This is a genomic window from Caldibacillus debilis DSM 16016, assembly GCF_000383875.1.
Classification (GTDB): Bacteria; Bacillota; Bacilli; order Bacillales; family Caldibacillaceae; genus Caldibacillus; species Caldibacillus debilis.
The window spans coordinates 1-50,940 of the sequence record NZ_KB912888.1; the positions used below are offsets into that span (position 1 = coordinate 1).

General features: G+C 50.3%; 51 protein-coding genes, 1 tRNA gene, 3 pseudogenes and 1 other annotated feature. Of the genes and pseudogenes, 38 read left to right on the forward strand and 17 right to left on the reverse strand.

Features of this window, described 5'->3' with window-relative positions; all coding sequences use genetic code 11:
• The 3 genes and pseudogenes from A3EQ_RS22780 to A3EQ_RS0108760 all read left to right on the forward strand — a co-directional run.
• Nucleotides 1–184 (forward strand): annotated as a pseudogene (locus A3EQ_RS22780) (ISNCY family transposase); the annotation flags it as partial.
• 108 nt (nucleotides 185–292) lie between these two features.
• Nucleotides 293–1,066: a prolyl oligopeptidase family serine peptidase gene (locus tag A3EQ_RS0108755; protein ID WP_020154798.1), complete on the forward strand. Its 774-nt coding sequence runs from the start codon at nucleotides 293–295 to the stop codon at nucleotides 1,064–1,066.
• A gap of 65 nt (nucleotides 1,067–1,131) precedes the next feature.
• The gene (locus A3EQ_RS0108760) at nucleotides 1,132–1,440 is read left to right on the forward strand and encodes a metal-sulfur cluster assembly factor (protein WP_020154799.1); all 309 of its coding nucleotides are present in this window, start codon (nucleotides 1,132–1,134) and stop codon (nucleotides 1,438–1,440) included.
• Between the two features lie 298 nt (nucleotides 1,441–1,738).
• Here A3EQ_RS0108760 and A3EQ_RS0108770 read toward each other — a convergent pair whose 3' ends face one another.
• Nucleotides 1,739–2,416: a Crp/Fnr family transcriptional regulator gene (locus A3EQ_RS0108770; RefSeq protein ID WP_020154801.1), complete on the reverse strand. Its 678-nt coding sequence runs from the start codon at nucleotides 2,414–2,416 to the stop codon at nucleotides 1,739–1,741.
• Between the two features lie 235 nt (nucleotides 2,417–2,651).
• Nucleotides 2,652–2,831: a YjzD family protein gene (locus A3EQ_RS0108775; RefSeq protein WP_020154802.1), complete on the reverse strand. Its 180-nt coding sequence runs from the start codon at nucleotides 2,829–2,831 to the stop codon at nucleotides 2,652–2,654.
• Between the two features lie 781 nt (nucleotides 2,832–3,612).
• Between A3EQ_RS0108775 and A3EQ_RS0108795 the strand changes: the two genes are divergently transcribed.
• Nucleotides 3,613–4,332, forward strand: a complete 720-nt coding sequence (locus A3EQ_RS0108795; RefSeq protein ID WP_020154806.1) for an alpha/beta fold hydrolase — start codon at nucleotides 3,613–3,615, stop codon at nucleotides 4,330–4,332.
• A 277-nt stretch (nucleotides 4,333–4,609) separates the two neighbouring features.
• Nucleotides 4,610–5,161, forward strand: a complete 552-nt coding sequence (locus A3EQ_RS0108805; protein WP_154652840.1) for a hypothetical protein — start codon at nucleotides 4,610–4,612, stop codon at nucleotides 5,159–5,161.
• A 43-nt stretch (nucleotides 5,162–5,204) separates the two neighbouring features.
• Here A3EQ_RS0108805 and A3EQ_RS0108810 read toward each other — a convergent pair whose 3' ends face one another.
• A complete protein-coding gene (locus tag A3EQ_RS0108810) occupies nucleotides 5,205–5,420 on the reverse strand; it encodes a hypothetical protein (RefSeq protein WP_147402820.1) in 216 nt (71 codons plus the stop codon).
• Between the two features lie 353 nt (nucleotides 5,421–5,773).
• Here A3EQ_RS0108810 and A3EQ_RS0108820 point away from each other — a divergent pair, with 353 nt between their 5' ends.
• The 4 genes from A3EQ_RS0108820 to A3EQ_RS0108845 all read left to right on the forward strand — a co-directional run bounded on the left by A3EQ_RS0108820 (nucleotide 5,774) and on the right by A3EQ_RS0108845 (nucleotide 10,514).
• Nucleotides 5,774–6,706, forward strand: coding sequence for a beta-ketoacyl-ACP synthase III (locus A3EQ_RS0108820; protein ID WP_026499856.1), 933 nt, complete (start codon nucleotides 5,774–5,776; stop codon nucleotides 6,704–6,706).
• 80 nt (nucleotides 6,707–6,786) lie between these two features.
• Entirely contained in the window at nucleotides 6,787–8,028 is a 1,242-nt protein-coding gene (fabF, locus tag A3EQ_RS0108825; RefSeq protein ID WP_020154812.1) for a beta-ketoacyl-ACP synthase II, read from the forward strand.
• 828 nt (nucleotides 8,029–8,856) lie between these two features.
• Nucleotides 8,857–9,648, forward strand: coding sequence for a DUF2268 domain-containing protein (locus tag A3EQ_RS0108840; RefSeq protein WP_169382667.1), 792 nt, complete (start codon nucleotides 8,857–8,859; stop codon nucleotides 9,646–9,648).
• Nucleotides 9,649–9,761: 113 nt separating this feature from the next.
• Nucleotides 9,762–10,514, forward strand: a complete 753-nt coding sequence (locus A3EQ_RS0108845) for a YjbA family protein (protein ID WP_020154816.1) — start codon at nucleotides 9,762–9,764, stop codon at nucleotides 10,512–10,514.
• Nucleotides 10,515–10,630: 116 nt separating this feature from the next.
• On the opposite strand, the gene trpS is transcribed toward A3EQ_RS0108845, so the two are convergent.
• Nucleotides 10,631–11,623, reverse strand: a complete 993-nt coding sequence (trpS, locus tag A3EQ_RS0108850; protein ID WP_020154817.1) for a tryptophan--tRNA ligase — start codon at nucleotides 11,621–11,623, stop codon at nucleotides 10,631–10,633.
• 50 nt (nucleotides 11,624–11,673) lie between these two features.
• Nucleotides 11,674–11,913: a binding site (T-box leader), on the reverse strand.
• A gap of 309 nt (nucleotides 11,914–12,222) precedes the next feature.
• Here trpS and spxA point away from each other — a divergent pair.
• The 4 genes from spxA (at nucleotide 12,223) to pepF (ending at nucleotide 16,864) form a co-directional block, all read left to right on the forward strand.
• On the forward strand, nucleotides 12,223–12,618 hold the full coding sequence (gene spxA / locus A3EQ_RS0108860; protein ID WP_020154819.1) for a transcriptional regulator SpxA: 396 nt from the start codon (nucleotides 12,223–12,225) through the stop codon (nucleotides 12,616–12,618).
• Nucleotides 12,619–12,937: 319 nt separating this feature from the next.
• A complete protein-coding gene (gene mecA / locus A3EQ_RS0108865; protein ID WP_020154820.1) occupies nucleotides 12,938–13,597 on the forward strand; it encodes an adaptor protein MecA in 660 nt (219 codons plus the stop codon).
• Nucleotides 13,598–13,782: 185 nt separating this feature from the next.
• On the forward strand, nucleotides 13,783–14,964 hold the full coding sequence (locus A3EQ_RS0108870) for a competence protein CoiA (protein WP_244874571.1): 1,182 nt from the start codon (nucleotides 13,783–13,785) through the stop codon (nucleotides 14,962–14,964).
• A gap of 88 nt (nucleotides 14,965–15,052) precedes the next feature.
• Nucleotides 15,053–16,864 carry an oligoendopeptidase F gene (gene pepF, locus A3EQ_RS0108875; protein ID WP_020154822.1) on the forward strand — a complete coding sequence of 604 codons (1,812 nt, stop codon included), beginning with the start codon at nucleotides 15,053–15,055 and terminating at the stop codon, nucleotides 16,862–16,864.
• Nucleotides 16,865–17,014: 150 nt separating this feature from the next.
• On the opposite strand, the gene A3EQ_RS0108885 is transcribed toward pepF, so the two are convergent.
• From A3EQ_RS0108885 to A3EQ_RS0108910, 5 genes are all read right to left on the reverse strand, one after another.
• The gene (locus tag A3EQ_RS0108885) at nucleotides 17,015–17,194 is read right to left on the reverse strand and encodes a hypothetical protein (protein WP_020154824.1); all 180 of its coding nucleotides are present in this window, start codon (nucleotides 17,192–17,194) and stop codon (nucleotides 17,015–17,017) included.
• A 537-nt stretch (nucleotides 17,195–17,731) separates the two neighbouring features.
• Nucleotides 17,732–18,595: a ClpXP adapter SpxH family protein gene (locus A3EQ_RS0108895; protein WP_020154825.1), complete on the reverse strand. Its 864-nt coding sequence runs from the start codon at nucleotides 18,593–18,595 to the stop codon at nucleotides 17,732–17,734.
• The gene (locus tag A3EQ_RS0108900) at nucleotides 18,592–18,984 is read right to left on the reverse strand and encodes a globin domain-containing protein (RefSeq protein ID WP_020154826.1); all 393 of its coding nucleotides are present in this window, start codon (nucleotides 18,982–18,984) and stop codon (nucleotides 18,592–18,594) included. Before A3EQ_RS0108900 ends, A3EQ_RS0108895 begins: the two co-directional genes overlap by 4 nt.
• A gap of 156 nt (nucleotides 18,985–19,140) precedes the next feature.
• Nucleotides 19,141–19,821, reverse strand: a complete 681-nt coding sequence (locus A3EQ_RS22140; RefSeq protein ID WP_020154827.1) for a lytic transglycosylase domain-containing protein — start codon at nucleotides 19,819–19,821, stop codon at nucleotides 19,141–19,143.
• Between the two features lie 12 nt (nucleotides 19,822–19,833).
• Nucleotides 19,834–20,421, reverse strand: coding sequence for a CYTH domain-containing protein (locus A3EQ_RS0108910; protein ID WP_020154828.1), 588 nt, complete (start codon nucleotides 20,419–20,421; stop codon nucleotides 19,834–19,836).
• 387 nt (nucleotides 20,422–20,808) lie between these two features.
• Here A3EQ_RS0108910 and A3EQ_RS0108915 point away from each other — a divergent pair, with 387 nt between their 5' ends.
• The 5 genes from A3EQ_RS0108915 to A3EQ_RS0108940 all read left to right on the forward strand — a co-directional run bounded on the left by A3EQ_RS0108915 (nucleotide 20,809) and on the right by A3EQ_RS0108940 (nucleotide 24,887).
• Nucleotides 20,809–21,435, forward strand: a complete 627-nt coding sequence (locus A3EQ_RS0108915; protein ID WP_020154829.1) for a GTP pyrophosphokinase — start codon at nucleotides 20,809–20,811, stop codon at nucleotides 21,433–21,435.
• Between the two features lie 23 nt (nucleotides 21,436–21,458).
• Nucleotides 21,459–22,256, forward strand: a complete 798-nt coding sequence (locus A3EQ_RS0108920) for an NAD kinase (protein ID WP_020154830.1) — start codon at nucleotides 21,459–21,461, stop codon at nucleotides 22,254–22,256.
• Between the two features lie 78 nt (nucleotides 22,257–22,334).
• Nucleotides 22,335–23,222 carry an RluA family pseudouridine synthase gene (locus A3EQ_RS0108925; protein ID WP_020154831.1) on the forward strand — a complete coding sequence of 296 codons (888 nt, stop codon included), beginning with the start codon at nucleotides 22,335–22,337 and terminating at the stop codon, nucleotides 23,220–23,222.
• A gap of 108 nt (nucleotides 23,223–23,330) precedes the next feature.
• Nucleotides 23,331–24,107: an enoyl-ACP reductase FabI gene (gene fabI / locus A3EQ_RS0108930; RefSeq protein ID WP_020154832.1), complete on the forward strand. Its 777-nt coding sequence runs from the start codon at nucleotides 23,331–23,333 to the stop codon at nucleotides 24,105–24,107.
• Nucleotides 24,108–24,476: 369 nt separating this feature from the next.
• A complete protein-coding gene (locus A3EQ_RS0108940) occupies nucleotides 24,477–24,887 on the forward strand; it encodes a hypothetical protein (RefSeq protein ID WP_020154834.1) in 411 nt (136 codons plus the stop codon).
• Nucleotides 24,888–25,064: 177 nt separating this feature from the next.
• On the opposite strand, the gene A3EQ_RS0108945 is transcribed toward A3EQ_RS0108940, so the two are convergent.
• Entirely contained in the window at nucleotides 25,065–25,538 is a 474-nt protein-coding gene (locus tag A3EQ_RS0108945; RefSeq protein ID WP_020154835.1) for a CotY/CotZ family spore coat protein, read from the reverse strand.
• Nucleotides 25,539–25,703: 165 nt separating this feature from the next.
• On the opposite strand from A3EQ_RS0108945, the gene A3EQ_RS0108950 reads away from it, so the two are divergent.
• The 5 genes from A3EQ_RS0108950 (at nucleotide 25,704) to spoVAE (ending at nucleotide 29,541) form a co-directional block, all read left to right on the forward strand.
• Nucleotides 25,704–26,063, forward strand: coding sequence for a DUF1360 domain-containing protein (locus A3EQ_RS0108950; protein WP_020154836.1), 360 nt, complete (start codon nucleotides 25,704–25,706; stop codon nucleotides 26,061–26,063).
• 505 nt (nucleotides 26,064–26,568) lie between these two features.
• The gene (locus A3EQ_RS20830) at nucleotides 26,569–27,027 is read left to right on the forward strand and encodes a hypothetical protein (RefSeq protein ID WP_020154839.1); all 459 of its coding nucleotides are present in this window, start codon (nucleotides 26,569–26,571) and stop codon (nucleotides 27,025–27,027) included.
• A gap of 13 nt (nucleotides 27,028–27,040) precedes the next feature.
• Nucleotides 27,041–27,508 (forward strand): stage V sporulation protein AC, encoded by a 468-nt coding sequence (spoVAC, locus tag A3EQ_RS0108970; protein WP_020154840.1) that lies wholly within the window; start codon nucleotides 27,041–27,043, stop codon nucleotides 27,506–27,508.
• A gap of 3 nt (nucleotides 27,509–27,511) precedes the next feature.
• Nucleotides 27,512–28,543, forward strand: coding sequence for a stage V sporulation protein AD (gene spoVAD, locus A3EQ_RS0108975; RefSeq protein WP_020154841.1), 1,032 nt, complete (start codon nucleotides 27,512–27,514; stop codon nucleotides 28,541–28,543).
• A 641-nt stretch (nucleotides 28,544–29,184) separates the two neighbouring features.
• Nucleotides 29,185–29,541 (forward strand): stage V sporulation protein AE, encoded by a 357-nt coding sequence (gene spoVAE, locus A3EQ_RS0108995; protein ID WP_026499861.1) that lies wholly within the window; start codon nucleotides 29,185–29,187, stop codon nucleotides 29,539–29,541.
• Nucleotides 29,542–29,753: 212 nt separating this feature from the next.
• Here the strand turns inward: spoVAE and A3EQ_RS23205 are convergent.
• Nucleotides 29,754–29,822: pseudogene (locus A3EQ_RS23205) on the reverse strand (YjcZ family sporulation protein); the annotation flags it as partial.
• 378 nt (nucleotides 29,823–30,200) lie between these two features.
• Between A3EQ_RS23205 and A3EQ_RS0109010 the strand changes: the two are divergent.
• Both A3EQ_RS0109010 and A3EQ_RS0109020 read left to right on the forward strand, forming a co-directional pair.
• Nucleotides 30,201–30,458 carry a stage VI sporulation protein F gene (locus A3EQ_RS0109010; RefSeq protein ID WP_020154847.1) on the forward strand — a complete coding sequence of 86 codons (258 nt, stop codon included), beginning with the start codon at nucleotides 30,201–30,203 and terminating at the stop codon, nucleotides 30,456–30,458.
• Nucleotides 30,459–30,640: 182 nt separating this feature from the next.
• A complete protein-coding gene (locus tag A3EQ_RS0109020; protein ID WP_020154849.1) occupies nucleotides 30,641–30,844 on the forward strand; it encodes a hypothetical protein in 204 nt (67 codons plus the stop codon).
• Nucleotides 30,845–30,886: 42 nt separating this feature from the next.
• On the opposite strand, the gene A3EQ_RS0109025 is transcribed toward A3EQ_RS0109020, so the two are convergent.
• The 5 genes from A3EQ_RS0109025 to A3EQ_RS0109055 form a co-directional block, all read right to left on the reverse strand.
• Nucleotides 30,887–31,606 carry a YetF domain-containing protein gene (locus A3EQ_RS0109025; protein ID WP_020154850.1) on the reverse strand — a complete coding sequence of 240 codons (720 nt, stop codon included), beginning with the start codon at nucleotides 31,604–31,606 and terminating at the stop codon, nucleotides 30,887–30,889.
• Between the two features lie 920 nt (nucleotides 31,607–32,526).
• Nucleotides 32,527–32,955 (reverse strand): GNAT family N-acetyltransferase, encoded by a 429-nt coding sequence (locus A3EQ_RS0109040; RefSeq protein WP_020154853.1) that lies wholly within the window; start codon nucleotides 32,953–32,955, stop codon nucleotides 32,527–32,529.
• Between the two features lie 6 nt (nucleotides 32,956–32,961).
• A complete protein-coding gene (locus A3EQ_RS0109045; protein WP_020154854.1) occupies nucleotides 32,962–33,474 on the reverse strand; it encodes a YjcG family protein in 513 nt (170 codons plus the stop codon).
• A gap of 134 nt (nucleotides 33,475–33,608) precedes the next feature.
• Complete coding sequence (locus tag A3EQ_RS0109050) at nucleotides 33,609–34,334, reverse strand: alpha/beta hydrolase (RefSeq protein ID WP_020154855.1); 726 nt, start codon at nucleotides 34,332–34,334, stop codon at nucleotides 33,609–33,611.
• A 66-nt stretch (nucleotides 34,335–34,400) separates the two neighbouring features.
• On the reverse strand, nucleotides 34,401–34,634 hold the full coding sequence (locus A3EQ_RS0109055) for a hypothetical protein (protein ID WP_154652841.1): 234 nt from the start codon (nucleotides 34,632–34,634) through the stop codon (nucleotides 34,401–34,403).
• A 479-nt stretch (nucleotides 34,635–35,113) separates the two neighbouring features.
• Between A3EQ_RS0109055 and A3EQ_RS0109065 the strand changes: the two genes are divergently transcribed.
• The 7 genes from A3EQ_RS0109065 (at nucleotide 35,114) to A3EQ_RS0109100 (ending at nucleotide 40,868) form a co-directional block, all read left to right on the forward strand.
• The gene (locus tag A3EQ_RS0109065; protein ID WP_020154858.1) at nucleotides 35,114–36,829 is read left to right on the forward strand and encodes an ABC transporter ATP-binding protein; all 1,716 of its coding nucleotides are present in this window, start codon (nucleotides 35,114–35,116) and stop codon (nucleotides 36,827–36,829) included.
• A 666-nt stretch (nucleotides 36,830–37,495) separates the two neighbouring features.
• Nucleotides 37,496–37,568, forward strand: a tRNA-Val gene (locus A3EQ_RS0109075).
• Between the two features lie 256 nt (nucleotides 37,569–37,824).
• Nucleotides 37,825–38,295: a DnaA N-terminal domain-containing protein gene (locus A3EQ_RS20845; RefSeq protein WP_020154860.1), complete on the forward strand. Its 471-nt coding sequence runs from the start codon at nucleotides 37,825–37,827 to the stop codon at nucleotides 38,293–38,295.
• Between the two features lie 76 nt (nucleotides 38,296–38,371).
• Nucleotides 38,372–38,650: a hypothetical protein gene (locus A3EQ_RS0109085; protein ID WP_020154861.1), complete on the forward strand. Its 279-nt coding sequence runs from the start codon at nucleotides 38,372–38,374 to the stop codon at nucleotides 38,648–38,650.
• Nucleotides 38,651–38,794: 144 nt separating this feature from the next.
• Nucleotides 38,795–39,385, forward strand: coding sequence for a Maf family protein (locus A3EQ_RS0109090; RefSeq protein WP_020154862.1), 591 nt, complete (start codon nucleotides 38,795–38,797; stop codon nucleotides 39,383–39,385).
• Nucleotides 39,386–39,610: 225 nt separating this feature from the next.
• Nucleotides 39,611–40,129 (forward strand): type 1 glutamine amidotransferase domain-containing protein, encoded by a 519-nt coding sequence (locus A3EQ_RS0109095; protein WP_020154864.1) that lies wholly within the window; start codon nucleotides 39,611–39,613, stop codon nucleotides 40,127–40,129.
• A gap of 274 nt (nucleotides 40,130–40,403) precedes the next feature.
• Nucleotides 40,404–40,868 (forward strand): GNAT family N-acetyltransferase, encoded by a 465-nt coding sequence (locus tag A3EQ_RS0109100; protein WP_020154865.1) that lies wholly within the window; start codon nucleotides 40,404–40,406, stop codon nucleotides 40,866–40,868.
• Between the two features lie 149 nt (nucleotides 40,869–41,017).
• Here the strand turns inward: A3EQ_RS0109100 and A3EQ_RS22475 are convergent, their stop codons facing one another.
• Entirely contained in the window at nucleotides 41,018–41,281 is a 264-nt protein-coding gene (locus A3EQ_RS22475) for a hypothetical protein (protein WP_153017712.1), read from the reverse strand.
• Between the two features lie 530 nt (nucleotides 41,282–41,811).
• On the opposite strand from A3EQ_RS22475, the gene A3EQ_RS0109110 reads away from it, so the two are divergent.
• The 6 genes and pseudogenes from A3EQ_RS0109110 to A3EQ_RS0109140 all read left to right on the forward strand — a co-directional run.
• A complete protein-coding gene (locus A3EQ_RS0109110) occupies nucleotides 41,812–43,743 on the forward strand; it encodes an N-6 DNA methylase (protein ID WP_020154867.1) in 1,932 nt (643 codons plus the stop codon).
• Between the two features lie 70 nt (nucleotides 43,744–43,813).
• Nucleotides 43,814–44,431 (forward strand): hypothetical protein, encoded by a 618-nt coding sequence (locus A3EQ_RS0109115; protein ID WP_244874570.1) that lies wholly within the window; start codon nucleotides 43,814–43,816, stop codon nucleotides 44,429–44,431.
• A 256-nt stretch (nucleotides 44,432–44,687) separates the two neighbouring features.
• A complete protein-coding gene (locus A3EQ_RS0109125; RefSeq protein WP_020154870.1) occupies nucleotides 44,688–46,235 on the forward strand; it encodes a type I restriction-modification system subunit M in 1,548 nt (515 codons plus the stop codon).
• The gene (locus A3EQ_RS0109130) at nucleotides 46,232–47,389 is read left to right on the forward strand and encodes a restriction endonuclease subunit S (RefSeq protein WP_020154871.1); all 1,158 of its coding nucleotides are present in this window, start codon (nucleotides 46,232–46,234) and stop codon (nucleotides 47,387–47,389) included. The genes A3EQ_RS0109125 and A3EQ_RS0109130 overlap by 4 nt, the downstream gene beginning before the upstream one ends.
• 35 nt (nucleotides 47,390–47,424) lie before the next feature.
• Nucleotides 47,425–50,490, forward strand: coding sequence for a type I restriction endonuclease subunit R (locus tag A3EQ_RS0109135; protein WP_020154872.1), 3,066 nt, complete (start codon nucleotides 47,425–47,427; stop codon nucleotides 50,488–50,490).
• Between the two features lie 267 nt (nucleotides 50,491–50,757).
• Nucleotides 50,758–50,940: pseudogene (locus tag A3EQ_RS0109140) on the forward strand (IS256 family transposase); the annotation flags it as partial.

Here is a 50,940-nt window from a genome sequence, read left to right on the forward strand (position 1 = left end):
TGGCAGACTGTTTGTCTGGTACAAAGGTAAGCCCTACCCCTTGATGGAAGCAACCCGGAACAAAGCGGCAAAAACTCCTGAAAAGAAAAAGGAGAGCTCAGAAAAGAAATCGTACAAGCCAGGACCTGATCATCCTTGGCGCAAATATAGGCCCACGAATTCAAAGGAACTGAAACCGGCTTGAATGAACTGAGGTCAAAGTAAATATATCAGTGACATATTCACTGACGCGTTAGTATGACATTTTCACTGACGCTTGACACAAAATCTCCGGTCGGGAAGGATGAAAGGAATGATCGCTGTTGAAAAAACTTCCGTCGCAGGAATCCCGCTGCTGGAAGTGGCTCCCCTCGAACGTTTTTCCCAACCCCTGCCGACGGTGATCTTCCTCCACGGGTTTACGAGCGCAAAGGAGCACAATCTTCATTACGCGTACCTGCTGGCGGAAAAAGGGATCCGCACCCTGTTGCCGGAAGCGGAATTCCACGGGGAACGGGCCGCGAATGCCCATTCCGTCCATTTGCCGGAAAAATTTTGGGATATCGTCGTCACCACCATCAAGGAATTGGAAACGGTCAAAGACGCCTGGGAGCGGCAAGGGAAGATTATGCCGGGAAAAATCGGGGTAGCCGGCACGTCCATGGGAGGCATCGTCACCCTGGGAGCCCTGGTCCGGTATGATTGGATCCGGGCGGCCGTCAGCCTGATGGGCTGTCCCGAATATGTTCCCTTCGCGAAATATTTGCTGGCGCAAATGGAAAAATTACAAATGAAAATCTCCCTGTCCGCGGAAGAGATCGAACGGCGTCTCGAGATCCTGTCCCGCTTCGATCCGGCTTCCAACCGGGAAAAATTTACCGCCTGTCCGCTCCTGTTTTGGCACGGGAAGAAGGATCAAACGGTGCCCCACCATTTTGCCTACCGGTTTTTCCAGGATATGCGGAAACGATATGAAAATCCGGAACAGATCCGCTTCATCCTCGACGAACAGGCGGACCACAAAGTGACACGGGAAGGGGTAAAGGCCGCCGTCGACTGGCTTCATCAATATTTATCCGGATCATAACCGGACTTTTCGGTTCAGTTTTTCTCCGTCTTCTGCTAAAATGAATACAAAAAGGAGGGAAAACGGTGGATCAAGAACTGAAGGACAATATCATGAACGCCTTGGAACAGGTCATTGATCCGGAACTTGGCATAGATATCGTCAACCTCGGTTTGGTGTACGGGGTCGATCTCGATGAAAACGGCAAATGCACCGTCACGATGACGTTGACGACGATCGGCTGTCCCTTGGGCGGCATCATTTCCGATCAGATAAAAGCCGCTTTGGCCGACATTCCCGAAGTGAAAGAAACGGAAGTGAATATCGTTTGGAATCCGCCTTGGACGAAAGACCGGATGAGCCGTTACGCAAAAATCGCCTTAGGCATTTCTTGACGGGTTGAGGCTGCCCCGAAAGGTCCGTAAAACGGCCTTTTGCGGGCGGCCTTCTGCTTTTTCGGGGGCTGGATATTTCTGTTTCTTCCTTTCCCCGTCTGTTCGCTCTTATCTTTTGATTGGGGCTTCAGAAAGTGCGGCTTTATGACGGCCGCGGAGCCGGCGGCGTTTTCCGGAATAAAACTTTTTCCGGGGGACTGGCGGGGATGATGGGGCGAAAGGCGCGGCGGCGTTTTCGGGAGAAGCCGTTTTTTCGCCCGAAGGGAACGGCCGGTCCCGGATTCGGCCGGCAAATATTTTAATTAAAGGTGCAGATGGAGATGGGGCATTTTTCGCATTGGACCTCGTTCCGCAAATATTGGAGATCGTGGATGACGATATGCCGCTTGCGGAAGGAGAGGACCTTCTTTTCCTTCAGCTCCTGAAGCAGGCGGTTCACCACTTCCCGGGTCGAACCGCAAAAATTGGCCAGTTCCTGATTGGTTAATTGCAAGCTGATCATGATCCCGTCTTCGACCTTTTGGCCGTAGCTGTTGGCCAGGCGGATCAGGATGGAATATAAGGCCCCTTTTTTCCCGTTGATTAACAGGTCGCGGATGATGGATTGGGTGATCCGGTACTGTTTGTTCAGCCAGGCGAAAAATTTCGCCGCCACTTGGGGATTCAACAGGAGCTGGGCTTCAAAATCATCCTTCGGGATTCCGTAAAGCACGCTGTCTTCCAAGGCGACGGCGTTAAAGGGGTAATTCGCTTCCTTTTCAAAAAGATTCGTTTCCACAATCATGTTTCCGCCCGACAAGATCCGGTAAGCAAATTCCCTTCCGTCCGGCTGTGTTTTCTTTAATTGGATGACCCCTTCCTTAATATAGAAAATTTCCGCGGCCCGGTCGTTGTCGCGAAACAAATAATTCCCCTTGGGGACGCGGCGCTCGTTCATAAAAGGCTGCAATTCGTTCATGAGATCTTTAAAATCCATTTTTCCCCATCCTAAAACGTATGATTAATTCTTATTATTCCGAAAATGGCGATTTTTGTCAATGGCTGGAAAAAGAACCTTCAACAGCCGTTCGGATGAAAGTTGGCCCCTTTTTTCTGAAAGAAGGACGGACATGAAGAAAAGCTCGTCATGTGCACTGAAGCGATTCATCTGCTTACAAGCCAAGACATCCAAACATGAAAAAAAGGCTGACGTCACGTGCAGCCTTCGTTTCCTATCTTTCAGCCTTTTCTTCGGGCAGGAGGCGGGGAATGATGAGCAAGAGGACGGTCATGCCGACGGCCAGTTTCAGCCCGGTTTCAAAACTGTAAGGGGTGCTTTTAATGGATCCTACGACGAAAGTCATCATTTGCGCAAGCAAGAATGTCCAAAAGAAAGTCCATAAATATTTCATTGGATTCACCTTTTCCGAAAATGCTTGAATACCATTTCTAAAAAAATCATACCATAAAATGAAAAATTGGCAACTGTAAAGAAAAAACGGCAATGGGTTCGGGATCACCCATGCCTTTAACATATCATCGTTCCCAGTCTCTGCCGTCCGCCGGGGTATTATGGCCGTTCAAAATACGGGGCCCGTTCGTACAGGGATTTTCCTTTCCGGGACCGAATTTTGTGCCGGCATTGGGCGGTTTCCCTACCCAATCCGCGGCATGGGGAATATATTAGTGGAAAGGCGGGATACGGAACCTGCCGGTTTTTCCTTTCATTTGCCGCAAACCTGGAAAAACTTGCCCGAACGGAATCACCTGTCGGCGGGCATTTAAAAACGGCATGAAGTTCGCATCGCTGCCGTCGGGTGAAGGGACCGTCCGAGCGGCAATAGCGGCGGCAACCGCCGGGAATTATTGATCTGTCAAGGCGTTGAGATCGAAGAAGAGGCCGGCATTCCCTTTCAAACTTAAGGGCAGGGGGCGGACCCGGATGAAACATCCTTCGGGCAGGCCGGAAAGGGACGGGTCCATACGTCCGCCATTCCTCTGCCTCCGGCGTCAAAGGAAAATCCGGCAGCGGCCCGGTTCCCGAGTCCCGTACGCAAAGGACAGAATGGGGAGAATCGAATCCGGCGGCAAAGGAAAACCGGGATTCCTGCCGTTGATCGCTTTTTTAGCGGGAAATCCGGGAGCCCCGGATCTTTTCAGCAGCGGATGCATAAAAGGAAAAGGGGATTTGCCATGGATTACCGGATATTTACCTTAAACAAAAAAACATGCATCATCCACTACCCGGCAAAACCGAACGGATTCGGCGTGCTGTGGATCGGATATTTCGATGGGGACATCGGCGCGGACGACCGTCCGACAGTCAACAAACCGAGGAAATCTTTAATGGATGAACTGAATGTCCGCGGTTACACCGTTTTTTATACGGTCCTGGAAAAACATCATTTCGCCAATCCGCAGGCTTTTGAGCAGGTGGAAAATTTGTATGAGTTCGTCAAACGGAACGAGATTTTAAACGAAAAAATCCATCTGATCGCCGAGGGCATCGGGGCCTTGCTGGCCGAATCCTTCCTCGCCGACAAGGGCGACTATGTCCGTTCCGCCGTTTTCATCGATCCGGCATTTTCCCTCAAAAAACTGACGGAGGAAGTCAAAGACCAGCCCTTTTTGCTGAAAAAGCTCTATTCGGATTTGAAAAAAGCCTACTCCCTTTCGAGTGATGAGGAATGTGAATTTTTTATCAATAACCAGCATCGCCATCCGGTCGTGATTCCCGTTCCTTATCAAATCGTTCATTTTGTCCGGCCGGACCGGAAACGGGAGGGAGCGGATCGGGAGGAAAAATATCAAAACCTGGCGGAAGACCGGATCCTCGCCCTTCCGTCCGGGGGGAGGCACGCCCTGTCCGCGGTCATCTTCCGCCTTTTCAAAGAGACGGAAAAGCAGCTGTAAATTCCCGTAAAAAAGGAGCTGAGAGAATGGAAGCGGCGGTTGTTTTGGAACCTTACGGCCCTGTCGGCTTCGCCCTCTGTGCGCATCTTCTGGATAAGGGGATCCCGGTTTTTTATGCGGAAGGGATGTGGGAGGAGGGGAATTCCGAAGAAAAAAATTGTATTTCGCCCGAAACAGCAATTTTCGGAAACTGACGTCCCCGGATTTTGCCGGCTTACCGGTCTTCCTTCCCTTTTATGATTGGCTGATTCGAAAAGATTTTGCTCCGGAGAGGGTCGTGAGTTTTTTGGAGAAGGTTTTCCCAAAAGGAAGGGGGGCCGGGGACAGGGTATGGATCCTGCTCTGGCCGGCTTCCATGGAAGGGCGGGAGGAATGGCTGAGACGCTTGTCCCAAGACAAGGTGATCGTTTTTGATTTGCCGGTTCAAAAAGGAGATCCGCCGGATCCGTTCGGGGTTTTCCCGCAAGCTTTAGGAACCCCTTCGAAAAATGAAAGAACGGCGGAAGGGACGGATGCTGCGTCTTGGGCAGAAGCGATCGCCCGGCTTCTGGAAAAGATCGTCCGTCCGGCATCGGCATCCTGGCCGGACGGCGGCCGTTCCCGGACCGTGCTTTCTTTTTCACTGGACGGGACGAAGGGATGGAGCGCGGAGCGGGAAGCGGATGCGAATGCAGAAACGGAACCGGAGCGGGAGCAAGAAAGGGAAGAAGGAACCGAGAGGGGAGACAAAGTTAGCGAAGCCAGAGGCGAAAGCGCTGAGGCGGAACATGAGAACGGGATGCGCGGGAGGAAAGAGGGGCCCCATTCCTCGTTGCCGGCGGCAAGATAAATGGCTGTTCATCACCTCTGAACAGCCATTTTTACGTTTTCCTTCATTGCTTTTTTAAAAGCAAACGCCGGATTCTAGCCGCCTGTTTAATGAGGGAGTCGAGCTCTTTCAGCAATTTTTCATCCGGATTCCCATCATCTTTGCGGGATTTGTCTTCCTCGGATTCGCGGTTTTCCTTCGGCTCGCCGAACATGAATCGGGAAAAACGATCCTCCACATCGGCAAAGGCTTTCTTCTTTTCTTCCGACAATTTGCTCACCCCCTTTACCCGTACCCCTATGATCCACTCTATGCGGGACAGTTGTAATGTGTTTAGACGTTTACCATAGGCTTGAAAAGCACAGGCGCAAAATTTTTCCCGGCACGGGAAGACGCCGAAGCCAAAAACGGGAAGGCGAAGGATCGCCAAACTCCTGTCTGGAAGGAACGGAGCTGCTCCCGGCGGACCGGATATCGGACAGTTGCGGAGATTTTCGTGAATTTGGCAGAGGCGGGGAAGAAAATTGGATTTGAAAAATTTGCGGAGATGAGCTAAAATTAGTACCAAGTCATAAAAGATGATGTTAATTCTTGCCGTATATTTATAGGAACCTGTTTGCGGGAGTGATGGAAATGAACGCAGGTATTATCGGCATCGGGAGATATATCCCGGAAAAAGTGGTCACCAATTTCGACCTGGAAAAAATGATGGATACCTCCGATGAATGGATCCGGACAAGAACGGGCATCGAAGAAAGAAGGATCGCCTCCGACCGGACCGGGACATCCGACATGGCCTATGAAGCGAGCCTCCGCGCCCTGGAAAATGCGGGAATTACGGGCGAGGACATCGATTTGATCCTGACCGCCACCGTAACCCCGGATTACTCTTTCCCGTCGGTTTCCTGCGTGCTTCAGGAAAGGCTGGGGGCAAAAAAGGCCGCGGCCATGGATATCAGCGCCGCCTGTTCCGGTTTCATATACGGGATGGTGACGGCAAAACAATTTATCGAAAGCGGCGCGTACCGGTACGTTCTCGTGGTCGGCGCGGAAAAATTGTCGAAGATCACCAACTGGGACGACCGGAATACGGCCGTTTTATTCGGGGACGGGGCCGGCGCCGCCGTCATAGGCCCCGTTTCCGACGGCAAAGGGATCCTTTCCTTCGAATTGGGAGCGGACGGTTCGGGCGGCAAATATTTGTACCAAGACAAATATATTTGCATGAACGGGCGGGAAGTTTTCAAATTTGCCGTCCGGCAAATGGGGGAATCCGCCGTCCATGTCATTGAAAAGGCCGGATTAAAAACGGAAGACGTGGACTTTTTCATCCCCCATCAGGCCAATATCCGCATTATGGAAGCGGCCAGGGAGCGGCTCGGGCTGCCCCGGGAAAAGATGTCGGTCACGGTGAATAAATTCGGGAACACCTCCGCGGCCTCGATCCCGATCTCTATTGTCGAAGAGGTGGAAGCTGGTAAAATAAAGGATGGAGACATCGTCGTCATGGTCGGCTTCGGGGGCGGGCTGACATGGGGGGCCCTCGCCATGCGCTGGGGAAGATGAATCCGGAACGGAACCGTTTGTTTTACAGTAGATGTCTTTATACCGAATTTGTTGAACAATGGTTTAGGAGATGAGGGATAATGATCAAACGAAGGGTTGTGATTACCGGCATCGGCGCCGTGACGCCGGTGGGCAACGACGCCGAAACCGCCTGGCAAAACATCATCCGGGGGAAATCGGGCATCGGTCCGCTTACCCGGGTAAACAAGGACGAATTTCCCGCCAAAGTAGCCGCGGAAGTCAAGGATTTCAACCCTGAGGATTTTTTGGATAAAAAAGATGCGCGGAAAATGGACCGTTTCACCCATTTTGCCGTCGCGTCCGCTCTCATGGCGGTCAAAGACGCCGGGCTTTCCATCGACGAAAGCAATGCCCACCGGGTTGGCGTGTGGATCGGTTCGGGCATCGGCGGCATGGAAACCTATGAAAGGCAGTTTGAAACCTTTCTCCAGCGGGGATACCGCCGCGTCAGCCCGTTTTTCGTGCCGATGATGATTCCGGATATGGCCGCCGGGCAGGTGTCGATCCTTTTGGGGGCGAAAGGGGTGAACTCCTGCACGGTGACCGCCTGCGCCACGGGAACCAACTCCATCGGCGACGCCTTTAAAGTCATCCAGCGGGGAGACGCGGATGTGATGATTACCGGCGGGACGGAGGCCCCGATCACGAAAATCGCCATCGCCGGCTTCTGCGCCAACACGGCTTTGACGACCAATCCGGATCCGAACACCGCTTCCCGGCCCTTCGACAAAAACCGGGACGGGTTCGTCATGGGCGAAGGGGCGGGCATTGTCGTCCTGGAGGAATTGAACCATGCCCTGAAGCGGGGGGCAAAAATTTATGCGGAGATCGTCGGATACGGCTCCACGGGTGACGCGTACCATATCACCGCGCCGGCTCCCGCCGGGGAAGGGGGCGCCCGCGCTATGAAAATGGCCCTCGATGACGCGGGCGTATCCCCGGAGGAAGTGGACTATATCAACGCCCACGGGACGAGCACGGAATACAACGATAAATTTGAAACGATGGCCATCAAAACCGTCTTCGGCGAACACGCCTACAAGATTCCCGTCAGCTCGACCAAATCGATGACCGGCCACTTGCTGGGGGCGACCGGCGCCGTGGAGGCGATCTTTACGGCATTGGCGATCAAAGAAGGCGTCATCCCGCCGACGATGAATTATGAAACGCCGGATCCGGAATGCGATTTGGACTATGTGCCGAACGAGGCGAGAAAGAAAGACGTCCGTGTGGCGATCAGCAATTCCTTCGGTTTCGGCGGCCATAACGCCACGATCGTTTTGAAAAAATTCGAGCCGTAAAACGGAGCGAAACCGGCGGACGTTATCGGATCGGATCCATCCGGAAAGAAGCGGCGGTTTTGCCCGCGCAGAAAACAAGCCCCGCCGCTTTTGGATTGGGAATGCCGCTTGCGGCGGCGAACCGGTGTCCCAAGTCAACGGGACGCCGGTATTTTTTTTGCCGCCCGAAGCGGCGCATCATCCTGTGGGCCGATTTTAAATGGGGAACGGGGAGAGCAGCATCCCGTGGCCCGATGCATGCCCGCTCCGGATCGGTGCAGGGCGGCGAAAAAATGAAGATAGGCCTCCCGCAGTTTCGGGTGCGTTCCGGGATCAATGCCGCCGGGACTGCGGGAAAGCCCCGGTCCGCGCTGCTCGGACGGCCGCTTTCCGCCAGTCGGCACCGGGAAGGCGCACCCGCATCCTTTCTCCTTTTAGCTCCTCGGGGGCCCAGGCGGAAGCGGGGCGGCCAAGGGATAGGCGGATCCCGCTGCGGGTTTTGCCGCCCGCCTGCCGCGGCCCCGCGCGGGGACGCAGGGATTTCCGCGGGGAGCGGGAAAGAACCCGGGACGGGCAGAAAGCATCGGCCGGCGACGGCGGTCCTTTTTGCCAAACGTTTGGCTTCCGCAAAGGATTGGGGAAACCGGGAAGGCCCGCAGGAAACTTGCCCCGGTTGGATCGAATCCGACTTCAATCCGTTCGGCGGCCGGGAAGATCCGCCGGAAACTTGCCGCCGGCCATGGCGCCTAAAAAACCGGCGGACGACTTCGGCCGTTTTCACCGGATGGGAGGGTCCTGAATAATCATATAATGACTCCTTTAACGAAAGCCGGTGGGAAAATGCCCGTCATGCGGACGGATCGATGGCTGGATGAACAGTTTTTCCATCCTTACCGACTCTGCGAACCATTGAAGGCCCATTTTGAAAATCTGGATCCGCCGGGGATTTATCAGTTTTTGGCGGAAAAAGGCTTGTACAAACCTTCCGGCCTGACTTTTCAAGATTTTGTCCGATTGAAAGAAATGAAGGTTTGGGACCGGGCGGACAAGTATTTGGACCATTTCCGGAAAAGGTGGAAAGGCCCGGACATCCCTGTCTATATTTTTCCGGCCAATCATTCTTTGTTTTCCCCATTGGTTTTGAAAAACGGCTATACCCTTCCCGGGGCCATGTTCCTTTTCTTGACCCCCCCGGAGGACGGAAAGGAATTGAAAGCCCTGTTTGTCCACGAATACCATCATGCCGCAAGGCTCCACCGTCTCGGGAGGAAGACGGAAACCTTCACCCTGCTCGATTCCCTGGTCATGGAAGGGTTGGCGGAACACGCGGTTTCCGATTCCTGCGGGGAAAAATATGTGGCCCGCTGGATGCGCCAGTACACGGAAAAGCAGATTGCAAAACTGTGGGAAAAATATTTCCGCGCCAATCTCCGGCTGAAAACCGGCGATCCCGGTCATGACCGGCTGCTCTACGGAATGAGGGGGGTTCCGCCCATGGCCGGCTATGCCGTCGGCTTTGCCATCGTCAAGGCCTGCCGGGAAAAACTTCGCTGCCGAACGGATGAAATGATCGCCATGAGCGCGGAACGGATCGCAGAACCTTTTTTGGCGCAGGAAAAATCCGAGGGAACGAGGTTTTGAGGCATCCTTTTCTTTCCCCTTCCGGCAGGGGATGAAAGGGATCCGGCCAAGGAATAATTTCCCCCCTTCGTGCCCATACTGTACACAAAAAGGACTCAAAGCGAGGGGTTTTCATGTTGTACCTGCATGATGTATGGGTGAATTGGTTCGAAGGGGAAGAAAACGGCTACAACGTTTGCCCGTTTCACGAATGGCGAAAAGAGGATACCATCGAACTTTTGGACCAGGTTCCTTTGCTGAAAATTTCCACGCCCTTGTTCCTGTATATCGAAAACCAATTGTCCGTGCTTCCCGAAGCTTTGTTGGAGGACGTTTATCAGAAGGCCTGGATCCGGAAAAACGGCGAACGCATCCAGCTGGATTACTGTTTCGTGGCAACGGACGGGGCCGATATCATCGCCGTCGATACGATCGGCTATCAGATCCCGATGCGGAAGAGCCGGCTCATCCCCCGCCAGGAGCAATTGGTCTATGAAATGACCCGGGGGGAAGACGCCAAGGAATTTCCGATTCCCCAGGACGAGGGAAAAACCTACCATATCCTATCGCCGGAACCGAAATACATGATCGGTTTGACGAGAAAGGAAAGAAACATGAAACATATTTTGTTCATGGCCCTCGACCAATTAAAGGCGTCGAAGAACACCGCGGAAATCCGCTACTGGTGCACCGAATGGGAGCCGAAAAACTTTCGGAAAATCCAAAAGATGTCCTTTGAAAAGGCATGGAACTATTTGTACGACGAGGTGAAACACGGCTGGTCGGAGCGGCATGAACATTTGTGCGAAGGATTGATCAAAGGGCAGCCTTTTTTTGAAAGATTGTGGGATATGGAAAAGGGAGCGAAGGTCAATTGGGATTCTTGACATACATATGCGGTACGGGGACCGGAAACCAAAGGTTTTCGGTTTTCGGCTAAAAGGAAAAACGGGCCGCCTTTTGCGCGGGCTGAACGCCCCGCCAAAAGCGGCCCTTGTATTGATTATCTGTTTCTTCCGAGGCCGAGGGCATTTTCGATTTTCCTAAGCATCCGGCTGGCCTTGGCGTTCGCCCTTTCGGCCCCTTCCGCGAGAATATCGTCCAGCTTCGGCGAATCGATGATTTCGTAGTATTTTTCCTGGATCGGCCGCAATTCCCGGATGATGACTTCGGCCAGATCGGCCTTGAATTCGCCATACCCCTTCCCTTCATATCGTTTTTCCAGATCCGGGATCGGTAGGCCGCTCAAGGCCGAATAGATGACAAGCAGGTTGGAAATGCCCGGTTTTCTTTCTTTATCGTAGCGGATGATTCCTTCCGAATCGGTAACGGCGCTTTTGATCTTCTTTTCGATCTGTTTCGGTTCGTCGAGCAGGGAGATGAAAGCCTTCCGGTTCGCGTCCGATTTGCTCATCTTTTTCGTCGGATCCTGCAGCGACATGATCCGCGCTCCCTTTTCCGGAAGGATAATATCGGGGATTTTAAAGATATTTTCGTATTTTTTATTGAAACGCTCCGCCAAGTCCCGCGTCAGCTCCAAATGCTGTTTCTGGTCTTCGCCGACGGGAACGAAATCCGTTTCATAGAGCAGGATATCGGCCGCCATGAGCGGAGGATAGGAGAGCAGGCCAGCCGGGATCGATTCCCCGTGTTTTTGCGCCTTGTCTTTATATTGGGTCATCCGTTCCAGTTCCCCGACGTAAGAGATGCATTGCATGATCCAGCCCGCCTGCGCATGGGCGGGAACTTCCGACTGGATGAAGAGCGTCGCTTTTTTCGGATCGATTCCGCAGGCCAGGTACAAGGCGGCAAGCTTTTTTATATTTTCCCGCAGTTCCTTCGGATTTTGGGGAACGGTGATCGCATGCAGATCGACGATGCAGAAATAGCATTCGTAAGCGTGTTGGAGCCGGACGAACTGTTTGATTGCGCCGATATAATTCCCGATCGTCGTCGTCCCGCTCGGCTGAATGCCGGAGAATACCGTTTGCGCCATAGGCTTCACACTCCTTTATTTATCTTGGGAAAATAAAAACCATTCATCCGAAAAGGGACGAATGGTCAGTCATCCGCGGTGCCACCCTCGTTACCGTAAAAACGGTCGCTTTGCCGAGTGAACTCGACCCTTATAACGTAAGGGGACGCCCTTTCCTACTGGGATGCCGCCCGCATCCGTTCGGTCGGGACTCGAAAGCCCATTCCATTCAACCCCGTTGTTTGTTCGCACCGGCCACAAACTCTCTGGAAACGGTCGTTGAATGTACTTTCCTTTCTCATCGTTTTTTCTTGATCAAATTTTGTTCAATATTATAATGAAAAGGGGAAGAAAAGGCAAGATCATTTTTTAAGAAATAATGTGAAGGACGAAACTTTTTCCTCCCGAAATCCGTATAATATATGGAAAAGTTTTGGCCAAGCTGTAACAAAAAATTCACGAAAAATCTATATTAATTTCTTAAAATGTAGTATAATGAGTTTAACCCATTATAAAATGATAGTAATTCTAATTTGTGAATGAAAATTGTTCTCAATCATAGTTTGCATAGATAAACAACTGAATAAAGGATTAAAATTGAATAAAGGAGTGATCGAAAGATGGTCATTTTGTACACCGCATCCAGCTGCACGTCTTGCCGGAAGGCAAAAGCCTGGTTGGAAGAGCATCAAATTCCGTATAAGGAAAGGAATATATTCGCAGAACCGTTAACGATCGAGGAGATCAAACAAATCTTCCGGATGACGGAAAACGGGACGGACGAAATCATTTCCACCCGTTCGAAAACTTTCCAAAAGCTGAACATCCAATTGGATTCGCTGCCGCTGCACGAGTTGTTTAAATTGATTCAGGAAAATCCCGGCTTGCTGCGACGGCCGATCATCATGGACGAAAAAAGGCTGCAAGTCGGTTACAATGAAGACGAGATCCGCCGCTTCCTGCCGAGAAAAGTCCGCACCTATCAGCTGCTGGAAGCCCAGCGGATGGTGAACTGACCGCATCCTCGAATCCATCTTTCCGTTCTGTTCGCTGTTAAAAAACCTTCATGCGTTCCGCATGAAGGTTTTTTAAAAAATTTCGACAAAACGGTTGCACTCCCATCCGCGGACATGTAATATATGGGTAAATAACAGTGGAAAGCGGGTTGTTTGCTCATTTTTCGGATAGGGACATTTTTATTTCCCTTCGGAGACATTTTTTCATAAAATAAAGGAAGAAGGATTACACTAACCTTTGCGTTCGTCGTTCATGGCAAACATCTTTGCCGAGGGATTATTCCCTTCAAACCATTGCAATGGAAGGGAGAGTTGCCATATGGAAATTGAACGGATCAACGAAAACACCGTGAAACTTTTCATCTCCTATGTGGATGTGGAAGAGCGCGGGTTCGATCGCGAGGAAATATGGTACAACCGGGAAAAAGGCGAAGAACTATTTTGGGAAATGATGGATGAAATTCATCAGGAAGAGGATTTTGCGTTTGACGGTCCCCTTTGGATCCAGGTTCACGCTTTAGATAAAGGATTGGAAGTCGTCGTCACCAAAGCGCAGATCGCAAAGGACGGGCAGCGCTTTGAAGTTTCCTTCGGCGACGACAAGGAAAATGACGGCGAGATCAATGAGCGGATCGAGGAGCTGCTCGATCAGCAATTCTTATTTAAGGAAGTCGAGCCGGAAGAAGATTACGACGGCGAAGGATTTTCCTTCGTCGCCTACTTCGACGATTTTGAAGACCTTATCGCCTTGGCAAAGTATCCGTGGGAGGAAGTTTGCTGCAGCAAATTGTTCGCCCTCGAAGGCAAATACTACTTGTACCTGGAATTCGCGGAAGATTCCTTCGAAACCGAGAAATTGCTCGGCCGGGTCCTGGAATACGGCCGCGAATCGAACAGAACCGTCCACTATTTGATGGAATACGGGAAAGAAATCATTTCGGAAGACGTTTTTGCGGTTCTGAAAAAACATTTTAACTAAAGGAGAAAACCGGTTTTCTCGGTCAGAGAAAACCGGTTTTCTGCTTTTGACAGGTCCTTTCCGGAAATGGATAATGGAGAAAAACCGATGGAAGGGGATCCGCCCCCTGTCCCGTGCCGAGGCGCCCGGGCCGGGCGGGGGCCCCGGTCTTTCCGGAACGGTCGGAAGGAGGGGAGGGCTTGTTTGTGGCCAAAACCCGATCCGGGGAGCTTTTTTCTTTGCTCGGGCGTTCGAAAGATTCCCTCGGGAAGATCAAAAGGGAAACTTCCTTTTTCTGCCCCGCCTGCGGCGAACCGGTCATCCTGAAAACCGGGGCGAAGAAGGTCCCCCATTTTTCCCATTACCGCCATTGCCCGGTTAAACCGGAGGGGGAAACCGAAACCCATTTGCTCGGCAAAAAATGGCTGTTCGAATGGCTGGAAAAACAGGGCTACCGACCGCAGCTGGAATATTTTTTGCCCGATCTGCAACAACGGGCGGATGTTTTTTTCGAAAGGGCGGGAAAAAAATACGCACTCGAATTCCAATGTTCCCCGCTGTCCCTTTCCCTGTTGACGGATAGGGACGAAAGTTACCGGAGATCCGGCATCATCCCCCTTTGGATCGTCCTGGATTCCCGCATCCGGAAAGAAAAGGGCCCCTTCTTTTCCGCCACCGATTTCCTGTCCTTTTTCATCCGGGAAGGCCCCGCTTCTCCTTTCATCCTGGCCTTCCAACCGGATCCCCCCATGTTTGTCAAGTATGTCCATCTCGTCCCCGTTTCCAAAAGCCGGTTTTATTATCAAAAAACGACCTTCCCCCTGTCCTGCGGGATGAAGGAGGTTTTCCGTTCCTGTCCGCCTTTCGATGTTTCCGAGTTGTTGGCTGTCTGGCAGAGGGAAGTCGGGAGATGGCTGATCTTTTGCCATCTGCAAAGATCCGCGAAAAGGGAACCGGCCCTCCATGCCCTCTATGCCTCCGCGATCCATCCGACCCTGCTCCCGAAGGAGGTCGGGATCCCCGTTCCCCGCATGCATGCCATCGAAACCCATCCCGTTCTTTGGCAGGCCCTCATCTGGCTGGAATTTTTCCGCCAAAGGCCCCGCGGCGGAACCTTTTCAATGGAAGAGGTCAAAACCTATCTCCGCCGATCGGAAAAAACCGGGCTGGTGAGATGGCGGAAGCCGGTCCTTGCCGAAGGCCGGGATCCCTTTTCCCCGGTGAAAAAATATTTGCTTTTTCTGGCGAAGTGCGGCTTTGCCCGGATCCGGGGAAACCGATACGTGATCGAGGGAAAACCGGAACCTTTGCCGGCCGACCGGTGGCGGGAGGAACGGGAAAAATTTTTAAAAGAGCAAAAGGCGCTAATTTTGACACTTTTTCATTGACGATTGGAAACAATAAGGGTATTTTTATTGATATCATCCATTATTTTGATAATGGCAATGGAAAAAGATCTTGTATGGGGGGATTTGCATGGCAAAAGAAAAGGTAAAGACACTTCCGAAAAGGAGCGAGGTTCCCGTCGAATATACGTGGAGGCTCGAAGATATTTTTCCCACCGACGAAGATTGGGAAAGGGAATTCGGGGAGATAAAGAAACTGCTGCCGAAGGCGCAGGAATTTAAAGGAACCCTCGGGGAAAGCGCCGGCCGGCTATTGGAATTGCTCCGGTTCCAGGAACAGGTCTATTTCCGGCTGGGAAAATTGTATACTTACGCCCATATGCGGTACGATCAGGACACGACGAACCAGTTCTATCAAGGGCTGAACGCCCGGGCGAATACGCTGCATACCGAAGCGGCAAGCGCTTTTTCCTTCGTCGTGCCGGAAATCCTGTCGATCCCGGAAGAAAAGATCGAAAGATTCCTGGAAGAAAACCAAGAGCTGCAGTTGTACAGGCATTATTTTGACAAAATCAATTTAAAGCGGCCCCACGTCCTCTCTCCGGAAGTGGAAGAGGTCCTGGCCAAGTCCCGGGAGATCGCCGATACGCCGGATCAAGTGTTCGGGATGCTTAATCATGCCGATCTGCACTTCCCGACGATCGTCGACGAGAACGGGGAGGAAGCGGAGGTCACCCACGGCCGTTTCGTTCCCTTTTTGGAAAGCCGGGACCGGCGGGTGCGAAGGGATGCCTTCAAGGCGGTGTACGATACATACGAAAAATTTAAAAACACCTTTGCGGCCACATTGAGCGGGCAAATCAAGGCGGACAATTTTTACGCCCTCGTCCGGAAATACCGGTCGGCACGCCACGCGGCCTTGGCCAACAACAATATCCCGGAAGAGGTTTATGACAACCTGGTCGCCACCGTCAACAAAAATCTCCATCTGCTGCACCGCTATGTCCGGCTGCGGAAGAAAGCCCTCGGCGTCGACGAACTCCACATGTACGACCTTTACACGCCGCTCGTGAAAGATGTGGAAATGAAAGTGACGTACGAGGAAGCGAAGGAATGTTTATTGAAGGCGCTCGCCCCCCTCGGGGAGGAATATTTGTCCGTCCTGAAGGAAGGGTTCCAAAACCGCTGGGTCGACGTGCTGGAAAATAAGGGTAAACGGAGCGGGGCCTATTCCTCCGGATCCTACGGCACGAACCCGTACATTTTGCTGAACTGGCAGGACGACGTCAAAAATCTGTTCACCTTGGCCCACGAATTCGGCCATTCGGTGCACAGCTACTTCACCCGGAAATATCAGCCGTTCGTCTACGGAAATTATTCCATCTTCGTCGCCGAGGTCGCTTCCACCTGCAACGAGGCCCTGCTTACCGATTACTTGCTGAAGACCCTCGACGACGAAAGGAAGCGGCTGTATATTGTCAACCATTATTTGGAAGAATTCCGCACCACCCTTTTCAGACAGACGATGTTCGCCGAATTCGAGCATGAAATCCACGTCCGGGCCCAAAATGGGGAAGCTTTGACGGCGGAGCTGCTCACCGACCTTTATTACAATTTGAACAAAAAATATTTCGGCAACGACATCGTGGTCGACCGGGAGATCGGCATGGAATGGGCCAGGATTCCCCATTTCTATTACAACTATTACGTGTACCAATATTCCACCGGATTCAGCGCCGCCCAGGCGTTGAGCAAACAGATATTGACGGAAGGGAAGCCCGCGGTGGAACGGTATCTCGCCTTCCTGAAGGCGGGAAGCTCCGATTATCCGATCGAAGTGCTGAAAAAGGCCGGGGTGGACATGACCAAGGTGGAGCCGATCCAAGCGGCCTTCACCCTGTTCGAAAAAAGATTGGAAGAAATGGAGAATTTGCTGGGTTAACACGCCCGGGCTGCGAATATTACATCTCGATTTCCGGAGCTTTATCCGGAAATCTTTTTTTGCAAAAATTGGACCCGCCGGGCGACGGGACTGGCCTTTCGGCCCCTTCGGCCATATTTCGGATGGCGTCCGGCCTTTCCAGGCGGGTCTTTATTTTTTGAATCCCCGGAACCGGTTCCGGTTATGGAGGAACAAAAACAGGAGGAAATAGGAGGAAAACAGGAGAAAGGAAGTGAAAAGAAGGGGCAGCACGTGGATCAGCCCGAACAAATGGAGATAGAAAGAAATGAGGACGAACAGAATCAATGCCAGGAAAATCCACTTCTCCAATTGGGATGCACCGCCTCGGCTTCGTTTTTATACATCCTTATGCCCGGCGGCAAGCCGATATGCCGGATTGTCCGGAAAGGGGAAATTGTGACAATCTCGTGAAATCGCAAAGAAGGCATTGATCGATGGTTGCACCTATGTTATATTACTAGTGTGAAGAAATTCACAAAAACTTATACCCCTTTGTTTGACCGTGGAAATTTCTCCCATCCCCTTTGTTCGTAAGGAAAAAGGTTCGGCGGCTCCGCCGAACCTTTTTCCGTTACCGGAGATGTTTCCCGCCCTTTTTGTTTTGCGGGGCGCCCCCGGAGGGGATGAAAGCGTCCCGTTCAAATGGGGTCCGGACCGGTCCTGACCGATTCATCGGAAAAAACCGGCCGGAAAAGGCATCCGCGAGAGGATGCCCTGAAATAATGAGGGGCGGGGGGCATCCGGGAGGAGAGGGGAAACGTTTCCCCTTTTCCGTTCCCGGCTGTCCTTACCCGCCTTCCGTTGCCCGATTTCGGCTTCGGTTGCGCGATTCCCCTATTTTTCCGTTCAATCCCCGCCGATATACCGCCAGAACTCTCCCCGTTCGCATTTGATGCGGTCGACCTTTTTCTGCAGTTTTAATTTTTTCAGCTCCAATTCCACCTGAAATTTCGGCCGGTCGTAAACGAAGGATATTTCCTTCGCCGTCACCCACTTCTGCATTTTCAAATAGGTGAGGATCGGCGGCAGGGAGGATTTTTCCGGCTCCCTTTTCAGCATCTCGCGGAGGATTTTCACATAGACTTCATACGGATAATTCCCTGTCAGTTTGATCCCTTCTTCGTCGGCGTTATTGGTAAACATGACGACGGTGGGAAAATCGGTTACGCCCATTTCATTGGTCACGTACAGATCGCACTGGAAGGCTTTCGATGCGCTGGTGGAATGGATATCCTTCTTAAATTCCTCGACATCCAGCCCGGCCTCCTTTGCACAGGCGATCAATGTCTGCGGGTTCGTAATGTTCATCTCCCGGTAAAATAAGTATTCCTGGAGTTTCCGGTAAAAGCGGATCCCCTTGTTTTTTCCCTGCAATTCGGCGGCCTTCACGGCGATCGAAGCGATGAACGGGGGATCGTTCTTCCGTTCCTGTTCCCGGCCCGAACCCAAACAATATTCAAGCAGGGTTTTCGGATGGCCGCCCTTCGCTTTCCTGCCGGAGCAGGCAGGATTCAATCGGGAAATCTTGCAGCTCAAAATGTAGGATAAGGTGAAATAATGGCTGTATTCCAATTCGAGCTTCTTGATCACCATTTCCAAAGACCAGCACTTAAAACATAGCGGATCGGTGAATATATAAAGCTCGAGGGGTTTGTTTTCGCTGCAGGTTTTGGTCGTCCGGCTCTCCAATTTATTTTCCACGATCTTCACCCTTCTTCTCCGGCATGTTCCGGTGTGTTGATCATATGTTGGGCGGTGAAGGCGAGCCTGGAAAAAAATTCATCCCTGACTTCGCCTTCCAAATGAACGGCGTCCATTGCCCTGGCCATACAATCCAGCCATGCCTTTGCCCTTTTCGGGGTGATGGGGAAGGAAAGATGCCGCCGCCTGAGCATCGGGTGGCCGTGCTCCTGCGTGTATAAAGGGGGGCCGCCAAGGAATTGGGTAAGGAACTGTTTTTGTTTTCTCGCTGTTTCCGTCAGATCATCCGGGAAAATCGGACGAAGATCCGGGTGCTTGGAAACATTTTGATAAAACTGGTCCACCAGCTCATGCAGCTTTTTTTCCCCGATGATCTCGTACAACGTCCTCGCTTCCATGTGAACGAAACTCCCTTTTTTCGGTAGGCTTTGCTGTTATTTTATCAACGCTGAAAGGATAACACAAATATCTCGCACCGGAAAAGGGGAAGATGGGGATTTTCGCCGGCAACTTCCGCAAAAAAGCCGTCCGGCGCGCTGCCGAACGGCTTGAGTTTAAACTTTCAAATCCTTGAGAATCGATCTTACATAGTGGACGGTTTCTTTGAACGGCGGTATGCCGCCGTATTTGTCCACGTTTCCGGGGCCGGCGTTGTAGGCGGCGAGGGCCAATTCCACCGAGCCGTACCGGTCGAGCAGCTGCCGCAAATATTTCGAACCGGCCATGATATTTTCATAGGGATCAAAAATGTTTTTCACGCCCAGGCTCTTTGCCGTCTGCGGCATCAGCTGCATATAGCCGCTCGCTCCGGCGGGACTGACGGCAAATTGACGAAAGTTTGATTCCTGTTTAATGACCCGCGCAATCAGTTCGGCGGGCAGCTGGTAGCGTTCGGCGGCCTGCCGGATGATCGCCCGGATGTTTTCCGGCGCGCCGCTTTTTACAGTGTTACCGGTTCCCGCTGCCGCTTCCGGTCCGCCCGTTTTATCGGGAAAGGACGCAGGAGGCAATGGATTTTCCGATACGGGCGGCAAAATGCCGCTCGTTGGCGGAAAAGCCGCCCCGTTTGGCCCTTTCTTCCCTTCTCCCCAGCTGTTCAAATAAAGCTGGAGGAGATCGGAAAAGAGTGAGGCGGAAACATCCGGAGCATCCTCCGGTTTCCTTTCGCCCGCCGTCATCTCCCGGATGGCGGACCATTCGATCCATGCCTGAATTTGCCGGACATCCATGTACATCGATCCCCTTCTTTACGATTCTTCGTTCCTTTTGATCCATTCCTTATAGAAACGCATGATTTTATTCTCCGTCTTTCTCCGGGGGATCCGGCACCGTTCCAGCAGTTGTTGGAAATCCCGTTCGCCGGAAACCGGATCGCCGGTTTCATATTCCAGTTCAAAATCTTCTTTATTCAAATATACACTATGATCAAGGACAAGCAACCCATTATTGTAATTTTTTTCAGCCCGCCACGTCTTCAATTTTCCGAAGGGGCGGAGCCGGGCCGGCTCGATCCCCAATTCCTTTAACCGGCCGGCGAGCTGCCCGTCCGGAAAACGGCCTTGGCCGGCGATTTGCGCGGCCGCGTCGGGAGTGAGCTTTTCCGTCGTCTCCAAAAGCCCTCCGGCGGCAGGCTCCTTCAACGTCCATTCCCACTTTCCTTCCTTGCCGCGGATCCTGAGGGCGCATCCCATTTTTTTCAACGCGAAGTCTTCCGTATCGAAATACGTGTTTTCCTGGAGTTTGAAATCCGCGGGCTGAAAGGAAAAAAGCCCTTTGATCCGTTCGAATTCCTCTTTTGTCAGCAGATTTTTGAATTCGATTTCCAGCTGCTGCATTGTTCCACCTGCCAGTCCGTGGCGAACAGCGCCACCCAATCTTATTATCGGCAAAAATCTTTGCCGGTGAAGGGGAAAGTCCCCCGTCCGCCTGGAATTTTCGATGAAGTCCAGGAATTTGTGTAATAGAGGCGGGCGCAAAGCCGTTCCATTTCCGGAAGGCGATGTTCCCTTGACTGGGAGCAGGATTTTACACAAACGGGAGGACTTGATCGAATTTTCTTCACGCGCAGGCCTTCACCGGCCGGTTCCCCGTCATGCTATGATGATAGCAAAAACAGGGAAAAAAGAACAGATTCCCGGCCGGGATGGTTGCAGAAACGGCGGCTATCATGGAAAATAGGGTTGGAAAAGGGAAAAACCCACCCCCGGGAGAGGAGTGGAAAAATGGAAAACTGGGATCATTTTTTGGAACCGTACAGGCAAGCGGTGGAAGAATTAAAGGTGAAATTGAAGGGGATCCGCAACCAATTCGAGCTGGAAGAAACCCATTCTCCCATCGAATTTGTCACCGGAAGGGTAAAACCGATCCCGAGCATTTTGGATAAGGCGAAGAAAAAAAATATACCCCTCGACCGGATCGAGGATTTGATGCAGGATATTGCCGGATTGAGGATCGTCTGCCAGTTTGTCGACGATATTTATACGATCGTCTCCTTATTGAGGCAACGAAAAGACTTTGAAATCGTGGAAGAAAAGGATTACATCAGGCGGAAAAAGGAGAGCGGCTACCGTTCCTACCACCTGATCATCCGGTATCCCGTGCAGACGATCCACGGGGAGAAAAATATTTTGGCGGAGATCCAAATCCGGACGCTGGCGATGAATTTTTGGGCAACCGTCGAGCACACCCTGAACTATAAATACAACGGCCATTTCCCGGAGGAAATCCAATTCCGCTTGAGGCGGGCGGCGGAGGCGGCGTTTTTGCTGGACGAGGAGATGTCCCTCATCCGGGAGGAAATCCGGGAAGCCCAAAAATTTTTTACGGAGAAAAAGGAAAGGGACCAATGAGAACCGACAAGGGAGGATGAACCGTGAAATTTGCCATCGTATCGAAAGGCGACCCACAATCGAACGAATACGTGCAAAAAATCAGAAGCTATCTGGAAGATTTTCGTTTCCGCTATGATGAAGACCAGCCGGAAATCGTCATCTCGGTGGGCGGCGACGGCACCTTCCTCTACGCCTTTCACAAGTATAAAGGGCGTTTGGAACATACCGCATTCGTGGGGGTACATACCGGCCATCTCGGTTTTTACGCCGACTGGGTGCCGGAAGAAATCGAAAAGCTGGTGATCGCCATCGCCAAATCCTCCTTCCGGATCGTCGAATATCCGCTGTTGGATGTGCTCGTCCGGTATAATCAGCCGGCGAAACGGGACTCCCAATATTTGGCTTTGAACGAATCGACGGTCAAGAGCGTGGAAGGGACTTTTGTCATTGATGTGGAAATCAAGGGGGAATTGTTTGAACGGTTCCGCGGCGACGGCTTATGCGTGTCGACGCCTTCGGGAAGCACCGCCTACAACAAGGCGCTGGGAGGGGCCATCATCCATCCGTCCCTGGAAGCGATCCAAATCGCCGAGATGGCGTCCATCAACAACCGGGTGTTCCGTACCATCGGATCCCCGCTCATCCTCCCGTCCCATCACACCTGCGTCCTGAAACCGGTCACCCAGCCGGATTTCCTTGTGACGGTCGACCATTTGTCCTTTTTGGAAAAGGATGTAAAATGGATCCAATTCCGTGTCTCCGAGAAAAAGATCCGCTTTGCCCGCTACAAGCCCTTTCCTTTTTGGAGCAGGGTCCGGGCTTCCTTTATCGGGGACTGACGGGCGGATGCGGCCGGCCAAGGAGCGCCGGATGCCGCAGGAAACATCTTGCGTTTGCGTAAAAAGGGGAAGGATACCGTGCCGAATTTGAGCTTGAAATGGGAAATCCTGCCGGAGGACGAGGGAAAAACGGTAAAAAAATTTTTGCGGGAGAAAAAAATATCCAGGGCGGCTTTAAATGCCGTCAAATACCGCGGCGGAAGCATCCTCGTGAACGGGGAAAAGGTGAACGTCAGGAAAGTGTTGAAGGCGGGCGACCTTTTGCAGGTTTTGTTTCCGGATGAGGAGGCGAGCGAAAAGCTTCGTCCCCAAGACATCCCGCTCAACATCCTGTATGAGGACGAGTATTTGCTGGTCATCGACAAGCCCGCCCCGATGGACACGATTCCACCCAGAAACAGGAGAGACGGAAGCCTGGCGAACGCCCTCCTGGGTTACTATGAAAAGATCGGGTTGAAAACGGCTCCCCATATTGTGACCCGGCTGGACCGGAATACGAGCGGGCTCGTTCTCGTGGCCAAATATCAACATATCCATTCCCTTTTGGCCCGGGCCCAGCGGTCGGGCGAGATCTCCCGCCGGTACATCGCCTTTTGCGAGGGGGTTTTTTCCGATCCGGAAGGGGTGATCGAGGCACCGATCGGCCGCAAGCCGGGAAGCATCATCGAAAGGACGGTTTCGGAAAACGGCCGGTATGCGCGGACGGAATACGAGGTTTTAAAGCAATACGACACGTACGCGAAAATCCTGGTCCGTCCGAAAACGGGAAGAACCCACCAGATCCGCGTCCATTTTTCCCATATCGGGCATCCTTTGCTCGGCGATTCCCTGTACGGGGGAAACACGGCAAGGATCAGCCGCCAGGCCTTGCATTGCCGGGAGATTTCCTTTTACCATCCGATCCGGGAAGAGCCCGTGACCTTCGTGAGCGAACTTCCCGAGGATATGCAAAAACTGGAGCAATAAAAAGGATGGCATTTCCCTCGCCCGCCGTCCGGGAGAACCTTTTCCCCGGGCGGAAGATTGTGTAAAATTAGTAGCAGATAATAATAGGTTCTAATAGGAGGAAGAAATATGATTTCTTTAAAAGGGAAAACCTTCGTCGTCACGGGTGTGGCCAATAAAAGGAGTCTGGCTTGGGGAATCGCCCGTTCGCTGCATCAGGCGGGCGCCCGTTTAATTTTTACCTACGGAAGGGAACGGACGGAAAAAAACATCAGGGAACTGGCGGCTACCCTCGGCGCCGACGATGCCCTCATCTTCCCTTGTGATGTGTCGGAGGATGAAAATATCACCGCTTGCTTCCAACAAATCAAAGAGGCGGTCGGCATCATTCACGGGGTCGTCCATTCCATCGCCTTCGCCAACCGGGAAGATCTGGAAGGGGAATATGTCACCACTTCCAAGGAAGGATTTTTATTGGCCCATCACATCAGTTCCTATTCTTTAACGGCCATCGCCCGGGCGGCGAAAGACCTCATGCCCGAAGGGGGAAGCATCGTGACCTTGAGTTATTTGGGCGGGGAGAGGGTCGTCCGGAATTACAACGTCATGGGCGTGGCCAAGGCGTCCCTGGAGGCGAGCGTCAAATATTTGGCGAACGACCTGGGGAAATACGGCATCCGGGTCAATACGATCTCCGCGGGCCCGGTCCGAACCTTGTCCGCCAAAGGGATACGCGGATTCGATGAAGTGTTGCGGGAAATTGAGGAAAAGGCGCCCCTGCGGAGGACGACGACTCCGGAAGAAGTGGGAGATGCGGCCCTGTTTTTGCTGAGCGATCTGTCCAGGGGGATCACGGGGGAAACGATCCATGTGGACTCCGGATTCCACATTATCTCGATCGTATGACCTCCGGATTCCCGGTGCAAAAATGGACGAACATCGGGAGGCCTTCCGGTGGCGTGAACGGAAGGTCCGAAACCGGCTCCCGGTTTTGCGCCGCCCGAAAGGGAATTTCCTTTCGGGCGGTTTTTTCGTTTGCCCGGCGGGGCTGTACCGGCGAAAGTGCAGGCGGATGCCGAGGCATGGACATGGGTGTAACGGGCCGGGGGGAGGGGCCCGGGCGCCCTACCGGCCTGCCGTGAAGATTTTTTGCCGGCGATCCGGAACCTTCCGGTTTTTCCGTCAGCCCCTTTCCGGGGAAGATTCCCTGATAGGCGGATGAACAGGATAAAAAATCCTGCATACAATGTTTTTAGAAAAGGAGGAAGGGTGAAGATGGGAGAAAAAACGAAAAAGACTTTGCCCGAACCTTACCTGTTCATCGACCGGCCGGAATTTTCCCGGACCCTTTTGCCCCTGCAACGCACGTTCCGAACACCCCTCGAAGAGGAGGAAGAGGCCTTCGCCGGCGCCAGCCCCTTCGCTGAGGACGGACGGGAAAGGGAAGGGGGAAGGGCGGATTCGGCGGAAGGGACGGATGAGGAAAAGCAAAAAGAGATCGCAAGAAAAATCCGCAGCCTCCTTTACCCGCCGGTATTGCCCCGTCCCTTTTGTACGGTGCTGATCGACGGGAAGAGGGTCCGCTGCCAGATTCTCAACAAACAAGTGGATCGGGTCCGTTTGAAAATTGAAAACGAACTTTTGGAAGTGCCGATTAAAGAGATCCAAGATCTGTTTTTGGATTAGCGGTACCGGGCGGCTGATCCCCCGCCGGAAGGGACGGGAAGGAAAGGAAGGGGGCGCTGGGGACCCGGCCCGGCCGGGGAATTTTTCGGCCCCTTTCCCGGCCCTGAAGGATTTAACGCCTTGAGTAAAAGGAGAAAGCTATTGACGTATAGTCAATAGCTTTTTTGAAAATTTTTCCTAGAGGTTGATCGGGGGCAGGCAGGTTACGGCGCTGAAATTATTGAGATCAGCGGTTATGCAGACATTGGTATTTTCGAAAGGCTTCGGATCCTTATCCAGATCTTCCAGCAAATCTTCCGCATCCTTTTTCGGATCTTCGAATTGCAGCAACTCCAAAATCGCGCAACAAGTCTTCGGATCCACATCGACGACCCTGAATACGACAGAAACCCCGACATTCACCTTCTCATGCAATCCGCTTCTTTTCACGCCGACACCGACAAAGGGGCTGCAAGTGCCTTTGCAGAATAAAATGACGGGGATCGTATTGAAAGGACTCGATTTCGTTCCGTGGACCAGCTCCTGAATGGCCCGGTTGCAGCTGGTGTCACATCCGCTGTCTTCCACTTCGTTTTGCGCTTCGACAATATCGAGCAGCACATTGCATACACAATTCCGGTCATGGTCATGACGTTCCGGTTCGTGTCCCATAAAAACCCTCCTTTTTTAATACATGTATCCGAAGTCAATATAGGATATGATCCGGCATGGAGCGGGGAATCCGTGAAATGCCTATTTTTTTGCGCTTTTTTCCGGCGAAAAAACGGCCCGGTGAACATATACATGAAATAAAACGGTTCCGGGGAGGATGCGGAAATGATCGCGGAAAACGGCTGGGTGCTTGCCCTCATCGGATTGGCCGCCTTTCGGGTGACCAGGCTGCTCGTCTACGACAAAATTTTTGAATTTTTGCGGGCCCCTTTTTTCGACGAAGTCACCGAAATCGGGGAGGACGGCAAAGAGGAAACGTATCTTGTGCCGAAAAAGGCGGGCTGGAAACATGTTTTCGGGGAATTGCTGAATTGTTACTGGTGCACAGGGGTCTGGGCGAGCCTGTTTTTAACCCTGCTTTATCTTTTTTGGCCGTTCTGGGGCGAATTGATCGTATTGGTGTTTGCCGTGAGCGCGGTCGCGGCAATCATAGAGACCGTTGTTCAAACTTTCCTGGGCGATTGAAGAAGCGTATTCCGACGGTTCTTCATATGATAATAAAAAATGGAGGTTTTCCATATGAAAAGCAAGGAATTGCCCGCCGTAAAAACAAAGCCGCTTTCCATGAAAAAACGGAAGAAGGGATGCGGCTGCGGCCGGAGAAAATCCAAATCCGACCGGCAGGAATAAGGGAATTTGAGGGGACGCCGGACAAGAAAGCCGGACGAAGGAAAGGCAGTCCTCCGAAATCAAATGTTCCAGGCTCCGCAGGGGAAGGAAAAAGGGACACGTCGCCTTTCCAAAGAAGGCAACGCCCCTTTCGTCTTCCGCTGTCCCCCTTCCAAACCGCTTTCCCCGGATGCCGTTTTTCCGGGGGAAGCCGGAAGCTGGGGAAAGAGATAAGCTGAAAGGAAATCCTTTCGGCTTATTTTTTTGTGTTTTCGAAAATATCCTCGTTCCGTCCTGATAAAAAATCCCTTTTTTGCAGAAAATAATCGGGGAAACAAATTTTGAACGGGAAGGGACACCGATGAAAGGAAAAAGATGCGCCATTTTATTTCTCGCCTTCTTCACCGCTTTGAGCGGCTGCAGCCAGGGCGAAGGGAAGGCGGTCGCGGGAAATATGAATGAGGCGGCCGCGGTTTCGCACGATGACGGAGAGGAACGGGAAAAGGCGGAACAAATGAAGGAAGCGGCCTTGTCCATGAAGGAAATGAAAAACGTCTGCCTGGTCAAAGGGAAAAAACAGACCGTTTTGGCCTTCCAAGTTTACCATCGCCACCGGTTTCGGATGGAAAAAATACAGAAGGACCTGTCGGAAGAAATGAAAAAAAGGTTTCCGGACGAAAAAATCACCGTTTCCTACGATTTTAAAATCTTTCTGGAAACCAGCCGGCTGATCCATAAAATCCGCTCCGGAACAATCAGCGGGGAAAAAGCGGAAAAGGAAATCGGCCGGATCGTCCGTTTGAACAACGAAAAAACGTAAAGGAGGAAGGATGATGGCGAATCCGAAAAAAACGCCGGAACAAAAGGAATATGAAAAACTGGAAAAAAAGCATGAAGTGAAGCGGCCGATATGGCGCAACTGCCTCACCGCCTTCTGGGTCGGCGGGCTGTTCTGCGTTGTGGGGCAAGCCATTACATATTTTTACATTTATTTTTTCAACTTCACCGAAAAAACGGCGAGCAATCCGACGGTCGCGACGATGATCTTCCTATCGATGGTTTTGACCGGTTTCGGGATTTATGATCATATCGGCCAGTTCGCCGGCGCGGGAAGCGCCGTCCCGGTAACGGGATTCGGAAACGCGGTCATCTCCGCGGCGATTGAACATCGGACGGAAGGCTTCGTGCTCGGCGTCGGGAGCAACATGTTCAAGCTTGCCGGATCCGTCATCCTGTTCGGGGTGTTTTCCGCCTTCGTCGTCTCCCTAGTCAAAACGATCCTTTCGTATTGGGGGGGATAAGGATTGCGAAAAGGAAAGCAAACTTGGGAGTTTGAAAACGAGCCGGCCATCATTGCCACCGGGGTAACGGGCGGTCCCTTTGAAGCGCGGGGCAGGCTGGCGGAGGATTTCGACATCCTTCACGATGATTTGTGGATCAAGGAACAGTCCTACGAAAAGGCCCATCAGCGGCTGATCGAAGAAGCCGTCCAGGCCGCTTTGGAAAAGGCGGGGCTGCGGAAGGAAGATATCCACTTTTTTATCGCCGGCGATTTGATCAACCAATTGTCGCCGACGAACTTCGCCGCCCGGACCTACGGGATCCCCTATTTCGGGATATTTTCCGCCTGCGCGACGTCCATGGAAGGGCTCGCCCTTGCCGCGAACATCCTGAACCACGGGAATGCGGAATATATCGTAACCGGCGCCGCCAGCCATAACGGGGCGGTGGAACGGCAGTTCCGCTATCCGACGGAATACGGCGGCCAGAAGCCGCCCACCGCCCAATGGACGGTAACCGGCGCCGGCTTTGCCGTTCTTTCTTCAAAAAGGGCGAACTATCCGAATGAGCCGGTCGTTTCCCGGGCAACGATCGGCAAGGTCATCGACATGGGCATGAACGATCCTTTCAACATGGGCGGGGCGATGGCGCCCGCCGCCGTGGAAACGATTTTTGCCCATTTCCAAGACACCGGATTGGATCCCGCATATTATGATCTCATTGTTACCGGGGACCTTGGGAAGATCGGCAGGAGCACGGCGCTGGAGCTGCTGGAGAAGAAAGGGATCAAATTGACGGAAAAGCAATTCCAGGACTGCGGATTGCTCATTTACCGGGAAGATCAGCCGGTGCAGGCGGGGGCGAGCGGGGCGGCTTCTTCGGCAACGGTCATCTACGGCCATTTGCTGAAGCTCATGAAAAAGGGCGCCATCCAAAGGATGTTGTGCGTGGCCACCGGCGCCCTGCTGTCCCCCCTTACCGTCCAGCAAAAGGAGACCATTCCGTGCATCGCCCATGCGGTCGCCATTGAAATAAAACCGGGACGGATGCACTGATCTGGGAAATTAAGGAAGGTTGGGCGGGAAAGGGGTCAGGAGGCCGGTTCGTTTTGCTGAAGGAACTGGCCGGCGTGGATCCTGGAAGGGGCTGCCGGGGTCCGGTACGGGCGAGGCGGCGAAAATACAAACGGAGGCAAAATTTCGTGAACAGGACCGCCCCACCACCTTTAGACTTGCGAAATGCGGCAAAACTTGCAGAAAAGCGGAATTTACGGGGTTCGGGAGCATGCTGTAAAAGAGCGGCAAAGATCACAAAGCCCGGACATTCGGAACGGCACGGGCTGGATCTGGAGAACCGCGGGAATCCGGCGAAAATGATGGGAAGGACGGGCTGAAGCCGGGAAGCGGCCCCGTTTTAAGGCCGGAGAGGGAAGGCCGGCGCTGCTCAAAGCCGGAGAAATCCGGACCGGCTCTTTTTCAGGCCGAAGAAGATCCGGGTCTTCTGGCCGGGGGAAAGTGAAGCCGGCCGCATCCCTTTCCGGCGCAAGATTTGGGAAAGAGCCGGCGGCCGGATCCAAAACGGGCGGCGGAAACGGGGCAAAATCCAAAAAACCGAAAGGAAAGGCAAGGACGGACGGCCGACTGCGGCGGACCTGGCGGATCGTTCAAAATCAAAGGAACGGAAGGGAGATGAAAAAATGCTGGCCATGTTTTTTTGGGCCTTTGTGGTAGGGGGAATCATTTGCGTCATCGGGCAGCTGCTGATGGATGTATGCCATTTGACGCCGGGGCATACGCTAAGCCTGCTCGTGGTGGCCGGCGCGATCCTGGACGGATTCGATCTGTACGAGCCCCTCATCGATTTTGCCGGAGCGGGGGCGACGGTGCCGATTACCAGTTTCGGAAATTCTTTGGTCCACGGCGCTTTGGAGGAAGTGAAAGCCCACGGCATTATCGGCGTATTGACCGGCATGTTCGAAGTGACCAGTTCGGGGATCTCTTCTGCGATCATCTTCGCCTTCATCGGGGCGTTAATCTTTAAATCCAAGGGATGAGGAAGACTGTGCCGCGCGCCGATATCGTCCGTAAGCTGCAACATCGTTTTGAGCCATTCGATGAGGAGGAGCGGGCTGCCCGGAATGTCCGCCCGGCTTCAATGTCCGTCATTCGAGCCAGGGGACGAGGGGCAATGGCTCCTCTTTCGCAAAAAAAAAAAAGGATGGGGAATCCCATCCTAATTTCGTTTCCTGCTGGTGGGTTATTTGTTTTAAATAAAGCTCGCACCAACGATAATCAACAAGATGAACAGCACGACAATCAACACAAAAGAGGAGCCATAGCCACCGCCGCCGTATCCATAACCGCCGTATGGGTTGCCATAACCCCAGCCGCAGCCACCGCCGCCGAAGCCCCAAGACATACCTGACTTCACCTCGCTTTTTGTAATGTCAATTTAGCATATGAATCCTTGCATAAAAATGTATAGGCGGCTTTCATTTCGGGAGGAAATTTCGGAGGAAGCGGCCTGTCCCTCTTGCTGCCGGACGGCGGGATTTTGCCTTGTCCGGGGGCGTGGGGCTTTTTCGCCGCCGGGAAAAGGCGGACCGGTTCCCGTTCATTCAACCATTTTTGCAAGGAGTCCGTTTTTGCCGAACCTTTTCCCCCGATCCGCATAAAATATGATAGCTTATGAAGGAAGGAGCGGGGGGAAGGGATGGATAATCTTTTCTTTAAAAATATCGAGAAGAAGACCGGCGTCAATATGAACGAAATCCTTCAGCTGGCATCATCCTTGCAAAATGCCAATTTCAAGGATGAAAAAACGGTCCGGGAAGTCGTCCGGCGGGTGTCGCAAATCGCGAACCGGCCGATCAAAAAGGAATTGGAGGACAAAATCGTAAAAACGATCGTCAACGACGGCCGGAAGCTGGATTTTAACACGATCTCGAAAATGATGAACGAAAAAAAATAGGTGCCCTTCAGGGCACCTGTATCATTTTTGTGGAAACATTCCGAAAAAAATGGCATGATAAAGATAGGAGATCTTCCATGCGCGTTCCATACGGAATGCAAAACGCTTGTTTCCGCATGCGGGATACATAAGCTTTGCGGCGGAGGAACGATTCGGCAAACCTTTGGAAAGGGGGAAGAAGGTTGGGGTATATCCCGCCGGTCGCCCATCATGCCACGGATCTTTACGTGTCGCGGAGTGTGAACGGGGAGGCCCGCTATAAAATTTCCCCGCTTCCGGCGGCAGCCCGCATCAAGAAAACGGCCTCCGAAGGACAAAACGGGTCTTTGCAAAAAAGCCTTTTCCGCCAAAACGGAAAAGGAAACGCCATTGATCGGTACATCTAAAGCGTTTGCGTCCCTCCTCCTGGCGGAAAGTTCCGTCGGTTTTCAGAAAGAGGAAAGGGACGCTTTTTTTTCGGCCCTTTTATTCCCCGCATAGGTCTGGACATGCAGCGGCGTATTTGCTTTCCATTCCGCATAAAGCACTTCTTTAACGTCATTTGCGCCTTGCATTTTCAATTGTTCCATGAGCTGTTCCTTCGACCAGCCGATCAGCCGCAAATTATCTTCCACGATTTCGCCGTCAGAAATGATGGAGACGGCTATTTCCGCCGGCGGGGAAGGGATGTTCAAATCCTTTTTCGTCACGTAGTCGTAATCCGGTTTCTTCACGACGCTGATCGTCCCGTCGGTTTCCAAAATGGCGAATGCGCATTCTTGGATGGAAAAGACATCTTTGGACCGCAGCAGGTGCTTCAGCTGATCGAGATCCATCCGGTTTTTTTTCAAGGCCTGATAGTCGATGTATCCGTTATGGATGATGATGGATGGTCCCCCTTCCAGCAGCGGGCGGGTTCTTCGGTATTTTTGCGTCAGCCATTCCGTGACATAGATCAACAGGCCCCAAACGAAGATCGAAAACAAGATTTTTCCCGCGGTGACGTTTCGATCATACATGGCGTTTCCCACAAATTCCCCCAATATTAGGGCGGAAATGAAGTCGAAGGCGGTGATTTGGGTGATTTGGGATTTTCCCAGGAATTTCGTCACCGCCAGCAGGGCGGAATACCCGATGATCAGCTCGAAGGCCATATGAAGATAATCCACGGAACAACACCTCGTTAATAGAAGGTCTCTCTATCTATCATCACCTTTTCCGGAAAAAATAAACGGGAGGAAAAAATTTTGCCGGGAGCTTTCCTGGGGGAAAATAGCGGGGACATTCCGGCCCGTTTCCAATCGCAAGCCGCGATTTCTTTCTGCTTTCGCTGATATGGGAGGTAAGGGTTTGGGCCGATTTCCGCGAGGGGAGGGGCGACGCTTTCCGTAAGACCTTTGTCTGTCCGAGAAAGGAGGGGAATAAATGACGAGCCATACAGTGCCGCATTCTGTAAAACCTGTGATACGGCGAGAAGCCGTTTACGGCGCAGGGGATGTCGGAAACTTCCATCGGCATCGGCCGGAACAGGAATGGGCCGGGGATGCTTGGGATCGGAACCGGGCGGGGGGTGCGGTCCATTGGCGGGGATCGGAATCATTCCCGGCTACTATGTAGAAGTCGGTTTGATCATCGGGTGCGGTCCATTGGGGGACCGGAACCGGGCAGATGGGGGCCATTGCGGGGAAAGGAGCCGGGCAGCGATTTGCCTTTTCCAGAAATTCTCCAGAAGCTCGGTATGGCGGCTCCGGAACAAGGAGGCCGGATTCCGGCCATCCGGAACGGCATGAGCCGGGAAACGGAGCGGAAGGAATATCTTTTTTGCCTTGCTTGAAGGCATTTTTCAAACTTTTGGCCGAACGGATCGGGCGGAACATCCTTTTGCTTTTGCCTTCCCTTGCGGGATCCTTTCCAACTTTCACCGGAGCGGATCGGAAGGATCCGCATTTCCCCTTCCGGCCGGACAGGTTTTTCGGCACCCGGCCTGCCCCGGACCTCCGGAAAGAGGAGGCCGTTCAACCTGCAGATTTTAATGGACATAGAAAAGGAAGCTGCCAAAAGGATCCTTCCTTTTGCCGGCTTCCTTCTCTCAAGTCAACTGTTTTTCCATCGTGCGATGGGGGATTCCCGCGTCCAGGAACTCCTCGGAAACGACCGTAAATCCAAGCTTTTCATAGAAGGGGATAGCGTGGGTCTGGGCGTTCAGTTTCACTTTTTTATACCCTTGTTTTTTGGTGTACTCGATGATCGTTTCCATGATTACCTTACCCGCCCCCATTTTTCGGGCTTCGGGCAAGACGCAAATCCGCTCGATTTTCCCGACGCCGTCCACTTCGCGAAAACGGCCGGCGCCGATCGGTTTTTGATCATCGGAGTAACAGAGAAAATGGGTGGAAGTATTTTCATATTCGTCGATTTCCAGCTCCGGAGGGACGTTTTGTTCCTCCACAAAGACGGTTTTGCGGATGTTCATCACCTGGTTCAGCTGTTCTTCATTCTCTGCGATGATTACCTTCAAATCTCTTCACTTCCCCAACAAAAAGGTTTCATATACGGTCCATATGCCGTCGTCCAGCTGGTACAGAAGGTGGAAACGGTCAACCGTTTCTTCAAATTCCACATCGATTAGCCGCAGCTGGCTGTAGACGTCGGCATGTTCCCCGTTGGAAAGCTCCTGCCCGATGGTAATATGGGGCACGAACTGGTTTTCCGAAGGGCTGCCGAAAAATGGGTCTTCGTTAATCTCATTGTACAGGTTCACGAGAACCGGCGTCGGTTCGATCTTGATGTAAATGACGTTATTTAAAGGGTGGAAAGAGCTGATCTTCGTCGTTCGCAAAGGAAACGGCCGGTATTTTTGGGCAATTTCCTCCAGCTTTTCCGAATATCTGGGCAAATCTTCTTCGTTGATGTCGAAAGGGCCTTTTAAGGTCAAATGGGGAGGAATCAAAGCGTATTTCGGATCATAGCGTTTGCGGTAAGAATTGGCGAAATCCTGAAGCTTTTTGGAAGGAAAAATCGCAATGCCCGCTTTCATGACAGACCTCCTTTTGGATTGGTTTTCGCGAAGAAGGGCAAAAAAGATCCGGAGTTAGGCGAAGTTTTTTCTATTATAACAGAAAAATTGATTTTTAAACTATTACCGTTACCTAACACTTTTATGGAATTTTTTCATTCCGCCGGGAAAAGGAAACTCAGCCCCCGCTTTAAATCCTTTTGCCAATATTTCCACGTGTGATTTCCCGCGAATTCTTCGTAAAAATATTCCGAGGGCCTTCCTTCGATCCATTCCTTCAGCATCCGGTTCGGCGTCAAAAAATCGGCGATTGCGCCGTCGGTCGTCTTCACGGCCGTTTCCTGCCGGCCGACGACATGGTAAATTCTCAAAAGCGGCCATTCGGAAAAGTTTTTCGTCCGTTCGATCACATCGCCGTTCACATAGGGGGAATGGAGCAACAAATTCCCGAAGGTGCGGGGATATTGCATGGCGGCCAGCAGGGAAACGGTGGCCGCCAGCGAATCGCCGGCCAAGGCCCTCGACGATCCGGCGGGCGATACAGGAAATTCCCGTTCAAGGGCAGGGAGAAGTTCATGGGCAAGAAAATACAGATAGGCTGCGTGTTTTTCGCCGGATGGATGATATTTGCCGCGCCGATCATGCACATCCCGGTAGGGGACGCCGGCAAAAATGGCGGGCTGCATCCGTTTTTCCCGGATCAGTTCATCCATCGTCTTGGCGATCCTGCCCAATTGAAAATAATCCCGGCCGTCTTGGGCGATGATCAGCGGATATTTTTTGAATTCGGAATAAAAAGGAGGAAGGTAGACGAACAAAGGGACCGTTTCCGCCAACGCGCCGGAACGGACCGTCAGATCGGTTACCGTACCGCGTTCCATGGGCCTCACCTGGAGAAAGTTTTATACAAAAATAATAACATAATCTTTCCGCATTTGGCTTTGAATTTATGCGATCAAGGTTGGGAATTTCCGTTTGTTTGCCTTTGCGGCGGGCAGGGCGGCAAAAATCCGGTCCATCCGGAAACGGCGAATGCCCCCTTTGGACAAATCGAAGGCAAGGACGGCACCGCCGTCCAATTTGCGCGGAAGGACGATCCTTTTCGTCCATTCGCCCTTTTCGGACAGATAGATGATTTCAACGGGAATTTGTTCCTTAAGGCAACGGTGAAACAGGTCCATCGGAATCCCTTCCTTTTCTTCCAGTATAATCGAACATATGTTCGATTGCAAATGGAAGACGCGGAAGCCTTTCTGCCTCCTTTCACCAGGGCAGCTTTCGATTGTGAAAAGGCTAGCGATCTCAGGAAATCGGGCAGCGCCATTCCCTGATTTTTTCATGAAACCCTTGCACTTCCAGTTACGTAAGGAGGTATGATCGAAGGGGAGGGGCGGGGAGGCGAGCCGCAAGGCCCTTTTAAGCCTGCTTGAGGAAGGGAGCCGACGGGCCGGCCGGTCACGCGAAACCGGCGGACAGCAAGTGAGCACCATCGATTGATCGGATCCGACGGAAGCTACCCGCTCACCCGCCGTTCCCCTTCGTTTCCGCTTGTCCGCGTTTCCCGTGGAAAGGAGGCCGGGAAATGGCCCCCCCAGCCCCTGAAAAAAGAATTTGCCGATAAGAAAGGAAGATCGCCTTGAACCACCAGCCAAGGAATCCGATGAAACTCGCCGATTTTTTTCAACTGTTGAAAATGGGAAATCCGTCCAAACCCCTCATCGCCGCGGCGCTCTTTCTCGGCCTTTTGGAAACGGGGGCGGGATTGGTCGTCCCGCTGTTGACGAAAAATCTGATCGATCAAATGTCCGACGGCGGCATCGATTGGACGATCATCGTCTTCCTTCTGTCCGCCTTTCTTTTCCAGACCGTTGCCGGCGGATTTTCCTTCTACGCCATGACGTACGTCGGGGAAAACATCGTGGCGCGATTGCGGGAAAACTTGTGGAGCCGCGTGTTGGACTTGCCGGTCTCCTACTTCGACAAACACGAGTCGGGAGAAACGATGAGCCGCATCATCCAGGACACCAATATGGTCAAAATGCTGGTGACGAACCATTTCGTTGCCTTTCTTTCGGGCATCGTCTCCATTGTCGGTTCGGTCATCATTTTGCTCATCATCGACTGGCAGATCACCCTCATCATGTTCCTTTCCGTCCCTTTGGCGCTTTTGGCCATCTTGCCGCTGGGAAAGATAATTTATAAAATCGCCATGCAAAGTCAGGATGAAATGGCGGCGTTCAGCGGACATCTCGGGCGCGTCCTCCATGAGATCCGCCTCGTCAAGGCATACAATGCCCAACCGGCTGAAGAGATGGAAGGAAAAGAGGAGATCCGCCGGCTGCTCCGCTTCGGTTTGAAGGAGGCGAAGATCCTAGCCGTCGTATCTCCTTTCATGACGATGCTGATCATGCTGGTGGTCGTCGTCATCATCGGCTACGGCGGTGCGCGGGTGGCCTCCGGCGCGATGTCTCCCGGATCCCTCGTCGCGATCATCATCTATCTCTTCCAAATTGTCATGCCGTTCAGCCAGTTCGCCTCCTTCTTTACCACTTTCCAAAAAACGATGGGGGCGACGGAGCGGATCGTGGAAATGTTGAAAATGAAAGGGGAAGTAGGCGGCGGGAAAAAAGAAATCGACTTTGGAAAGCCGCTTGCGTTCCACAACGTGTCTTTTGCCTATGAGGAGGGGAAAATGGCGTTGAAGGCGGTCGATTTTACCGCCGAACCCGGAAAAACCGTCGCTTTTGTCGGGCCGAGCGGGGGCGGGAAGACGACCATTTTTTCCTTGATCGAACGGTTTTACAAACCGACGGAAGGCATGATTACGATCGGCGGGGAAAACATCGAAGCCTTCGATCTTCACAGCTGGCGCGGCGCCATCGGCTACGTCTCCCAGGAGAGCCCGATCATCTCCGGCACGATACGGGAAAATATTTGTTACGGCATCGAAAAACCCGTCCCCGAGGAAAAAGTGAAGGAAGCGGCCCGGCTGGCCAATGCCAGCGAATTCATCGAGAAACTGCCGCAAGGGTATGACACGGAAGTGGGGGAAAGGGGCGTCAAACTTTCCGGGGGACAAAGGCAGAGAATCGCCATCGCGAGGGCCCTTTTGCGCGACCCGAAGCTGCTTTTGCTGGATGAAGCCACGTCCAACCTGGACAGCGAATCGGAAGGCCTCGTGCAGGAGGCGCTGAAAAACTTGATGAAGGGAAGGACGACCTTCATTATTGCCCATCGCCTTTCCACGGTCGTCGATGCGGATACGATCATCGTCATTGAAGACGGCAGGGTCACCGGCCAAGGGACCCACGAAGAGCTGCTGGCGGCCCATGCCTTGTATCAAAAATTGGTGAAGCAGCAGTTTAAGATGAAGTAATCGGGGAGGGCCGCTTTGGTCGGCGTTCGGCAAAGGGGGCCCCATGGCTTGCGTTGAGGGAATCGGGGGAGGTCCCGTCCGGCACTCGGCTTGTTCATGGGCGCGGCTCCCCGCCGTCTATCGGCTGCGCTTTAACGGTTCGTCAAAAAACGGTTTTGGTCCGGATCCGATGAGGGATCGGGCCAAAGCCATGCCGGATCCGGCCGAGCGGGAAGGGAGGTCGGAAACAGGAGATCCTTCCGTTTGCGGAATCGGGGGCCGTTTCAAGCCGGACTGCCCCGCCTGTCAAAGCGGCAATCGAGTTATTACACGTTCTTTAAAATGCCCCGAATGGGAGGAAACGCCTGTCTCACGGTTTTGAACCCGCGACAGGCCGCCGATCCGTCCTCTTGTCTTTCAGGAGAAGGCGCGGTCTTGGTCAAAGGAGGAGGGAGGCGCAGGTCCATCCTATTGGGTTTCATGATTTCCCCTCATCGTTAAAATCCCTGCCGCCAGGCTGAGGAGATGGGTGAAGAAAAAACCTGAATCGAATCGGTTGCCTAAAGGGGATTTCCGGCATACTGCCAACGAATCCCGATTCGGGAAACGTTTTAGCGGAAAAATTTTTTTGATCCCTGTTGACAAACAGGCCAAGATGCCTTATAGTACTAAATGTCCGGCAAAAATGATTCCGTAGCTCAGCTGGGAGAGCACCACCTTGACAGGGTGGGGGTCGCTGGTTCGAGCCCAGTCGGAATCATCGAACATCAAGGAAACCGCGTCAAATCAACGTTTGGCGCGGTTTTTTCATTTTATTGACTTGACGGCGAATATCGTTGACCGTGTTTCTGTATACGATACGGAAGCGGCATTGTATTCGATCCATGAAGTGCTTCAGAAAAGAGAACAGAGGAATTGATATCGAAATCATTCATACGGATTTGGATCCCGTCGCGGTCGACTTCAGTTGCCCATCGACCGAGAGAATTGGAAAAATTTTGGAGAGGAGTTTGGCTGTGGCTGAAACCGAATGGAAAGATATTTGGCAAGAGTTGGAATCGTTAAAGCGGGAAAACAAATATTTGCGGAATTTATTGGATGTGACCTTGGATAAGGTCGTCGAGATTGAACGGCGGATAAACCGGGTGGAAGAAAAAGTGAATCCGGGATTGGAACTTTATTATCGTGAAAATAAAGGGATCGGTTATGCGGGAAAATATAATTTTGAACAAATCGATGAATCCGCCCGCGAATTGATCAAAAGCTTGTTTTATGAAGCGGCCAAGAAAATTTCTTCGCCAAGTTTCGAAACATGGTTTACGGGCACCATTACGGATGCGCGGCTTACAGAGGATCTGCTGATTATTTACGCGAATAATGACTTTGGCCGGGATTGGCTGGAGACAAATTACAGCGATCTGATTCACGAAATTGTTGCTAAATTTTTGCAAAGGGAAGTTCAAATCCAATTCGTTAAGGACAGATAAATATTTTACCGCCCATCAGGAACCCCTGCGCCATGGCGATGGTGGACTTTATGCCGGAGCAAATGGAAAAGAAAATATGGAAATTCAAAGGATAAAACCAACCAAATGGTTGGCATTTTTTGTCCGCCCGGCATGGTGCAATCCGTCGGATCTGGGCATGACGAATCGTTGCCGTTGTAAGCCGGGGCTCCTGATCCCTTTTTTCTTTTTGACCGGGGGAAACTTTCTGATGACGAATCGTTGCCGTTGTGAGGCGGGATTGATTGAAGCAAATGGAGGTATAATGAAATTGCTAACGCCGCTGCGGGAAATTTTGCCGGACGAACCGGCCTCAAAAAAACTCGATTTCCTTTGAAAACGAAAGACGGTCTTTTGCAAGAAGCACGGCCGTTTATTTTTTTGAGACGACCGTCCCGCCCGTTCCTTGGGTAAAATAAAGGGGAAAACCCATTTGGCGGCAATGGCACCGCATCGAAACTGATAGGGAGGGAGAGCCCGCATGGATCGGGTGACGTTGATCTTGGCGTCCGCTTCTCCACGGCGAAAGGAATTGATCCGACAGCTCGGCCTGCCGGTCGAGTTTGCGGTCAACAACGCCGATGAATGCGTCCAGGGTAATCTTCCGCCGGAGCAAGTCGTCGAGCGGCTCGCGGAGAGGAAAGCCCGCGCGGCTTATGAAGCGATCGGGCCGAGGGAGAACGCCGTCGTGGTGGCCGGCGACACTGTCGTTGTCTACGGCGGGGAGATTCTCGGAAAACCGAAGGATGAGGACGACGCCTTTCGCATGCTCTGCCTGCTGCAAGGGAAAACCCATGCCGTTTACAGCGGCATCTCCTGCATCGCCTGCGCCGACGGCAAAGTTCTCACCGGCCACAGCCGGACGCTCGTGACGATGAAACCGTTGAGCGATGCGCAAATCCGCCGCTACATCCGGACCGGCGAGCCGATGGACAAGGCGGGCGCTTATGCCATTCAAGGCCTCGGCTCGGCCATCGTGGAGAAAATCGAAGGCGATTATTTCACGGTCGTCGGGCTGCCGCTCGCCATGCTTGCGGACATGTTGGCGCAGCTGGGTGTTCGCGTGCTTTAAAGCTTTGTCCGGATCGCGGGGCGGCCGCCCCGTGAACCACGGCCGGGCCGGACATCGGAGGGTTTTTCGGAAGTTGCCGCCGAAGTTTCTGCGGAAAACCCATGCGGCCGACTGCCGGGCATGGCGAAAGCAGATGTTTTGAAGTTTCCTGCCGCGCGTTTTACAATCTAATTAGACACCTGCCCTGGGCGGGTATCATCCGATCGTAAGGAGGAGTGAAGCCGTATGGCGAAAAAAATTGCCGTTGTTATGACGAATGAGTTCGAGGACTCCGAGTACGCGAAACCGGCCGAAGCCTTTAAACAAGCCGGGCACGAATTGACCGTCATCGAGAAAGAAAAAGGCAAGACCGTCACGGGCAAACACGGTGAAGTGAAGGTTACCGTCGATGCGTCGATCGATGAAGTGAAACCCGAGGATTTCGATGCGCTCTTTATCCCGGGAGGGTTCTCGCCGGACATCCTTCGCGCCGATGACCGTTTTGTCGATTTCGCCAAAGCGTTTATGGATGCGAAAAAACCGGTGTTTGCGATCTGCCATGGTCCGCAGCTCTTGATTACTGCAAAAACGCTGAAGGGCCGCAAAGTGACCGGCTACAAATCGATCCGCGTCGATCTGGAAAACGCCGGCGCGAATTTCGTCGATGAAGAAGTCGTCGTTTGCGGCAACCAACTCGTCACCAGCCGCACCCCGGATGACATCCCGGCGTTTACCCGCGAATCCTTGAAACTTCTGGCCAACTGAACAATCATTTGGGTTCGCTTGGAACTGTCCCAAAAGCGTTCGCACTGTGTGCGCTTTTGGGATATTTTTTTGGGCAAAAAATGAGACCGTACCTTTGGTAAAAAGCGAATAACCTTATAGGATCAATCAAGAATATGGGGAAGGCCGGCGCGATCGGAATGCAATAAAGTATTTGCGTACATCCGTATTCCATCCGACTTTTATAATGATGATTCCATTAAAACCTTAATATGGATATAATCAGGATAAATGAAATGGCAAGTGGGGAAAAAATATGAAAATTATCCGAACAACTGATTATGAGACGATTGCAAAACTGAATCAGTCCGTCCATGATTTGCATTATGAATTGTATCCCAAATATTTTAAGCAATATGACTATGAGGCAATGAAAGAATTTTTCAAAGGTATTATTCATGACGAACGTTTTATTTTTCTCCTTGTCGAGGATGACGGCGAAGCGATCGGATACGCTTGGATCGAGATCAGAAACGATCCGGAAACCCCTTTTAAAAAGGCCTATAAATCCGAATATGTCCATCAAATTAGCGTAACGGAAACCAAGAGAAAAAAAGGCTATGGCTCGAGATTAATGAAAGAGATTTATGAAATTGCGAAAAACAAAGGAATAGATTGGGTCGAATTGGATTATTGGATTGAAAATAAAATCGCCAACGATTTCTACAAAAAACTTGGATTTAAAAAATACAGGGAATTTGTCCAAATAGAAATCAAATGATTATTCGGTTCTCCCACGGAAAAACGGCATGTCTTCCGTAATCCGGAATAAATCTTTCACAAAATGATTGACAAGATGAATACGGGGAAGTCGAAAAATTTCTGTAATGGATTTCGCTGGCAGAATCGCCGTACGGTTGCCGGGAATATCTAGGTTAAATCATTTCTTTCGCTGGTTTCGCTGCCCCGAGAATAATGATTGACGAATGATTGGCGTCCGTTGGATACGGTCTTTTTCTGCGCTGGGGCTTCCCCTTCAACGACAGGAGAAATCCCACTTAAAGGAAAATCATTATTTCTTCTCAAGGCGAAAAAGGATGGATCATTTGGAATGGTTTGGCGTCCCATAAAATCATATGTAATCACCAGTCCATGACAAGGATCCTCTTCCTGCAGATCCTTTCGCGTACCCACATCATCGAAATTCGGCAATTGTCTGAAAAACAGGATTTCCGAGGACGGAACAGGCAGCCGTCGCCGCGGTGGAGATCCGGGAGTGGCACCCCGCCGGAATCCTATGTTCGTGGAGCCATGGCAAGGACGCGATGGCTTTTTCCTTTTTCGTATTTTTCATGTTACTTTTCCCTGAAACAATCATCATTTCTTTAAGAAGATAATTAGAAAAAAATAAAAAAGAATTATAAATTCCCTTTACAAACCCTTTGTTCTATGTTATATTAGACTCGCAGAGATGATCAACCTTCAGCAAGAGGAGATGCCTTTGAATTGCGCCCTTGCGACATGGGGCTAAGTCCCCATTTATGTATAACTCCGCGCCCTGTCGAAGGAACACGGCACTCCCGAAACGGAGTGCTTATGTCCGCTTCGATTAGGCATTTTGGACTTCATCGGCCATGGAATGCTTGCATAGAAAAGTCTCTTTTTTGCGGGAAAAATTTTAAGGTATTAGGAATACTTTATTAAGAAATTGAGGAGGTATAATGATGATCCGTGACAAAGCGCTACGATTCGTTCAAGAATTAAAAGATCAATTCGGCAAGAAAGAAATGGAAGCGGAAAAAGGGTTGGCAGTTGAATTATTCAAGTTGCACGCCCTGTTTTTTGCCATGGAGGATGAAAAATATGGCGAGAAGCTCGCGAACATCGTGACCAGGGAAGAACTGAAAAATCGCCCCGGAAACGTAAAGGAGATTATCCGATCATCGTACCGGATGCTTGAAAGCTTGGAGCCTTCCCTCTCCGGCGTGTTTCTTAACGACTCGTTCACGAACATCGGGGAAAACTCCCTATATAAATTGGTGGTCCTTCTTGAACGATATGGATTATCAAGAACGGAATATCAAAGCGATGGGGCTGCGGCCGTTTTTTTTGAAACGTTAATCAAAGAGCTGCTTGCCTCCTCCAAAGATTATGATTTCACACCCGATGGCCTGGCCCGGCTGATGATCCGCGCGTTAAAGCCGACCGGCGGATCCGTCTACGACGGAACGGCCGGGATCGCGAATCTGCTCGTTGAAGCCCACCGGTACGCGAAAACCGAAGGAAAGGATGTCTCCGTTTTTGGGCAGGAGATTCATGAAGAGTTATACGGGATCGGCAAACTGAATTTGTTTGTCAATCGCATCTTGCCGGATCGGGGCGACCTGAAACTGGGCGATACGATCCGTGACCCGAAATGGCTCGAAGATGGGCGCCTGATGCAATTTGACTATATTCTCATGAATTTTCCCTTCGGTTTAAGGGATTGGGGATACGAGTTCGCCGTCAATGATCCTTACCACCGGTTCGATTTTTACGATCTTCCGTCAAAATCGCTTGGGGATTATTCCTTTATCTTGCATGCATTGGCTTCGTTGAAGCCGGAAGGGAAAGCGGCATTGATCGTACCTTTCGGAACGCTGGTCAGGGGTGCGGCGGAAAGAAAAATCCGTTCCATGCTGATAAAAGACGATGTCATCGAAAGCATCGTTTTCCTTCCGAATCATTTGTTTAGCGGAACGGCCCTTCCCGTGGCGCTTCTTCTGTTGAACAAACATAAACCGGACCATAAAAAAGGCAAGGTGCAAATCATTAATGCCGAAGGGGATTATGAGCGGACGAGAACACAGAAATATTTGACTTCCAAACATGTCCGGAAAATCGTTGAAACCCTCGAGGCCTATGAAAACAAAGAAAAATACTCCCGGATTGTTAAGATCGATGAAATTGCCGAGAACAATTGGGATTTAAACCCGACCTTATACTTCATTCATGTGGAACTGGACACGGAATTCGGCAAGATCGTTTTTAATAAGAAAAAATACGAAAACGAAGCGGAAAATCTAGTGCACATCGGGGACATTGCGGAAGTCATCCGCGGCGTCAATCTGCCCCTTCGCCGGGAAACCGAGAACGGGGATGGGGAGTTATTCCCAGTTATTCAATTACGGGATATCGAAAACGGAGAAATCCGGTTTGATTCCATCGATCAATTTCCGGTGCAAACGAGGGATCTGCAGCGGGTAACCGCTCGGCCGGGCGATATACTGGTCTCGGGCAGGGGGACCCAAAAGAAGATTGCAGTTGTTCCGGAATACGACGGTACGATCTTGGTATCGCACATGTTCATTATCATCCGCCTCCATTCGCCGGAAGAAATCAGTCCGGAATACGTGAAACGTTTTTTGGAAAGTCCGGCTGGCCAATATTACTTTGAGGCCCATCAAAGCGGCTCCATCGGGACGGTATTGACTCCTTCCGACATCCGTTCCGTCGAGTTGCCCTTGCTTCCTGTCGAGCGGCAGCGGGAGATGATCCGACAACTGGAAGAGGCGGATGAAATCCTTCGCAAGGCTTGTGAAATCAGAAAGGAAAAGTATTTGGAAGCATATCAAAAAATAGGCATCGGACCGTTTATCCGGCCGGTGTCAAAGTAGGGGGGACCGGGCGTTGCAAAAGAAACTTCTGCTTGCATTCAGAGACGTTTTGAGAAGACGGGGTTTTTGGGTGGAGCTCACGGATGGGGAATTGGTTTTGGACCCATGGTATTCGGATGTCAACTTCTTCGAAATGACCACGATCTTAAAAGTATTGCGAATTAACTTCGGAATAGGCAAAAGAGGAATTCGGATCTTGCCGAATGCCCATGTTTCGGATGAAATTTTCCGGCAAATTGAGCGTTTTGACCGGGAAAAATGGTACTCGTACGGCATTTCAAGATGGCAAGAAGTCCCGGCCTTTTGGCCGCATGATTCGCGAAATGACATCCGCATAAAGGAATTGGACCGCGGGATTGCCAGCCTCGTATTTGCCTTAAATAAAGCGGGGTTATATACGACGATGAGCTGTGACGGTCATGGGAAAAGGCCGCCGAAGATTTGGATGAGAAGAAGGGAAGACGCGGGAACGATCCGGGACATCCTGACGGAAGCCGCTCAACAGGCCAGCTTTGCTTATGATTGGGAAATAAAGAAAGAATATCCGAATATCGTTTTAACGGCAAGGAAGCGGCTGTTCGCGGATGAATGGGACGTGGGGAAAATCCAGGACGATGCCGTCACTTTATCCGAATACATCTATAACAACTGTTGTTTCGCGCCCGAGAAACGGCTGAAGTTGTCCTAAGTATGCGTGCCGAAGACGTATGGAACGCGATATAATTAAAGTTGGAATCCATAGGCATCTCCGATGGATTTCGGGTTTTCCTTCAAATCTTTGTGGAAAAAATCGGAGCCACGCCCGGCGGACTGAAGTTCGGCAAATGAGACGTTTCCCATCCGCTTCTTTGTACATGATATCACGGACTCCAACGGAATTCGGATCTTCCCTTTGTTTTCAGCGAATCAAACCGGAAAAAGGCATAGAAACAGGAGGAAGAAGCATGACAGTAAAAGCAGACATCGATTTTCAAAAGGATTTATTTGAAGCGGCCACTAAAATGCGCGGGAGTGTGGCTCCTGCTGATTATAAACATTATGTTCTTCCGTTAATCTTTTTGCGCTATCTTTCTAACAAGTACGAACAGCGCCGAAAAGAATTAGAGCAAATTGTAAAAGATCCAAGCAGCGATTGGTATACGGAAGATGATGAAATGCGGCAAATCATCATTACCGACCCGGACCAATATAAGGCGGAAAACGTCTTTGTCGTGCCTGAAGAAGCAAGTTGGTCTTATATTATGAAAAACGCCAAGCAGCCGAATATTAAAGAGATTCTTGATAACGCGATGAAGCGTCTTGAAGAGGAAAACCCCGAACTGGAAGGGATATTGCCGCGAATTTACCAAGGTTCGAACTTACCGCCTGAAAACGTGGCGGGATTAATCGAAATTTTTTCTCGTGATGTATTTAGCGCCAATACGGATGACAGTGTAGATATATTGGGCCGTACATATGAGTATTTTATTAGTTCTTTTGCTGCTTCTGAAGGCAACAGAGGCGGAGAATTCTTTACGCCATCCAGTATCGTTAAGTTGCTTGTTGCTATGCTGGAGCCGAAAAGCGGGATTGTGTTTGATCCTGCGTGCGGCAGCGGTGGGATGTTTATACAAAGTGAAGAATATGCGCCAAACAAACACGCACTTTCGTTTTACGGGCAAGAAAATGTAGTAACGACCGTACGTCTTGGAAAAATGAACGTTTTGTTGCATGGCATCAATGCAGAAATTCGCTTAGGAGACTCGCTGTTAAACGATCAGTTCCCTGATTTAAAGGCCGATTACGTGATTGCCAATCCGCCGTTTAACCAAAAAGACTGGGGAGCAGACCGTTTATCAAAAAATGACCCACGCTTAATCGGACCAGTCACAAACAGCAATGCGAACTATATGTGGATGCAGCACTTCCTATATCATTTAAATGATACAGGTACCGCAGGATTTGTCATGGCAAACGGAGCGATGACAACGAATGTGAAAGAGGAGAAAGAAGTTCGTCAAAAATTAGTGGATGAAGGATATATTGACTGCATTGTTCAATTGCCTGAAAAACTGTTCTTTACCACAGGCATTCCATGTTGCTTATTCTTTTTAAGCAAAAACCGTGACGGCAAAAACGGCTATCGGGCGCGAAAAAATGAAATTTTGTTTATCGATGCCCGTAAAATGGGAACGCTCGTTAGTCGTAAGCAAAAAGCGTTGTCTAAAGAGGAAATTGATAAAATCGCAGCCGTTTATCGTGCCTATAAATACGAAGGGGCAGAAGGATACGAAGACGTTGTTGGATTCTGTAAAGTTGCAACAATTGAAGAAGTTCGGGCAAATGACTACAAATTAACGCCGGGCATTTATGTTGGGACGGAAGTATCCAATGAAGACGATGTACCGTTTGAAGAAAAAATGGCTGAATTAACTCAGCGTCTTTTAGAACAGTTTGAAGAATCGAATCGCCTTCAAGAAAAGATTAAGAAAGACTTGGAGGAATTACTGTGAGTAATTGGATTAAAGTGAAATTAGGAGATATTGTTGAACTAAAAAGAGAGTCATATCAACCCAAACCTGATGAGGTTTTACCTTATATTGGGTTAGAACATATAGGTCAAGGAACATTACGGTTAATCAGTGTTGGAAAATCAAATGAAGTAACGAGTACAAAAAGTTATTTCTCAAAAGGAGATATTTTATTTGGGAAATTACGTCCATATTTTCGTAAAGTAGTAAGACCTAAATTTAATGGCGTATGTTCAACCGATATTCTTGTATTAACAAGTAAAAATCCTAGGAAGTTCAATCAAACTTTCTTGTTTTATCTAATGGCTTCACAAGAGATGATTGATCTTGCTACAGCTTCTTCAAGTGGTACAAAAATGCCAAGAGCTGATTGGAAAGTGCTTCAGAATCTAGAGATAAGTATACCTGAAGATGTCAATGAACAGGAAAGAATAGGTAAGATACTCGAAACAATAGACGATAAAATCGATATTAATATTCGGATGAACAAAACTCTCGAAGAAATGGCCATGACGCTTTACAAGCATTGGTTTGTTGATTTTGGACCGTTTCAAGACGGGGAGTTTGTGGAGTCGGAATTAGGAGTTATCCCAAATAATTGGAAAATTGGTCAAGTTAAAGATTTGGCAAAAGTATTAAGTGGTAAACGTCCTAAGGTTAAAGATATAGGTGAATACCCTATATTTGGGGGAGGGGGGCCTATGGGAGTTACAAATGAATATTTGTATAATGAACCTATATTTATTACTGGTCGTGTAGGGACAATTGGCAAGGTATTTAGAGTTTCAAAACCATGTTGGCCTTCTGACAATTCTCTGGTTTTAATCCCCTTAAAAGCATATTACTATAGTTTTTTATATGCTGTTCTTAAAAATATAGATTTTTCTCTAATAACAGGTGGTTCGACTCAACCATTAATAACACAAACAAGTTTAAAGTCTATAAAAGTAATAATACCACCTGAGGAAACTATAGAACAATATAATAAACAAGTGTTAACATATTACAGTTTAATAGATAAAAATGATAACATTAATAAACAACTTAGTGAAATAAGAGATTATCTCCTCCCTCGCCTTTTATCAGGTGAAATTGATGTATCAAAAGCAGAAAAACAAGTAGAAGAAGTACTTTAAATTGGATATAAATTCGACTAGGAGGTGCAAGCAGCATGGCAACGAGACCTCTAGGTGAAACGGAATTTGAAGAGACGACGATTGAACGTTTAAAACGGTTAGGTTATGACTATCTTCATGCGCAGGAATTATTTCAGCGTGGAGAGCGGGAAAGTCTTCATGAGGTAGTTCTATACGGTCGGCTGGAAGCCTTCTTAAAGAAGGCTTATCCAGCTATACCGGAACAAGAAATCAAAAGGCTTGCTCAAATTTTGACGGCGCCGGATGGGGTAAAACTGATCAACCGAAATATGCATTTTCACCAAATGTTGACGAAAGGACTTGAGTTCTCTTATGAGGTAAACGATGAAACGTACACGCCTCATGTTTTCCCGATTGACTGGGAACATCCGGAGAACAATGACTTTTTAGTGGTTAATCAATTGCCGATTGAAGGGCGCATGTCCCGCCGGCCAGATATCGTTATATATATTAACGGTTTGCCGCTGATTGTGTTTGAGTTGAAAAATCCGAACAACGAGCAGGCGACTGTTTATGATGCATATACCCAAATTCAAAACTATACATATGATATTTCGCAATTATTTAACTACAACGCTTTTGTTGTTATTTCCGATAACGTGGAAACGAAGCATGGGATGCCGTTTGCCGATTACGATTTCTTTGCCTCATGGAAATCGATTGATGGGCGAAATGTCGATAACAACCGTGCTAATACGATGCGCACGCTGATTGAAGGATTATTTCCAAAAGACCGTCTGCTAAATTATATTCGTAATTTTATTGTCTTTTTGGAGGAAGGAAGCAAAATTACAAAAATCGGCGCGAAATATCACCAATTTTTTGGCGTAAACTTCGCTGTCAATGAAGCGATCCGTGCGACGCGGCCTGACGGAGACCGGAAAATCGGGGTAATGTATCATACAACGGGTTCGGGCAAATCGCTAAGCATGTTATTTTTCGCAGGAATTTTGTCTCGCCATCCGGAAATGGAAAATCCATCAATTGTCATTCAAGTGGACCGTAATGACTTAGACGAACAGTTGCATGATACGTTTGTGCAAGGGAAATCATACATCGGCCATGTGCATCACGCGGAGAATACCGAACAGTTGCGGACATTACTGAGAGGGGAAGCGGGACAAATTATTTTCTCCACTATTGAAAAATTCCGTAAAAAAGAAGGAGAAACCCGACACCCTGTTTTATCGGAAAGACGAAACATTGTTGTGATTGCCGATGAAGCACATCGCACCCAAGCCGGTTTTGCGGGCGGATTTGCCGCTCAGTTGCGTTATGCTTTGCCGAACGCTTCCTATATTGGATTTACGGGAACCCCGGTCGATTTTGTTGATAACAATACAGAAGAAATTTTCGGACATATTATCCACCGCTACGATATGGCTCAGGCGGTCGAAGACAAAGCGACATTGCCCATTTACTATGAGAGCCGCCTAATTCCGCTTGATTTATCCGCTGGGGACATTGATGAAAAATACAGAAAAATTATCGAAGAAGCAGGGGGAGACGATGAAGAGTCAGAGAGCTATAAAAGAAAATGGGCCGCTCTGGAAAAAGTCGTCGGTACTCCAAAACGGCTCCGTCGTTTAGCCAAAGATATCGTATCACATTTTAACCAAGTCGCCAATCCGTTTCAAAAAGCGATGATCGTTTGTATGAGCCGACGCATTGCGGTGGATTTGTATAATTATCTAAGAGAAATTCCGGAATGCCCTCCTGTTGAAGTGATTATGACAGGGGATGTATCAAAGGATCCTAAAGAGTGGCGAGAAGTTCAGCCGGGAAGCAAATATGCGCATATTAAATCGAAAAAAGAGCAAGAAGAAGTGAAAGCCAAACTTCGTGATCCAGAAGATCCTTTGAAATTTGTCATTGTCGTCGATATGTGGCTGACAGGAATGGACGCCAAACCGCTTTCTTACCTTTATGTCGATAAGCCAATGAGGGGACACAATCTTATGCAAGCCATTGCCCGTGTAAACCGAGTGTTTCCGGGAAAAGAAGGCGGTGTAGTCGTTGATTATATTGGCATTGCCACTTCACTGAAAGAAGCAACTCATAAATATACGCAAAGTGGCAGCACGGGAAGTCCTACTTATGATATTTCCGAGGCCGTTAACATCTTCATGGATCATCTGAAGGCAGTAAGAGGATTTATTCCAAGCAAGATTGATGTGCAAAACTGGCGCGCAAAACCAAAGATAGAGCGCGAAGACTTCATTGCAGATCTTGTTAACATTCTTTTAAACCGAGATCCCGAGGAATATATCCAAGCAGCCACCAAACTGGAAAAATCGTATCAGTTGGTGAAGCATCAGCCGGAAGTGCTTGAACTTGCAGATGAAGTCATGCTTTATTTCATGATGAAAGCACAGCTTCGCAAACATTTACGCCCGTCAACTGGGGGATCTAAGGAAAACAAAACATTAGAAGAGCGATTATCAGAACTTATTGACAATAGTCTATTAGCGAAAGAAACGGTTGACATTTTCCAAATAGCAGGAATTGAACGTCCAGATATCAGCATATTGGATGATGCATTCTTGGCAGATTTAACGAAAAAAGAGCATGTAGACTTGCGCTTAAAGTTGCTGAAAAAACTTTTAGAGGACCAAATTAAAGTGACATTTAGCCAAGGAAGCCCACAGTCAAAGGCGTTAAGCGAACTTCTAGAGAAAACGTTAAGGGATTATCATAATCGTGTCATTCAGGCTGCCGATGTGGTCAGGGTTATGATTAACATGCGCAAAGAAATGGAAGAAGAAATGCGCAAGCGACACGATTTGGGATTGTCAGAGGAAGAAATTGAATTTTACAAAGCGATTACTGCTATGGAGCAGGAAGCGTTCTCAAACGAGTTTCTTGCTAGTTTAATCCATAAGGTGGTCAAAGCCTTAAAGAAACAATTAGCCGTAGACTGGACAAGCCCTCACCGTCGAGATGTCTACGCTAAAGTGAAATTAGCCGTCAAGCAAGTACTCATGAAAGAAAAAATTACGGGTCAACAATTGCAATTCTTAACAAACAAATTCATGGAACAAGCCGAACAGCAATATAAAAACTGGCCAATGAATGCGTAACAACTAAAACAGATGTCTCTTATAGGGGCATCTGTTTTTGTATAAATGGTTATGAGGGAAGAAGAAATGCATGCAAGCAGGATTAGATAGAGAAATTATTAAAAGTCTTACAAGGATAGTAGAGTCGTTTTCACCATTGAGTGAAATGTTTCGGGAGCGATGATGTATAAAATTTTGTGTAAAACATTTTGCTAGACCAAAAGAAAAAAGGTAGGGTATTCTCTGATTTGGACCACAACACATTCCAGAGAAAGGAGAACCCTACCTATGTCTAAAAGTATACCGAATGTCGACTGGGCAAATCAACTGGAAAGTGTCATTCGTCAGTTTGTAAAGGAAAAATTAGAACTGATCATGCGGGAAGAAATCAAGAATTTCCTCGAAATAGAACAGGCCGGAACATCAAATATGAGAAACGGCTACTATCAACGAAATCTAGATACGCAATAT

Bases quoted from the DNA above. Each gene is read 5' to 3' on its own strand.
- A3EQ_RS0108755 (WP_020154798.1), top strand. From the start codon at position 293: ATGATCGCTGTTGAAAAAACTTCCGTCGCAGGAATCCCGCTGCTGGAA.
- A3EQ_RS0109010 (WP_020154847.1), top strand. From the start codon at position 30,201: ATGGATAATCTTTTCTTTAAAAATATCGAGAAGAAGACCGGCGTCAAT.
- A3EQ_RS0109100 (WP_020154865.1), top strand. From the start codon at position 40,404: ATGAAAATTATCCGAACAACTGATTATGAGACGATTGCAAAACTGAAT.
- A3EQ_RS0109090 (WP_020154862.1), top strand. From the start codon at position 38,795: ATGGATCGGGTGACGTTGATCTTGGCGTCCGCTTCTCCACGGCGAAAG.
- A3EQ_RS0108900 (WP_020154826.1), bottom strand. From the start codon at position 18,984: ATGGAAGCGAGGACGTTGTACGAGATCATCGGGGAAAAAAAGCTGCAT.
- A3EQ_RS0109055 (WP_154652841.1), bottom strand. From the start codon at position 34,634: ATGGACCTGTTTCACCGTTGCCTTAAGGAACAAATTCCCGTTGAAATC.
- A3EQ_RS22140 (WP_020154827.1), bottom strand. From the start codon at position 19,821: ATGTACATGGATGTCCGGCAAATTCAGGCATGGATCGAATGGTCCGCC.
- fabF (WP_020154812.1), top strand. From the start codon at position 6,787: ATGATCAAACGAAGGGTTGTGATTACCGGCATCGGCGCCGTGACGCCG.
- A3EQ_RS0108915 (WP_020154829.1), top strand. From the start codon at position 20,809: ATGGAAAACTGGGATCATTTTTTGGAACCGTACAGGCAAGCGGTGGAA.
- A3EQ_RS0108840 (WP_169382667.1), top strand. From the start codon at position 8,857: ATGCGGACGGATCGATGGCTGGATGAACAGTTTTTCCATCCTTACCGA.
- A3EQ_RS0108945 (WP_020154835.1), bottom strand. From the start codon at position 25,538: ATGGGACACGAACCGGAACGTCATGACCATGACCGGAATTGTGTATGC.
- spoVAC (WP_020154840.1), top strand. From the start codon at position 27,041: ATGGCGAATCCGAAAAAAACGCCGGAACAAAAGGAATATGAAAAACTG.
- A3EQ_RS0108950 (WP_020154836.1), top strand. From the start codon at position 25,704: ATGATCGCGGAAAACGGCTGGGTGCTTGCCCTCATCGGATTGGCCGCC.
- spxA (WP_020154819.1), top strand. From the start codon at position 12,223: ATGGTCATTTTGTACACCGCATCCAGCTGCACGTCTTGCCGGAAGGCA.
- A3EQ_RS20830 (WP_020154839.1), top strand. From the start codon at position 26,569: ATGAAAGGAAAAAGATGCGCCATTTTATTTCTCGCCTTCTTCACCGCT.
- A3EQ_RS0108775 (WP_020154802.1), bottom strand. From the start codon at position 2,831: ATGAAATATTTATGGACTTTCTTTTGGACATTCTTGCTTGCGCAAATG.
- A3EQ_RS0109065 (WP_020154858.1), top strand. From the start codon at position 35,114: ATGAAACTCGCCGATTTTTTTCAACTGTTGAAAATGGGAAATCCGTCC.
- A3EQ_RS0109095 (WP_020154864.1), top strand. From the start codon at position 39,611: ATGGCGAAAAAAATTGCCGTTGTTATGACGAATGAGTTCGAGGACTCC.
- mecA (WP_020154820.1), top strand. From the start codon at position 12,938: ATGGAAATTGAACGGATCAACGAAAACACCGTGAAACTTTTCATCTCC.
- pepF (WP_020154822.1), top strand. From the start codon at position 15,053: ATGGCAAAAGAAAAGGTAAAGACACTTCCGAAAAGGAGCGAGGTTCCC.
- A3EQ_RS0108820 (WP_026499856.1), top strand. From the start codon at position 5,774: ATGAACGCAGGTATTATCGGCATCGGGAGATATATCCCGGAAAAAGTG.
- A3EQ_RS0108795 (WP_020154806.1), top strand. From the start codon at position 3,613: ATGGATTACCGGATATTTACCTTAAACAAAAAAACATGCATCATCCAC.
- A3EQ_RS0109050 (WP_020154855.1), bottom strand. From the start codon at position 34,334: ATGGAACGCGGTACGGTAACCGATCTGACGGTCCGTTCCGGCGCGTTG.
- A3EQ_RS0109045 (WP_020154854.1), bottom strand. From the start codon at position 33,474: ATGAAAGCGGGCATTGCGATTTTTCCTTCCAAAAAGCTTCAGGATTTC.
- A3EQ_RS0108845 (WP_020154816.1), top strand. From the start codon at position 9,762: ATGTTGTACCTGCATGATGTATGGGTGAATTGGTTCGAAGGGGAAGAA.
- A3EQ_RS0109085 (WP_020154861.1), top strand. From the start codon at position 38,372: ATGGAAATTCAAAGGATAAAACCAACCAAATGGTTGGCATTTTTTGTC.
- A3EQ_RS0109135 (WP_020154872.1), top strand. From the start codon at position 47,425: ATGGCAACGAGACCTCTAGGTGAAACGGAATTTGAAGAGACGACGATT.
- A3EQ_RS0108910 (WP_020154828.1), bottom strand. From the start codon at position 20,421: ATGCAGCAGCTGGAAATCGAATTCAAAAATCTGCTGACAAAAGAGGAA.
- A3EQ_RS0109110 (WP_020154867.1), top strand. From the start codon at position 41,812: ATGATCCGTGACAAAGCGCTACGATTCGTTCAAGAATTAAAAGATCAA.
- A3EQ_RS0109125 (WP_020154870.1), top strand. From the start codon at position 44,688: ATGACAGTAAAAGCAGACATCGATTTTCAAAAGGATTTATTTGAAGCG.
- A3EQ_RS0108770 (WP_020154801.1), bottom strand. From the start codon at position 2,416: ATGGATTTTAAAGATCTCATGAACGAATTGCAGCCTTTTATGAACGAG.
- spoVAE (WP_026499861.1), top strand. From the start codon at position 29,185: ATGCTGGCCATGTTTTTTTGGGCCTTTGTGGTAGGGGGAATCATTTGC.
- trpS (WP_020154817.1), bottom strand. From the start codon at position 11,623: ATGGCGCAAACGGTATTCTCCGGCATTCAGCCGAGCGGGACGACGACG.
- A3EQ_RS0108940 (WP_020154834.1), top strand. From the start codon at position 24,477: ATGGGAGAAAAAACGAAAAAGACTTTGCCCGAACCTTACCTGTTCATC.
- fabI (WP_020154832.1), top strand. From the start codon at position 23,331: ATGATTTCTTTAAAAGGGAAAACCTTCGTCGTCACGGGTGTGGCCAAT.